Below are 57671 nucleotides of genomic sequence, written 5' to 3'. Positions count from 1 at the left end.
CGTGGGCAACGCGCCCCTCGCCACCTACCCGAAGGCGTCCGGGGGCGGCGCGTCGATCCCGCTGATCTACACCATGCGGGACTACGCCACCACCGCCGGATTCCACACGCTGCACGGGACCTACACCTTCACGCTGAGCTGCCTCAAGGGGGCGTTCTCGCGGACGAGCGCGGGGGACTTCAGCGGGTCGCTGCGGTTCTCCTCGAACAGCGCGTACGGGGACGGCACGAAGGCGAAGACCCCGGCGGGAGCGGGAGCGGGAGCGGGAGCGGGAGCGGGAGCGGGAGCGGGCACGGGCGCGGGCGCAGGGGCGGGCGCGTCGTCGCAGCCGGCCGCGTCGGCCTCGCCGGGCAGCGGTGCGGTGGTGCCGTCGGTGGCGCCGAACGGCTCCGGAGCCGAGGCACCGGCCGCCTCCGGCGCCCCCGACGGCACGACCGGTGCCGTGCGGACGGCCGCCGAGTCCCCGGTCCGGCACTCGAACACCACGCTCGTCGTGCTGTCGACGTCCGGATTCGCCGTCGCCCTGCTCGCCGTCGCCCTCTTCTGGGCGCGAGGACGCCGGGCCCGCGCCGCAGCCGCGTCCGGATCGAGCGACTGAGCACGCCCACACGAACGCACGAGCACACGAGCCCCGAGCCAGAGGAGACCACACCGTGTCGTCGAAACGCCTGTCCCGGCCGGCTGCCGCCGGCCTCGGAACGCTGCTGCTGGCCTGCGGCGCAGCGGGCCTGCTCGCCGCCCCCGGCGCGCACGCGGCCGCCGCCGGGAAGCTGGAGGTGGCCCCCGCCAAGGGCAAGGACACCGAGACCATGACCCTGACCTCGGCGGGTGCGTGCCCGTCGAACGCCACCAACCTGATCGTGTCCGTCACCGGCTCCGGCTTCCCGGCCGCCGGCAAGGTCGTGGTGGGCAACTCACCGCTCACCACCTACGGAACGACGCCCGCCGGCGGCTATGTCGTCCCCCTGACGGAGACGATGCGGGACTACGCCAACGAGGCCGGCTTCCAGACACTGCAGGGCCGGTACGACTTCACCCTGACCTGCCGTACCGCGTTCAACGGCACCAGCCTGGCCGACTTCACCGCGCCGATCTGGTTCACCTCCAACACCGACTACCAGGACACCGACCCGAGCGGCGGCGCCACGACCAGCCCGCCCGCCTCGTCGTCGCCGCCCGCGACCTCGACCCCGACGGACTCGGCCACGCCGACGGAGACCGGTACCCCCACGGACACGGCGACCCCGACGGACACCTCGTCGCCGACCGACACCGCCAGTCCCACGGACACGGCCACCGCGGGAAGTTCGGACGGCGGCAGCAGTACTTCCGGCGGCTCCGAGGGCATCGGCACCAGCGTCACCGGCGGTTCCAGCGGCGGCAAGGGGTCCCTCGCCGCCACCGGCACCGGCGCGGCCCTCCTGGCGGCCGTCTCCGCCGCCCTCGTACTGCTGGGCACGCTCTTCGTCCAGTCGGTCCGCAGGCGCCGCCTGCTGGACTTCCCCGAAACCGACCGCTCGCAGGACTGAGCCCAGGAGAAGACACACGCCATGACGTTCACCTCAGTACGCCGTTCCCTGCCGGCGGCCGGTATCGCCGCCGTGCTCGTCGCCGGTGCGATCGGTCTCGGCGCGAGCGGAGCCCAAGCGGCTTCCCTCGGCACCCTCGACGTCAGCCCGGCCACGGGCACCGACACCAGCGGGATGACCCTCACCACCTCCGGCGCGTGCCCCGGCCCGGCCACCAACCTCATCGTCTCCGTGACCGGTTCCGGCTTTCCGTCGGACGGCAAGGTCGTGGTGAGCAACTCGCCGATCAGCACGTACCAGACGTCGTCCGCCGGCGGCATCGTGGTGCCGTTGACGGAGACGATGCGGGACTACGCCAACGAGGCCGGTTTCCAGACGCTGCAGGGCCGGTACGACTTCACCCTGACCTGCCGGGGGGCCTTCGGCTCGGCGACGTACGGCGACTTCGGCTCCCCGATCTGGTTCACCTCCAACACCGCGTACCAGAACACCGACCCGGCCGGGTCCGTGGCCGCGACGACGACCACGCTCACGGCGGCCCCGGCGAGCCCGGTCGTCGAAGGCACCTCGGTCAAGCTCACGGCCGCGGTCGCGCCCGCCACGGCGGCCGGAACGGTGCAGTTCAAGGACGGCACGCAGGCCCTCGGCGGCCCGGTCGCGGTGTCCGCCGGAACGGCGTCGCTGACCACCGGCGCCCTGGCCGCGGGCGGTCACTCGCTCACCGCCGAGTTCACCCCGTCCGACGCCTCGGCGTACGCGCCCTCCGCCTCGGCCGCGCTGCCCTACACGGTCAAGGTCAAGCCCCCGACGGTCGTCTCGGCGCCGAAGGTGACCGGCACGGCCAAGGTCGGCTCCACCGTGACCTGCAGCGCCACCTTCAACGGCGCGACCTCCTACACGTACGCCTGGCTGCGTGACGGCACCGCGATCGGCGGCGCGACCGCACGCACCCGTGCCCTCGTCGCCGCCGACTACACGCACAAACTCGCCTGCCGGGTGACCGCCGGCAACAGCGGCGGCAACACGACCGCGACCAGCCCCGCCGTGACCGTGGCCCTCGGCCCGGCCCTGAAGAACACGGCACGTCCTTCGACCACCGGGACCGCGAAGGCCGGCAAGCGGCTCACCGCCAAGCCGGGCAGCTGGACGCCGGCGGCGGCGTCGTACACCTACGTCTGGAAGCGCGACGGGCACGCGATCCGCGGCGGGACGCACTCCACGTACCTGCTCACCCGCACGGACAAGGGGCACCTGATCACGGTGACCGTCACCGCGAAGCGGTCCGGCTACGCCAACGGCACGGCCACGTCCAGGTCAGTGAGGGTGGGATGACCTCGTCCACCGCCGTGGTGCGGGCTCCGTCCGGCGGCGGGTCGTCCGACCCGTCACCGGCGGAGCCCGCCCGGGCCCCGGGGACCCGCACCGCCGGGCCCGGGGTACGTGTCCTCGGGGTCGCGCTGAGCATCCTGGGCGCGCTGCTGCTCGGATTCGTCCTGGACGTCGGCCCGTTGGGCGACCTCCGCCATGTCCGTGACCGGCAGGTCGACTACGCCGCCCTGCGGAGCACCCTGGCCAACGGGGTCACCCCGGTCGGCGGGGCGATCGACCCCGGCACCCCGTTGGCGCTCCTGACCATCCCCGCCCTGCACCTGCACGAGGTCGTCCGTGAGGGCACCACGGCCCAGGACCTGTCACGAGGTCCGGGCCACCGCAGGGACACACCGCTTCCGGGGCAGGCGGGCGTCAGTGTCGTCATGGGCCGCCAGACGACGTTCGGGGGCCCGTTCCTGCACCTGCGCGAACTGCGGCCCGGGGACGAGTTCACCGTGACGACGGGCCAGGGCAGACAGACCTACCGGGTCCTCGACCTCCGCCGGGGCGGTGACCCGCAGCCGGTGGCACTTGCGGCGGGCCGCAGCCGCCTGACGCTTGTCACGGCCGACGGCACCCCGTTCATGCCCCGGGGCATCCTGCGCGTGGACGCGGACCTGGTCTCCCAGGTGCAGGCCGCGTCGGCCCCGGGCGTCGCGCCGGGCGCCCTGCCCGAGGCCGAGACACCGATGGCCGTCCAGTCCTCGGCCTGGCTGCCGCTGGTGCTGTGGGGCCAGGCCCTGGTGCTGGCCGCCGCGGCCGTCGCGTGGAGCCACGCCCGCTGGGGCCGCCGCCACACCTGGGTGTTCGGCGTCCCCCTGCTGGGTGTCCTCGGCCTCACCGTCGCCGACCAGGCGGCGCAGCTCCTCCCCAACCTGATGTGACCGCCGACCGAGGACGTGCAGTGACCGAACAGACCAGTGGCGAGGCCGGTACCACCCTCCCCCTGCCCCCCTATCCGGAGGTGGCCGGCGCCACCCTCGACACCCGCCGGATCTCGGCCTGGTTCGGCGACCGCAAAGTCCTCGACCGCGTGTCGCTGTTGATGCCGTCCGGCCTGGTGACGGCCCTCATCGGCCCCTCCGGCTGCGGCAAGTCCACCTTCCTGCGCATCCTCAACCGCATGCACGAGCTCATTCCGGCCGCCACCCTGGCCGGTGAGGTGCTCCTGGACGGCCAGGACATCTACGCCCCCCGGCGCCGTCTGACCGAGACCCGGCGGGAGATCGGCATGGTCTTCCAGAAGCCGAACCCCTTCCCCGCGATGTCCATCCACGACAACGTCACCTCGGGCCTCAAGCTCACCGGCATCCGTCTCAACGGCGCCGACCGGGACGACCTCGTCGAGGAGTGCCTGACCAAGGCGGGCCTGTGGCAGGAGGTACGGGACCGGCTCCGCCAGCCCGGCGGCGCACTGTCCGGAGGCCAGCAGCAACGCCTGTGCATCGCCCGCTCCCTCGCCGTACGCCCCAAGGTCCTCCTCATGGACGAGCCCTGCTCCGCGCTGGACCCCACCTCGACGCTCCGCATAGAGCAGACGATCCGCGACCTGGCCCACGAGGTGACGATCGTGATCGTCACCCACAACATGCAGCAGGCCGCCCGCATCTCCGACCGGTGCGCGTTCTTCCTCGCCGAACAGGGCGCCCCCGGCGCCGTCGTGGAACACGGCGCCACCCCCACGATGTTCGCCACCCCCACCGACCCGCGCACGGCGGACTACGTGGAGGGCCGCTTCGGCTGAGCCGCGCCGAGGCCTCCCCGCGACAGCGGGTTTCGGTCAGATACGGAGGCGTCGGTTCAGCGAAAAGCCCTCCGGAAGGAGGGCGGAGACTGGGCGCCCCCGGCAGGACTCGAACCTGCGGCCAAGCGCTTAGAAGGCGCCTGCTCTATCCACTGAGCTACGGGGGCCGGCTGTGCTGGCCTCGTACGCACTGCCCGGGTGCGGGCGGGTCCGTGACGTTGCCGGGGACAAGGATAGAACTCCCCGATCCGTGTCCCTGCTGCTTCGCCTCCGTGGCTCAATGTGGAGGTTCGGTGAAGCGGTCCTGATAATCGCAGGCAGGTACGAATCGTGCATCGCTTTTGGCGCCTGACGCACCGGGTGTTGTGCACTCGTTATGCCTGGACTGTGCTTCCGTCCCAGTCGTCCCTTCCATCCGTTGTGTTCTGTCGGCGCGCAGACATGTCTATATGCTTCAGAATTCCCCTAAAATTGGGCATTCTTCGCATGTGGTGACCTTGGACGTACGGCCTCAGCTGCTCGACACACTTTCCGCCCTGCGCGACCGTGTCGCCGCCGCACGCTTCCCGCTGCCCCTGGTGGGGGCTCCACGCGCGCGTGCCAACCGCGACGAACTGCTCGCACAGCTCGACGACTATCTGGTGCCCCGCCTCAGAGAGCCCGAAGCGCCTCTCCTGGCGGTCGTGGGCGGATCCACCGGCGCCGGCAAGTCGACCCTCGTCAACTCCCTGGTGGGCCGCCGCATCAGCGAAGCGGGCGTGCTGCGGCCGACCACCCGCACCCCGGTGCTGGTCTGCCACCCGGAGGACCATCACTGGTTCAGCGGGATGCGCGTGCTGCCCGACCTCACACGCGTGTGGGTACCGAAGCGGGAACCCGGCGACGACCTCCTGCTGCCCGGCGAGAACCACGCGCGCGTGCTGCGCGTCGAGACCGCCGACAGCATCCCCCGCGGCCTCGCCCTCCTCGACGCCCCCGACATCGACTCCCTCGTCGTCGACAACCGCGTCCTCGCCGCGGAACTGATGTGCGCCGCCGACGTCTGGGTGATGGTGACCACGGCGGCCCGCTACGCCGACGCCGTCCCCTGGCACCTGCTGCGCACCGCCAAGGAGTACGACGTCGCCCTGGTGACCGTCCTCGACCGGGTCCCCCACCAGGTCGTCTCCGAGGTCGCCCGGCAGTACGGCGCCCTCCTCACCAAGGCCGGGCTCGGCGACCTGCCCCGGTTCACCGTGCCCGAACTGCCCGAGTCGGCGTGGGGCGGCGGGCTGCTTCCGGCCACCGCCGTGGCCCCGCTGCGGGCCTGGCTCGTCCACCAGGCGCAGGACCCCGGCGCCCGCACGCACACCCTGGCCCGAACCGCCCACGGCGTCCTCGACTCCCTCAAGGCCCGCCTGCCCGAGCTGGCCGGCGCGGCCGCCGCCCAGTACGCCGCCGCACTGCGCCTGACCTCAGCCGTCGACTCGGCGTACGACAGCGAGCACACACGCGTGCGTGCCCGGCTGCAGAGCGGAGCCGTCCTCGCCGGCGACGCCCTCAAACGCTGGCGCGCCTTCCCCCTCGACTGCGCCGCGGGCGAACTCCTCGACGCTCTGGTGGAGAGCCTCGCCGCACTGCTGCTGTGCGCCGTCACCGCCGCCGACGAGCGCGTCGACGACGCCTGGCGCCGCGAGCCCGCCTCCGGGGCCCCCGGGCTCACCGACCGCGACCCCTCCCTGGAGAGCGCCGAGCACCGCATCGGCCTCGCCGTACGGCGCTGGCGGCGCGAGCTGGAGGAGTACGCCGAGGACGAGGTGCGCGAGCTCGACCGCAGTGTCGCGCCCGACTCCGAGTCCGTCGCCGTCCTCGTGGCCACCGTGCTGCTCGGCGGCCGCCGTACCCGGGCGGCGGGGGAGCGGCTCGCCGAGCGCATCGGCGCGCACGGCGCGCTGCGGCTGCGCGACCGCGCGGGACGGCTGCTCACCGAGCACGTGGACCGCGTCATCCACACCGAACGCGAACGCCGTCTCGCCCCGCTCGACGCCCTCGACGTCCACCCCGAACCCCAGGCCGAACTCATCGCCGCCCTGTCCGTCCTCCAGAAGGAGAGGTGACCGGTGACCGCCGTCACTGACCACGACCACACAGATCACATGGAACGCATGGATCACACCAGTGACTACACCAGTGACTTCGACAGCGGTCTGACCGCGGGGGGCTCCGCGCCGGACGCCGCACGGGAGCCCGTGCCCGGCCTCGCGGCGGACGGACCACAGGACCGGAACGGAACCGGGGAAGGCACCACGGACGCCACGGACGCCACGGACGCCACGGGCCGCACCGGCCCGGCGGACGCCGCGGACCCCGTCCGGACCGCCGCCGAGGCCGAGAACGTCCCGCACGCACGCGTGCGGGAGCAACGGGAGCCGTCCGACGACGACCAGGCCACCGCCGAGGGCGCCTGGGACGACGGACTCATCGCCCGCCGGGTCACCGAGACCGCCAAACCCGCCGTGCCCGTCCTGGAGACCCGCGGCCCCGGCGCCCCGGCCCCCGTCCCGCTGGCCTACGACGGCCCGCTGCGCTCCCGCCTCGACGCCCTGCGCGAACTCGTCGGCCTGTCCCGCACCCGCCTCGACAGCCACACCCTCGCCGAGGCCGGCCGGGTCCTGGACGAGGCGGCGGCCCGGCGCAGGCTCTCCGGCCAGCACACCGTCGTCGCCATCGCCGGCGCCACCGGCAGCGGCAAGTCCCAGCTGTTCAACGCGCTCGCCGGAGTCGCCATCTCGGAGACCGGCGTACGGCGCCCCACCACCGCCGCGCCCATCGCGTGCACCTGGAGCGACGGCGGCGCGGCCCTCGTCGACCGGCTCGGCATCCCGGGCCGGCTGCGCCGGCGCCCCGTGCACAACCCGGAGGCGGACGCACAACTGCGCGGACTGGTCCTCATCGACCTGCCCGACCACGACTCGGCGGCCGTCCAGCACCGCGAACACGTCGACCGGATCCTGAAACTGGTCGACGCGGTGATCTGGGTCGTCGACCCGGAGAAGTACGCCGACGCCGTCCTCCACGAGCGCTATCTGCGGCCCATGGCCGGCCACGCCGAGGTCATGTTCGTCATCCTCAACCAGACCGACCGGCTCCCCGGCGAGGCCGCCGACCTGGTCCTCGACGATCTGCGCCGGCTGCTCGACGAGGACGGCGTCGCGCTCGGCGAGTTCGGCGAACCGGGTGCCACCGTGCTCGCGCTGTCCGCGCTCACCGGCGAAGGCGTCGGCGATCTGCGCGAGATGCTCGGCCAGTTCGTGTCCGAACGGGGCGCGGCGGCCCGGCGTGTCGCCGCCGACGTGGACGCCGCCGCCGACCGGCTGCGCCCCGTCTACGCCACCGGGCGGCGCGCCGGACTCAGCGAGGAGGCGCGCGACGAGTTCGCCGCCCGGCTCGCGGACGCGGTGGGCGCCACCGCCGCCGGCGAGGCCGCCGAACGGGCCTGGCTGCGCAACGCCAACCGGGCCTGCGGCACGCCCTGGCTGCGGCTGTGGCGCTGGCGCCGGAAGCGCGGCGACGCGCCCACCAGCCGCCTGCAGAAGCCCGAGCCCGAGCAGGAGGCGACCGCCCGGCAGCGCGTCGAGCAGGCGGTGCGCACGGTCTCCGAACGGGCCTCGGCCGGACTGCCCGTGCCCTGGGCGCAGGCGGTGCGCGAGGCCGCCGTACGCGGCTCGCAGGGACTGCCGGAGGCGCTCGACGACCTCGCCGCACAGGCCGGACTGCCACCGGGGCGCCCGCCGCGCCCCGGCTGGTGGCCGGTGGCGGTGCTCGCCCAGGCCGCGATGACGCTCCTGCAGGTGGTGGGCGGGCTGTGGCTGGTGGGGCAGATCGCCGGGGTGCTGGCGCCCAACCTGGGCGTTCCGGTGCTGCTGATGGTCGCCGGGATCGTCGGCGGGCCGCTGGTCGAGTGGGGGTGCCGGATGACGGCACGGGGGCCGGCCCGGCGCTACGGCCTGGAGGCGGAGCGCCGACTGCGGGAGGCGGCGGCCGGGTGCGGCCGGGCCCGGGTGCTGGACCCGGTGGCGGCGGAACTGCTGCGGTACCGGGAGGTGCGCGAGCAGTACGGGCGGGTGACGCGGGCCGGGGCCGGGGTGGGGTGATCTTCTCGGGGCGGCCGGGGGACGTGCCCTGCGGGGACACGGGGTTCACCTCTGACCCACTCGGGCCTTCCCGGGCCTCTCCGGGTCCACTCGGGCCTTCCCGGGCCTTCCCGGGTCTACTCGGGCCTTCCCGGGCCTCTCCGGGTCTACTCGGGCCTCTCCGGGTCTACTCGGGCCTCTCCGGGTCTACTCGGGCCTCTCCGGGTCTACTCGGGCCTCTCCGGGCCCACTCGGACCTCCCCGGATCCACGCAGGCCTCCCCCCAGACCCACGCGGGCCTCCCCAGACCCACTCGGGCCTCCCCGGGCCCACGCAGGCCTCCCCGGGCCCACTCGGGCCTCCCCGGATCCACGCAGGCCTCCCCCCAGACCCACGCGGGCCTCCCCGGACCCACGCGGGCCTCCCCGGACCCACGCGGGCCTCCCGGGACCCACTCGGACCCACTCGGATTCACCCGTCCGGGCGGCGGAGTTTTCCACAGTCCCGATGACCGTCCACAGCCCGCGGCGGGCCCGGCCCGCCGACGGCAGTCTGGTCCCGCGGCGATCAGCCCGAGTGCGGCGGACGCACCCGGCACACCACGGGTGCCTGCGCACTCGGCACACACGGTCGCCGCGGTGGACACAGCCGTACGGGACGGGCCCGTACGCGGATCCGCCCGGCCCCGGCGGCCGGGCGAGGGAGGGGTTCGTGATGAACGAGACGATGGTCTGCGCGGTGGGCAACGTGGCGACGCAGCCGGTCTACCGGGAGCTGGCGGCAGGCCCGTCGGCACGGTTCCGGCTGGCGGTGACGTCGCGTTACTGGGACCGCGAGAAGAGCACCTGGACGGACGGGCACACCAACTTCTTCACGGTGTGGGCCAACCGGCAGCTCGCCACCAACGCGGTGACCTCGCTGTCGGTCGGCGACCCGGTCGTCGTACAGGGGCGGCTGAAGGTGCGCAGCGAGACCCGGGAGGGCCAGCAGTGGGCCTCCGCCGACATCGACGCGGTGGCGATCGGCCACGACCTCGCGCGCGGTACGGCGGCCTTCCGGCGGACCGGGAAACCGGAGACGGCGGCACCGGCGCCACCCCGCCCCGAGCCTGACTGGGAGACACCGGCCCAGTCCGTCGACACAGCCGTCCCACAGCAACCGGAACCGGAACCGGAACCGATGGCGGTGGCGGTGACGTGACGTGACGTCGGTGCGCCCCACGCACCGTTCGCCATGGACTGGCCGAACTGCGGTCGGTTGATCGCTCATTGACGGCTTATCGGCGAATGCGCTCCGAAGTGCCCACCATGACGACCGGGTGGATTTGTCGATAAGCCCCGCTCACCCGCGGCCCCGCGATAACGATTGCGGATCGGATCGCTCATCCGACCATCTCACCGCGAAGGGCCGGTCCGGCTGATCCATAGGATGCCGGGCATGGCCCCTGGGGCCGCTGATTCTGCTGGTGGGACCGCCCTCTGCGGCCAACAGGTCCTGCTCGAAGGGGAATTCTGTGCTCGCTGCGTTCTCTGGTTCCTCGGCGCCCCGTGCGTCCGTCAGGCACTCCGGTACGGCCGTGCCCGCGAGAGGCGTGGCCCGCCTCGCCGCCGCGGCACTGGCGGCCGGCCTGGTGGCCGCCGCCGTGCTGACCGGCGCCGGCCGGGCCGCGGCCGACGACGGGACCGCCCAGAGCCAGAGCGGGGCGACGGCGACCATCAGCGGCCTGAAGACCTACGGCGATGCCGTGGTCCACGGCGACGGCGGCGACGAGCAGGTCGCGGCGGGCCTGTTCGAGATGTCCGTGGACGGCGGCGGCACGCTCCAGACGTACTGCGTCGATCTGCACAACCCCACCCAGCGGGACGCCAAGTACCACGAGACGGCGTGGAGCGGCACCTCGCTGGGCGCCAACAAGAACGCCGGCCGGATCCGCTGGATCCTGCAGAACTCCTACCCGCAGGTCAACGACCTCGCCACGCTCGCCCGCAAGGCCGGGGCCGGCAGCCTCACCGAACAGGACGCGGCGGCCGGCACCCAGGTGGCGATCTGGCGCTACTCGGACGGCGCGGACGTCGACGCCGTGGACCCGCAGGCCGAGAAGCTGGCCGACTACCTGGAGAAGAGCGCCCGCGACCAGTCCGAGCCGCAGGCCTCGCTGACCCTCGACCCGCCGGCCGTGTCCGGCCGCCCGGGCGGGCTGCTCGGCCCGGTGACGGTCCACACCAACGCGCGTACGGTCACCGTGATCCCGCCGGCCGACGCGGCCCTCAGCGGCGTGAAGATCACCGACAAGGCGGGCAAGCCCGTCACGACGGCCGGGAACGGCGACCAGCTGTACTTCAAGGTCCCGGACGACGCCACGGAGGGCTCCGCCGAGCTGTCGGTCCAGGCGTCGACCACCGTCCCGGTCGGCCGCGCCTTCGCCTCCGAGAGCCGCAGCCAGACCCAGATCCTGGCCGGCTCCAGCGAGTCCACGGTCGCCGCGACCGCGAACGCGAACTGGGCGGACCAGGGCGCGATACCGGCGCTGTCGGCCGAGAAGAACTGCGCCAAGGGCGGCGTGGACATCACCGCGGCCAACACCGGCGACAAGCCGTTCACCTTCGAGCTGATGGGCACCGAGCACACCATCCCCGCGAAGACCTCGCGAACGGTGACCATCCCGCTCCAGGAGGACCAGGCCTACGACTTCACGATCACCGGCCCGAACAGCCTGGAACGCCGCTTCACGGGCGTCCTCGACTGCAAGACGCAGGGCACCGACGCCGGCCTCACCACCCAGACCCTCAGCGAGCCCAGCCCGGCCTCGGTGGGCGGCACCACCGGCGCCGTCAACCTCGCCGCGACCGGCGGCGACTCGGCGACCGGCGTGATCACGGGCGTGGCCATCGGCCTGGTGGTGATCGGCGGCGCGGTCCTGGTGATCCTCCGCCGGCGGGAGTACGAGCAGACGGACTGACTTACGAGCAGAAGGCGGACTGACTGCCGGACGAGGCGACCGTCCGCCGGGCACCATGACGGCATGACCAAGTCACCTGGCACACCGTCCTCGGGCTCCGTCCTGTCCCTGTGGTCGCACGACTCGGTGCTGTCGATCGGCTCGGTGGGCTCCGTGCTCTCCATCGGGTCGGTCGGCTCGGCCCTGTCCGTAGGATCGATCGGCAGCGCACTCTCGGCCGGCTCGATCGGCTCCGCCCTGTCCCTGCTCTCGGCAGGCTCATGGCTGAGCACGGGATCCCTCCTGTCGGCACAGTCCACCTGGTCGGTCCTGTCCTGGCGCTCCTCCCGAGCGCTGCTCCGCTCGGCCGGAACCCTGGGAGCGGTGACGGCGACGGCCCTGCTCCTGACCCGAGCCCTGCACGGACCGTCCGGCAGTCCCGGCCGGGCACGGACCTCGGGAACGTCACCGTCGACGTGATGGACGTGGCACCGAGCCCCCGCGAAAACCCGTTGGCGGGACCACGGCAGCCACTGCTACGTTTCCGGAGGCCGTGCAAGAGAACGAGGAGGTGGTACCCGTGAACACAGTATCGACATGGGTGCTCCCCTCCGGGGTCACGGTCGGGCGATAGGTCGTCCGGGAGCGCCGTTCAATGGCACTCCCGAAAGGCACGACCATGCAATTCACTTCTGAACGGCGTCTCGACGACACTGTCCTCGAACGCGAATTCACCCTCGGCGAGATCCCCGGCATCCTGTGGACGCCCGCGACCACGTCGGCCCCGGCACCGCTGATCCTGGTCGGCCCCCCTCCTCTCGGGCTGCGCAAGGCGTACCCCCGACTGGTGGCCCGAGCCCGGCACACCGTGGCGGACGGCTTCGCCACGGCCACCATCGAACTCCCCGGAAGCGGCGACCGGCCCCGGTTGCCCGGCGCCGAGCAGGCCCTCGCCGACATGCGCCGGGCGATGGCGGCCGGTGAGCGGGTCGGCGACGAGATCATCGACGCCCTCGTCCTCCCGCTGGTCGACAAGTCGGTCCCGGAATGGCAGGCGGCCCTGGACGCCCTCCTGGCGCTGCCCGGGATCGACGGCCCGGTCGGGTACTCGGGGGGAGTGATCTCCATCGGCACCCGGCTGGCGGTGGTCGAGCCGCGCATCTCGGCCGCCGTCCTGTTCGCGGGGAGTTTCATCCCCCGGGCCATCTTCGAGGAGGCCCGCCAGGTCACCATTCCGCTGCACGTCCTGCTGCAGTGGGACGACGAGGGCAACGACCGGCAGGCGGCCCTGGACCTGTTCGACGCCTTCGGCTCCAAGGAGAAGACCCTGCACGCCAACATGGGCGGGCACACCGGCGTCCCACAGTCCGCGGGCGACGAAGCGGGCCGATTCCTCGCCCGCCACCTGAAGTGACACCGCGCCGCCAAGCCGTGCCGGCCGCCAAGCCGCCCCTCTAGGGCCAGGGCCCGGCCTCCTCGGCTCCCCGCAACACGGCCCCCTGCCGGACTCCCGGCAGGGGCCCACGCTTGGCGCGAGGTCGACGTCGTCCATCCGGCAGTCGGACCAGATCATGCCGCGGTGGCTGCCGCTGATGATCAGTCACTCCTTCTGGCCGCAGCCCAGGTGGGAGATCACGATGGCGCCGGCGGTGCGCTCCGGGGCGAACATGTCGGAGGCGGTGGTCGCAGGTCACAGCGTGGATCCTGCTCGCCGGCAGAAGGCGTTCGAGTGATCCTTCCTGGGGCGCCCCAGGGCCGTCCGAGGCTCCCCGGGGCTGACCGACGACGACCGGCAGCGAAAGCAGCCCGGAGCCGACCACGGCAAAGCCCCAGGTCACAGCCCCCCGACCTAACGAGTTTCCGCACAGGGGTGGCCGTACGGCAAGATGGGGTGTATCTGCCCACTGCCAGATTTCAAGCTGCCGGACGGTTTCTCTTGGCTGAGTACATCTACACCATGCGCAAGACGCGTAAGGCGATCGGCGACAAGGTCATCCTTGACGACGTCTCGCTGAACTTCCTGCCCGGCGCGAAGATCGGTGTGGTCGGCCCGAACGGTGCCGGTAAGTCGACCATTCTGAAGATCATGGCGGGGCTGGACCAGCCGTCGAACGGCGACGCCTTCCTGTCGCCGGGGTACACCGTCGGCATCCTGATGCAGGAGCCGAAGCTCGACGAGGACAAGACCGTCCTGGAGAACGTCCAGGACGGCGTCGCCGAGGTCAAGGGCAAGCTCGACCGGTTCAACGAGATCGCCGAGCTGATGGCGACCGACTACTCCGACGCGCTGCTCGACGAGATGGGCAAGCTGCAGGAGGAGCTCGACCACGCCAACGCCTGGGACCTCGACGCCCAGCTGGAGCAGGCCATGGACGCGCTCGGGTGCCCCCCGGGCGACTGGGCCGTCACCAACCTCTCCGGTGGTGAGAAGCGGCGCGTGGCACTGTGCAAGCTGCTGCTCGAAGCCCCCGACCTGCTGCTCCTCGACGAGCCCACCAACCACCTCGACGCCGAGTCGGTGAACTGGCTGGAGCAGCACCTGGCCAAGTACGACGGCACCATCGTCGCCGTCACCCACGACCGGTACTTCCTGGACAACGTGGCCGGCTGGATCTGCGAGGTCGACCGCGGCCGCCTGCACGGCTACGAGGGCAACTACTCCAAGTACCTGGAGACCAAGACCACCCGTCTCAAGGTCGAGGGCCAGAAGGACGCCAAGCGGCAGAAGCGGCTCAAGGAAGAGCTGGAGTGGGTGCGGTCGAACGCCAAGGGGCGCCAGGCCAAGTCCAAGGCGCGTCTCGCCCGCTACGAGGAGATGGCCGCCGAGGCCGACAAGATGCGGAAGCTGGACTTCGAGGAGATCCAGATCCCGCCGGGCCCGCGGCTCGGCAGCATCGTCGTCGAGGTCACCAACCTCACCAAGGGCTTCGGCGACAAGGTCCTGATCGACGACCTGAGCTTCACGCTGCCGCGCAACGGCATCGTCGGCGTCATCGGCCCGAACGGCGCCGGCAAGACCACCCTCTTCAAGATGATCCAGGGTCTGGAGACCCCGGACTCCGGCAACATCAAGGTCGGCGAGACCGTCAAGATCTCGTACGTCGACCAGAGCCGCGCCAACATCGACCCGAAGAAGACCCTGTGGGCGGTCGTCTCCGACGAGCTCGACTACATCAACGTGGGCCAGGTCGAGATGCCGAGCCGCGCCTACGTGTCCGCCTTCGGGTTCAAGGGCCCGGACCAGCAGAAGCCGGCCGGCGTGCTCTCCGGCGGTGAGCGCAACCGGCTGAACCTGGCACTCACCCTCAAGCAGGGCGGCAACCTGCTGCTCCTCGACGAGCCGACGAACGACCTCGACGTCGAGACCCTCAGCAGCCTCGAGAACGCGCTGCTGGAGTTCCCCGGCGCGGCCGTGGTCGTCTCCCACGACCGGTGGTTCCTGGACCGGGTCGCCACCCACATCCTCGCCTACGAGGGCGAGTCCAAGTGGTTCTGGTTCGAGGGCAACTTCGAGTCGTACGAGAAGAACAAGATCGAGCGGCTCGGTGCGGACGCCGCGCGTCCGCACCGTGCCACCTACAAGAAGCTGACCCGGGGCTGATCGATCTTGCGCCACATCTACCGCTGCCCCCTGCGCTGGGCGGACATGGACGCGTACGGCCACATCAACAACGTGGTCTTCCTCCGCTATCTGGAGGAGGCCCGTATCGACTTCCTCTTCCGCCCGGACAAGGACTTCCAGCAGGGGTCGGTGGTGGCGCGCCACGAGATCGACTACAAGCGGCAGCTCGTCCACCGGCACCACCCGGTCGACATCGAGCTGTGGGTCACCGAGATCAGGGCCGCGTCCTTCACCGTCACCTACGAGGTGAAGGACGACGACCTGGTCTACGTACGGGCCTCGACGGTCATCGTCCCGTTCGACTTCGACGCCGGACGGCCGCGCCGGATCACCGCCGAGGAACGTGACTTCCTCGCGGAGTACCGGGACGACGACAAGGAGGAGGCCGTCGCCGCATGACGGTGCTCCACCTGGCCGACGACGGGGAGGCGGCGGACCTCGCCGCCTTCCTCTCCCGGCTGCTGCACTACGACCGCGGAGCGGCCGTACGGCTACAGGCCGCCGGTACCGCCCTCGCCGTCTTCGGGCGGCCGCCGTCCTTCGAGGTGCTGGCGATCCGCGCGGTACGGCTCGCGAAGCCGTACGAGGACGGACTCGACGTCACCCTCGACGTGACCGTCTCGGCGGGGGAGCTGCTGGAGGCGGTGGACGAGCGGGCTGCTACGGCCGCCGTGCCGAAGGCCGTCACCGGGCCGCCGTGGGCCGGTGTGCTGCCGCCGCGCGGTGGCTGGGGGCCGGAGCCGGGGCTGCCCGCGCCGGAGGCGCTGCGGGCGACGGTCGCGGCCGCGGTGAGTGAATTCCGCTCCAGGACCGAGGAGTTGGGGCCGGACGGCCGTACCCGTGCCGAACTCGACCGGATCGGGCGGGACATCTGGTCCCGGACGGTCGGCGGGACCGGGCTGCCGGTACGGGCCGTGCACGCCGCCCAGTCGCTGGGCTTCCTGCGACCGAGCGGCGCGGGCGAGGCCGAGGCCGTACTGCTGTCCGCGGGGGCGTGGCTGCGGCTGCGGACGCCGTTCGGGTCGATCGCCGTACGGCGGGCGGGACTCGGGGCGTTCGGCGTCAGCGTGCGCTGACCCGGGCGCGGGGGCGGCCGCCGGCCGTCACTCGGGGGTGTTGACCATCGACGCGGCCGCGTACGTGAGGTAGTTCCAGAGCTGTTCCCGGTGCTCCTCGGAGAGACCGAGCTCGTCCACGGCCACCCGCATGTGCCGCAGCCACGCGTCGTGCGCCGCCTGGTTCACGGTGAACGGGGCGTGCCGCATGCGCAACCGCGGATGGCCGCGGTTGTCGCTGTACGTCGTGGGGCCGCCCCAGTACTGGATGAGGAACAGGGTGAGCCGTTCCTCGGCAGGGCCCAGGTCCTCCTCCGGGTACATCGGCCGGAGGGACGGGTCCTCGGCGACGCCCTCGTAGAAACGGTGGACGAGCCGACGGAAGGTCTCCTCCCCGCCGACCTGCTCGTAGAAGGTCTTCTCCTGAAGCGTGCCGCGCCGAATCTCTCTCACCCGTACATGGTCTCAGACGCGGGGACCCAGGACTCAAGGCTTAGGACCCGCAGCGGGGTCGCGGATCTAGGGTGGACGCATGGGCGCCTACGACTCGGACATCGAGGGGCTTGCCGCGGCGGCGCGGGGTGAGCTGGTGCGGGAGATCGACGCGGAGGGGGTCTGGGCCGGGGAACCGGTGTGGCGGGAGGCGTTCGAGGCGGTGCCCCGGCATCTGTTCGTGCCGTACTACTACGTCGCCGGGGCGCGGGGGTACGAGCGCCGGTGGGGCGAGAGCCCCGATCGTGCGGCCAGGGAGCGGTGGGTGCGGGGGGCGTACGAGGACGTTCCGCTGGCCACCCGGCTGCGGGACGGCGAGCTGCTGTCCTCCAGCAGCCAGCCCTCGCTGATGGCGCGGATGCTGGTCGAGCTGCGGGTGCGCGACGGCGACCGGGTGCTGGAGGTCGGTGCGGGCACCGGGTACAACGCCGCGCTGCTGGCCCGTCGGCTGGGCGACGACGATCTTGTCACCACCGTCGATGTGGAGCCGGAGATCGTCGAGTCCGCGCGGCGGCACCTGGCCGCGGCGGGGTACCGGCCGGCGGTGGTCACGGGGGACGGGGCGCGGGGGGTGCCCGAGCGGGCGCCGTTCGACCGGATCATCGCGACGTGTGCGGTGTCCGCGGTGCCGCGTGCCTGGGCCGATCAGTGCGGTGCGGGTGCGCGGATCCTGACCCCGATGGCCACGGGGTTGCTTGCGCTGACCGTGGCGGGCGTCGGCCGGGCCGAGGGGAGGTTCCTGCCGTCGGCGGCGTACTTCGTGCCGTTGCGGGGGGTGGAGAGGGCGGTGGGGCCCGGGGATCTGGGCGGGGTGCCGTCTCAGGCTGTTGAGGATGAGCTGTTTCAGTTCCTGGTGGAACTGACCCAGGGGGTGCTCACTCCGCGGGAGGCGTATGCGGTGTGGGTGCGGGAGGGGATGCCCGGGCGGGAGCGGTACGGAGTCACGGTGGACAAGGAGGGGGAGTGGGTGTGGCTGGACGACCGGGAGGGGCCGTGTGTGTGGCCGCTCCCGGTCTGACTTCGGCTGCGGGTCGTATGTGGTTGCTCGCGCAGTTCCCCGCGCCCCTTGAAAGCAGGGCGTTGCCGCTCAGCCTCGTCGGACGGTGATCGTCGTCCAGGCGCCCACGTGTACCCGGTCCCCGTCCTGCAGCGGTACCGGTACGAACGGCTGGATCGGGTCCTCCGAGCCGTTCACCGTCGTGCCGTTCGTCGAGTTCTGGTCGACGACCGCCCAGCTGCCGTCGGGCTGCTGGACCAGGACCGCGTGCTGGTGCGAGACGCCCGGGTCCTCCGGCGGTACCGACAGGTCGATGTCGGGGGTGTCGCCGGTGGAGTGCCGGCGGCGGCCGATGGTGACCTGGTTGCCGGTGAGCGTGCGCTGCTGCTCGGGGGAGTAGGCGGGCAGGTTGAGGCCGGCCGCCTCCGGGCCCGAGCGCTGCATCATCGCCATGAAGTACTCGCGGTCCGGGCCGATCGTCGCTATCCAGGTCGCCGGGCCCTGCGGGGCCTGCGGGAAGCCGGGGCCGGGCGGGGCCTGTGTGGCGCCGGGCTGCGGGTAGCCGTAACCGCCCGGCCGGGCGGGCGCGGCGGGACCGGCCGGACCCGCGGCCGACGGCGGGGAGATCACCCAGTCGTCGTCACCGCCGCCGAAGGGCGGGCCGCCGGCCGGGGGCCTGGTGGTCTCCTGCGGGAAGCCGGGCGGCGCGGGCGGGGCCGACTGCTGGAAGGCGCCGGGAGGGCCACCGGCGGTCGTGCCGGGGCCGCCGGGGCGCGGCGGGAGCGGCGGCCGGGACGGGTCGCCGCCGCCGAAGGGGTCGCGGGTGAAGGGACCGGAGGCCTGACCGTTGTCGGGCCCCTGGCCGGGAGCACCGCCGAAGGCGGACGGGCCGCCGGCGGTCTGGCCCGGAGCGCCGCCGAACTGCGGGGGCGGCGCAGAGGGGCCGCGCTCGCCGCCGAAGGGCGACGGGCCGGACTGGCCTCGGTCACCGCCGAAGGCCGGAGGGCCGGACTGGCCGCGCTCGCCGCCGAAGGGGGGCGGGGAGGACTGACCGGGGTCGCCGCCGAAGGGCGACGGGCCGGATTGGCCGCGGTCACCGCCGAAGGGCGACGGGCCGGACTGGCCTCGGTCGTTGCCGAACGCCGGAGGACCGGACTGGCCCCGGTCGTCACCGAACGCCGACGGGCCCGACTGACCGCGCTCGCCACCGAAGGGCGGCGGCCCGGACTGGCCGCGATCGTTGCCGAAGGCCGGAGGGGAAGGTTGGCCGCGGTCGCCGCCGAACGGCGGGGGGCCCGACGGGCCGCCGCGCTCGCCCGCGAACGGCGTCGGGCCCGAGGGCTCGCTGCCGAACGACGGGATCGGCTCGGCCGGACGGTTCACCTGGGAGGGGCGTGAGCCCTGGTACTCGTACGAGTCGCCACCGCCGCCGAACGACGGCGCGCCGGGCGGCTGGAAGCGCGGCACACCGGGGCCCGCGCCCGCGCCCGCACCCGGCGCCGGCGGGCGCGGGGCGGCCGGGGTGTACGAGGTGGCCGTGTTGGTGAGGAAGTTCCAGCGGCACTCCTCGCAGAACGGCGCACCGCCCTCACGGGGCGTACGGCACTGCGGGCACAGCTCCGACTCGGGCGAGTTCGGCACCGAGGAGAGGTGACGGCCGCCGCCGGCGGGGCCGCCCGCCGGGGCGCCGGGCGCGGGCGGCGGGAAGCCGTAGCCGCCGGGGGCCGGCGGGGGCGGCGGAGGTACGGCACCGGCCATGCGGTGACCGCACACCTCGCACCAGTCGTCGGAACCCGACTGGTGTCCGTTCGGGCAGGTCGGCATGTCGGCGCTTCCCTCTCTGTCAGGTTCGTCCTGAGCCTGTCTGGGTGTCCTGCGTGTACTGCTAGGTCACTTCTTTACACGAACAGTCTTTGTGGACCTTGTCTCGAGAGTCATCTCGTCGGCCTCCGCAACCTTCGCTTTCAGTCGCACAGTACCCGTCGCGGCGTCGACCACGTCCACCACCTTCGCAAGCAGTTTCGCAGTATCCGCGTTCCCGGAGGCGCTGGCGAGCTGAACGGCTCTGCCCAGTTTGGCCGTTGCTCCGTCCATATCGCCCGCTTTGCGCAGATCCAGCCCTTGCTGGATGGCTTGTGCCAGTTCGGCCTGGCCGGTGTAGTGGGCGACTTGGGGGTTGATGGAGGTCGAGGCGACCATGTCGTCCGTCCACACGGCCCTGATCAGACCCTGTGCGCCCAGGTTCTGGACGCTGCCGTCGGGCTGCGGGACGACCAACGAGACGCGTGCGGCGAGCATTTCCTGGCCGAGCCCGGCCGAGGGGACCTCGACGCAGACGTGGTAGTCGCGGGACTCGTCGCCCCAGGAGCCGGTCGGGTAGTCCCCGGCACGCGGTCCCGCCTCGGTGCGGCGGTCGGTCAACTGTTCCACCGTGGGCGCCACTTGCTTGACGAACTTGATGGTCGTGCCGACCGGGGTCCACAGCCGCAGCGCGACGTCCGCGACCTCCTTGCCCATCGCCGTCTCCATCATCTGCGTGAAGTCGGCGGCGAGTCCCGTGGGGTCGGCGACGATGTCGGCGGTGCCGAGCAGCGCCGAGGCTATCCCTGTGACTTCTTTCACTTCCCAGTCGGTGCCCACGCCCCGCGCGTCACAGGTGAACCGTCCGGCGCAGGAGTCCAGGGCGGCCTTCAGGTCCTCCGGCGACTCGTGCTCGTTGCGGCCGTCGGTGAGCAGGATGCCGTGCCGGATCGAGACGTCGTCGGAGGAGAGCAGGCGGTCGGCGAGGCGCAGCCAGGTGCCGATCGCCGTGCCGCCGCCCGCGCTCAGCCTGCGCAGCGCCTGCTTGGCCTGCTCCCGGGTGCTGCGGTCGGCCACCGCGAGCCGGCCGCCGCCCGGGTAGACCTCCTTGGCGACGTGGGTGCCGCCGATCACCGCGAAGTGGGTGCCGTCGCGCAGGGTGTCGATCGCGGCCGCCGTGGCGTCCCGGGCGTTGCGCATCTTGGTCGGCGGGTAGTCCATCGAGCCCGAGCAGTCGACCATGATCGCCACCCCGGCCGAGGGGCCCTGGCCGGGGGCGTACGACGTCCCGACCGCGGTCCCGACGGTGCCGCCGCCGGTCGCCGTGACCGTGACGATCGCGTTGACCTCGCGGCCGCCGTCCGGCAGGTACTCGTTCTGGTACACGTCCACCGAGAACTGTGGCACGTTCGACTTCGACAAAATGGCCATGACTGCTCTGGTCCCCCTCCACCCCACCCGTGGTGGGTGCTGACGGTGTCCGGACCGGTCCCCTCCGGTCCGCGGGTGCTTCCCCGTATGTCCGTGCCCCGTATGTCGCTTTCCCGTTTGCGGCCGTTTTGCGGCGGCCTCAGGCGGATCCTGCCCCCTGCGGCGGTGCCGGGAACGGAAGGAGCGCCACTGTTACGTTGTCGTGGCCCCCGCCGTCCAGGGCGTGACCGACCAGGACCCGGGCCGCGTGCAGCGGCCGCAGGGCCGCGTCGGCGGGCACGACCTCGGACATCTCCTCGGCCGACTCCGCGTAGTTCCACAGGCCGTCGGTGCACACCACCACCACACCAGGCCGGTCCGGCTTGAAGGAAGCGGTGTGCGGCTCCAGTTCGTAGGCGTCCGCGCCGAGCCAGCCGGTGATCGCGTGGGCGCGCTCGTCGGCGTACGCCTCCGCCTCGCTCATCAGCCCCGCGGCCACCATCTGCGCGGCCCAGGAGTCGTCCTCGGTGAGCCGGACCGCCGGTGCGGCGCGGTCCACCGGCACCCAGTAGGCGCGGCTGTCGCCGACCCAGCCGACGACCAGCAGACCCGAGGTGACGATCGAGCCGACGATCGTGCACGCCGGGGCGTTCTGGTGCGGAGTGTGCTCACGGGCCGAAGGGGGCTCCTCGGCAAGGGCGTTGACCGCCTGGGAGGCGGCGACGATCGCCTCGTGCAGCGCCGCCTGCGGATGCGTGCCCTGCGGCAGCGCGGCCAGCAGCGCCTCGCCCGCGGCCCGGGAGGCGGCCATGGAGGCCTCGTCGGGGCGGGTCGCCGAGGAGACGCCGTCGCAGACGACCGCCAGCACGGCCGGAGTGCCGTCGGGCAGCGCGGTGTGGCCGACGGTGAACGCGTCCTCGTTGCGGTGGTGGCGCAGCCCGCGGTCGCTGACGGCGGCCACCGGGCCCGACTCCTGCTCCATGTGGTCGCGTTCGCGCGGCTGGGCGTGCCCGCAGTTCTCGCAGTAACCGTCGTCGTCGACCCGGCCCGCGCGGCAGGCCACGCACACCTTCGCCGGCTCGGCGGTCTCGGCGGCGGAGGCCGCCACCCGCGGGTCCGGCGCCTGGAGCGGGTAGTCGTCGGGCTCCGGCGGCCGGTCGAAACGCACCCCGGAGGCCGGGGACACCGGCGAACCGGGCAGCGGCCTGCCGCCCGAGTCCGTACCGGGCAGATCGGTCGGCAGATGCGGGGCAGCGGGCGTTCCGGAGCTCTCCGGCTCGGGCGGGGGCCAGTCCACACCGGAGGGTCCCACACCGGAGCCGCCCATGGTGAGGGTCGGGTGGTCCGGCGGCGCGGCGGGCACGGCCGACAGGTCGTACCCGCACGCACCGCAGAACAGGTCACCCGATTCGAGCGGCTCCGCGCAGCTCGGGCACTTCGCCGGTGCGGCCTGCTGGGGCATCTGCGACATCAACTACACCCACGTCCGGGGGCGGTAACGGTTGGCCCGTTCCACCAGGTCGATCCTCTCCTCACCGCCGGTCGCCAGTCTGGCCAGCGTGCGGTACGAGCGTTCCAGGCCGAAGCGGAGGCCCCGCTCGTCCAGACCGCTGCCGAGCAGCACCCGGCCGCCGGCGGCGGGCTGTACTCCCTGGCCCCCGGAGAGTATCCAGTCCAGCGCGCAGCCGAGGACTTCCGCCGACAACTGCTCACGCCTGGCCGGGTCCAGACCGTACGCGTCCAGCGCCTCGATCTGCCCGGAGGCGGCCGTCAGATCGTCCAGGAACGGCGTGTCGTCGGCCGCCGCGGTCCGGTGCCGCAGCCGCGCCCGTACGGCCGCCACCCGGGCCGCCGTGTAGTGGATGGAGGCCTCCGGCACCGACTCCAGCGTCCGTACGGCAGCGCGCCGGTCCCCGGCCGCCAGCTGCACCCGGGCCAGGCCGAACGCGGAGCTCACGAAGGACCGGTCGGTCGCCCACACCAGCCGGTAGTACTCGGCCGCGTTGTCCAGCTGGCCGAGCACCTCCGCGCACAGGCCGAGCGCCAGCTTGGGCGCGCTCTCGCCGGGGAAGGCGTCGTAGATCGCGTCGAAGGACAGCGCCGCGCCCTCGAAGTCGCCGGTGACCAGGGCCACCACGCCCCGGTACCACACCACCCGCCAGTCCTCCGGGTGCTCCCCCTCCAGCTCGCCCAGCGCGGTCAGGGCGGCCTCGTGGCCGCCGCTCTCCAGCCGGGCGCGGATCTCGCGCAGCCGGGTCTCCACGGTCCGCGCCGGCGCGGCGGCCAGCGCCCCGAGCAGCTCGCCCGGCGCCGAGGTCATCATCAGGCCCGCCAGGAAGCCCGCGTTGGGGTCGTTCGGGTCGACCAGCGGAACCGGCAGGGCGAGCGCGGCGGCGGAGGTGGCGAGCGGCCGGACGAGCACCGGAGAGGCGGGGGAGCCCTCGACGGCCCGTGCGGCCGGGGCAGCCGGGCCGGCCGAGGGGCCGCCGGCGGTCCGGGCCGCCGAGCCCCCGCCGAGCGCTTGGGCCGCCGGGTCGCCCCCGGGTGCGGGGGTCCCGTCCGGCGCGGTGCCGGGCCGGCCCAGCGGTCCCAGCGCGAGCTTTCTGGAGGCCACCGCCCGCGCCCCCAGCCGGGACACGTCCCCGTCCAGCTTCGGGAACAGCTCCGTGTCCGTGACCTTGACCTCGGGCCCGAACAGCGTCGACAGGGCGGGCCGGGCCGTCCCGGTCTGCACCGACACGACCTCGCGCAGCACCCCGGTCAGCTGCTCGGCCATCTCCTGCGCGGAGGCGAACCGGCGGGCCGGGTCGGGGTCGGTGGCGCGCACCAGCAGCCGGTAGAAGGACTCGTACTGCCGGAAGACCTCGATGTTGTCCGGGTCGGGCAGCGAGTCCACGAAGACGGTCGTGTAGCCCTGGAAGTCGAAGGTGAGGACCGCGAGGGTACGGCCGACCGTGTACAGGTCGGACGCGACCGACGGGCCGACCTCCGCCACCTCGGGCGCCTGGTAGCCGACCGTGCCGTAGATGGCCGACTCCTCGTCGTCCATCCGGCGCACCGCGCCCATGTCGATCAGCTTGAGCTGGTCCTCGGTCTGGATGGCGTTGTCGACCTTGAAGTCGCAGTACAGCAGGTTGCGGCTGTGCAGGTGGCCGAGGGCCTCCAGAGCCTCGATGCCGTACGCGCACGCCTGCTCCACCGGCAGCGGGTCGCGGCGGCCCTCCGGGGTGCGGCGGGCGTTGGCGATCTCCTTGAGGGACTTGCCGCCGACGTACTCCATGACGATGTAGCCGTCGAGGGAGCCGGTGCGCTGGTCGAGGTGCTCGACGAAGTTGTAGATCCGCACGATGTTGGCGTGCTCGATCTCCGCCAGGAACCGCCGCTCGGAGATCGCGGCCGCCATCGCGTCCTGGTCCCCCGTGTCGAGCAGGCCCTTGAGCACCACCCAGCGGTCGGCGACGGCCCGGTCCACGGCGAGGTAGATCCAGCCCAGGCCGCCGTGCGCCAGACAGCCCGCGACCTCGTACTGGCCGTGCACCACGTCGCCGGACTTCAGCTTGGGCACGAACGAGTACGGGTTCCCGCACTTGGTGCAGAACCCCTCGGTCCGCCCCGGATGCTCACCACGCGCCCGCCCGACCGGCGCCCCGCAGTCCGAACGCGAGCAGAACCGCTTGCGCTCGGGAACCTCGGGGTTCTCCAGGACCATCTCGCGCGGATCCGGCTTCGGCACCTGCGGCACCGTGACCAGGCCCGCGCCCAGCCGGCTGCGCCCGGACGCACCCGTCGACGAACCGGAGCTGCGCACCGACACCGAGCGCCCCGTGGACTTGCCCGACAGGGACCGCGAGAGCCGTCCCGACACCGAGCGCCGCGACTTCGACGACTGCGACGACGTACGCGAGGAGCCACGGCTGCCGCGGCCGCTGGAGCGCGAACTCCCGCTGCCCGCCGAGTCCCTGCCGCCCGCCGTGAGCCCGGTGGGCGGCGAGCCGACCATCCCGCTCTCCGAGACGACCGGAGCCAGACCGCAGGTGTCGCAGTACAGCTCACCGCCGCCCATGTCCTCGTACGACCCCTCGCAGTCCGGCCGCTGGCACGACTGTCCCGCCTGACTCACCGTCTACTCCCCCCTCCGGTCCTCGGGACCGCTCTGCTGCGGCACGCGCGGCGCACCCAGTGCCTCCGCCGCCGCGTGCTGGTAGCGCAGCACCGCCTGCTCCGCGACCCGCAGGTCGCAGGGCGCGCTCCACAGCATCCGCCGGGCCGCGTCGTACCGCTCGATCAGGAACGGGTCCTCCGCCAGCCCGTGCCGGGCCACCTTCGCCTTGTACGCGTCCAGCCGGCCGCGCAGCTCCGCGCGCACCGCGAGCGGTGCGGTGACCGCCGTCAACGACTCGCGGGCGCGCAGTAGTTCGTCCTCCGCCTTCTGCTCCAGCGACTCCAGCAGCGGCGAGAGGCGGTGCCACTGGGCCTGTCTGCGGTACTCGGCGGCCGCCGCCAGCTGCTCCTGGAGCGCGGTCGGCGGGCCGCTGACCACCGGCACCTCGGTGGCCGCGATCTTCGCGAGGACCTCACCGCGCGCGGTACGCGCCTCGGCGAGGGTGCGGTCCGCGCGGGACAGCACGTCCCGCAGCTTGATCAGCCGGGCCTCGGCGTCCTGCCGTACCGTCAGCACGGCGTCGATCTCCCGCCGGACCTCCTCCAGCGCCCGCGCCTCCCGGTCGTACACCGTGGTGTCCGGGCGGCCGCCGCCGGGCGCCGAACTGCCCTGCGCGGGCACCCAGAAGCCCAGCGGATCGGAGACCACGTCCTCGCGCAGCCTCGTCAGCGTGCGGGTGATCCGCTCCAGGTCGTCGCCCGCCGGGTGCTCGCCCGGGCGCACCCCGACCGAGTGCGCCAGCTTGCGGGTGCGCTGCAGCTCCGCGGCGAGTAAATCGATCCGCGCGGGCAGCGCCGACCACACCGCGTCGGCGGTGACGACCATGTCCAGCGAGGTCGCGTACAGCTCGTTCATCCGGTCGACCAGGGCCGCCAGGGAGAAGCGTTCGCTCAGCCGGCCCGCCGCCGACAGCAGGGTCGGCGCGTTCGCCGTCGCCGTGGCGCTGCCCGCCACCGTCACCGACTCGCCCCGCAGCAGCTCGGTCAGCTCCACCAGGTCCTCACGGCTGGACCAGCGGCGCCGGGACCGGATCTCCCGGGCCGAGCGCAACGCGTCCGTGTAGGCGTCGAAGTACGCCCACAGCAGGGTGATCGATGCCTCGGCGGCCGTCCACCGCTCCCGGGTCGTGCCCGTGAGCTCGGCGCCTTCGAGGAGCCTGCGGCCCGCGTGGTCCTGCAGGGCGAGGAGCGAGGTCTCGATCGCCTCGTGCTCCGCGCCGAGCCGCGCCAGCGCACGGTCCACCTCGTCCCGGTCCATCAGCGGCCCGGCGGGGTCCGTGACGCCCATCGATCACCTCTCGCTTGCTTGTCGGGGCTGGGCCTCGCGGATGCGGGTCAGCTCGTGCGCAGGTACTGCGGCGCGGGCGGTTTCGACGCCGACGAGTCCGTTCCCAGCGTCGCCGACAGCCACTTGTCGTACGAGGCCTGCCAGCCGTCGGCCCGGTAGTCCACCAGGATCTGGTTGACCCGGCGTACCAGATCGGTCGCATCCTGCTTCATCGCCACGCCGTAGTACTCGGTCGTGAAGGCGGCGCCCTTCAGCTCGACCGTCGGGTCCTGCGCGGCCTGGCTGGCGGCCAGCGCGCCGTCGGTGACCACCGCGTCGACCTCGCCGAGCTGCAACCGCACCAGGCAGTCGAGTTGGCTGGGCACGGTCGTGGATATGTCTGCGGAAGCCACCAGCTTGCCCGACTTCTTGTCCGCGTCCAGCTTGGCGTACGCCGTCGAACCGGCCGCGGTGCAGATCTTCTTGTGCGCCAGCGTGCTGTTGTAGCCCGTGATCGACGACGACTTGGGCGCCAGCACCTGCTGGCCGGTCTTGAAGTACGGCGCGGAGAACGCGACGTCCTTCAGCCGGTCGCAGTTGATGGTCATCGTGCGCACCACCATGTCGACGCGGCCGTCCTGGATCGCCGGTATCCGCTGGCTGGTCGGGATCGCCTTGAACTGCACGGCGTTCGGGTCGCCGAGGATGTCCTGGGCGATCCGGTGCACCAGGTCGATGTCGAAACCCTCCAGCTCCGCACCCGAGTTGTTCGGGTTGCGGTAGCCCCAGCGGTAACTGTTCTGGTCGACACCGACGATCAGCTTCCGCTTGGCGCCCGTACGCGCCTTGATGGCGTCGATCGTCGTGCCGTCCGCGCTCGACGGCGACCAGGTGTCGTTCTGCGCCTGCGAGTCGACGCAGCTGTCCGCCTTCGCCTGGCGGCCGGTGGCGAAGCCCTGCCCGCCGGGCCCCTGGTCGCCGTCGCCGTCCTCACCGTGCGACTGGGTGAGCGGCAGCAGCAGGACGAGGGCCAGCGCCAGGACGCAGCCGACCGCCATCGCGCCCACTCCGCCCCAGCCGCGCAGGGAGGCCCGCATCCTCCGCACGAACATCGCCACGCCCCCTCTCACCGGTACTCCGAAAGCCTGCGTCCGATGCCGAACAGCGCGCCCGACGCCGCCGCGACGCCCAGCATGGCGGCACCGATCGGCAGTCCCGTCATCGCGTCCCGCCCGTCGGTGGCCCGCGCCCGGAACTCGGTCTCCTCGTGCGCCAGGGCGGTCTTCAGGTTCGCGTCGACACTGTCGAAGCACTCACCGGTCGCACCCTTCGCACCGATCACCTTGTCCAGCGCCGCCTGGTAGTCGCCGTTCTCGTCGTCGCTGCGGGCGTCGGCGTGCCGCTCCTTCCACACCTTCATGTTCCCCTCGGCCGCCTGTACAGGCTTGCTGCCGGCCGAGTCGTCCGCGAGCGCCGAGGCCTGGGCGAGACCCTTGCCGAGGGCGGCCATGTCCTTGTCGAAGTCGTAGTAGTACGCGTCGTACGTCTTGTCGCCGACCGTGATCGTCTCGGCGCCGCGCGCCACCAGGCTCAGGTTCTCGTTCCCCCGCGCCTTCAGGGAGGCGATCCGGGCGTCGTGCAGGACGTTCAGCGAGCGGACGCCGTGGTCGTAGGAGCCGTCCAGACCGGCGCGGGCGAGGGAGTGGCCGACGACCAGCCACAGCAGCGTGATGACGGTGGCCGCGGAGGCCGCGACCAGGCCGTGGTTCAGCAGCCGGTTCGTACGGCGGTAGTGGCGCAGTTGGGCCCAGGCGAGCGCGGCGAGCGCGAGGACGCCGAGGGCGATGGCCGCCCAGGGGTACGGCGTCGCGTCCGAATAGTCCGACGACAGCCGCGCGTTCTCCTTCTTGTAGAGATCCTCCGCCGCCGGGAGCATCTCCTGCTGCATCTTCTCGTTCGCGTACCGCAGGTAGGCGCCGCCGACCGGGTAGCCCTGCCGGTTGTACACCCTGGCCCGCTCCACGAGCCCCTTGTACTCCGGCAGCAGCTTGTTCAGCTTCGCCACGGCCGCCTCCGAGGGCGAGCCGGGCTCGGAGGCGGCGGCGGCGGTGACCAGCTTGGCGGCGGCGGTCTGGATGTCCGACTCGTACCGCGTGCGGGAGGCCGCCGTCTCCTGACCGCCCGCCAGGAAGCCGCTGGAGGCGGCCGTGTTGGCGTCCGCCAGCGAACGGTAGATGTCGGCCGCGCCCGAGCTGAGCGGCTGGCTGCGGTGCAGCACGTCGTCGGCGGCGGCCGCGCGGTCGGTCATCTGCCAGGCGGTGACGGCGCCGAAGGCGACGATCAGGAGGGCGAGGACGGCGCCGATGAGGCGGAGCCGGCCGGGCTCCGTCGTCGCGGCCGTGCGCACCTGGTCGAGGCCCTCCGCGAACGCGGAGCGCCGAGGGGGAGTCGCCGCGGGCAGGGCGGGGCCCGCCCCCGGTGGTGCCGCGCTGTTCTTCGGCGGGTGTGTCACTTGACCTCCCCCATGGTCATTGCGTCGCCGCCCAGTATCGCCGCCCGGACTGACATTCGGCACCGGCCGTCACTGGATCTTGATCGGATCGCAGCGGAACCCCTGCCCATGAATACGCCGGGGGAATCGGTTCGGTTCCGGAGGGGTGGTGCGGGAGCGTGCGTTCCGGGCCGGGGAGGGGCGGGACCGCATCGTCGCGGGCTGCGGGCGGGTGGGGGCTGGTCGCGCAGTTCCCCGCGCCCCTGACGGGGCGCTCCCCACCCCCGCCCAGTCCCACCCCGGGTCACCCCTCGAAATACCGGCGCACCCTCTCCTGCACCACCGCCCCCGCCCCCACCGCATCCAGCCCCAGCAGCGCCGCGCCCAGTACCGGACGCGCCGTCACCACCCTCGGTACCGCCTTCGGCGCACGGGACGCCAGCAACTCCCGTACCCCGTCGTCCAACTGTGGATGGCCGCCCGCCAGCACCCCGCCCCCCAGCAGCACCGGCGTCTCCTCGTCCAAGAGCTCCAGGCGGGTCAGCGCCACCATCGCCATCGTCACCACCTCCTCCGCCAGCCGGTCCACGATCGTCCGCGCGACCGGGTCGCCGTCCGCCGCCGTGGCGAACAGCACCGGCGTCAACTCGTGGCGGCGGGCGGGCTCGACCTCCTCCAGGTGCAGTGCCTCGATCAGCGTGAGCATCGTCCCGTACCCGAAGTGCGCCGGAAGGGTGCGGGCGAGGGCCGTGCCCTGCCCGCGGCCGTCCTCCGCGCGGGCCGCGTGCCACAGCGCCTCCTCGGCCAGCCCCCAACCGCCGCCCCAGTCACCGGAGATACGGCCGAGCGCCGGGAAGCGGGCGGTGCGGCCGTCGGGGCGCATGCCGACGCAGTTGATGCCGGCGCCGCAGACGACGGCGACACCGCGCGGCTCGGTCACACCGGCCCGCAGGATCGCGAACGTGTCGTTGCGCACCGCCACCGACGGACCCCACGCGCGCGTGTCCAGCGCGGCGGCCAACTGCTCCTCCTCGAAGGGGAAGTCGGCGTTGGCCAGGCACGCCGAGACATGGGCGACCGAGGTGACCCCGGCGGCGCCGTACGCCTCCGCGACCGCCGCCGCCACCTCGTCCACGGCCTGCTCCACGCCCACCACCGGCGGCCGGAACCCCCCGCCGCGGGCGGTGGCGAGGACGGTGCCGTCGGCCGCCACCACCGCGACGTCGGTCTTGCTGTTGCCCGCGTCGATGGCGAGGACACTTGCGGTCAGGCCCACGCGAGGTGCTCCCGGTTGTGCGCGATCAGTCGGTCGGTCAGGGCGTCGGCGTACTCGTACTGGCCGATCAGGGGATGGGACAGCAGCGCCCGGAAGACGCGGTCCCGGCCGCCGCGCAGGGCCGCCTCCAGGGCCAGTTCCTCGTACGCCGTCACGTTCGCCACCAGCCCGGCGAACAGCGGGTCGACGTCCGGGACGGACAGCGGCACGGGGCCGGCCGAACCGACCGCCGCCTGGACCTCGATCACCGCGTCGTCGGGGAGGAAGGGGAGCGTGCCGCCGTTGTAGGTGTTCACCACCTGGTAGGGGTTGCCGCCGCCGCCCAGCAGCGCGGCCGCGAGGTCCACCGCCGCCTCCGAGTAGTAGGCGCCGCCCCGTTTGGCGAGCAGCTCCGGCTTCTCGTCCAGGGCCGGGTCGCCGTACATCTCCAGCAACTGCTTCTCCATCGCGGCCACTTCGGCGGCCCGGGACGGCTTGGTGCGCAGCTCGCGCACCACTTCGTCGTGGGCGTAGTAGTAGCGCAGGTAGTAGGAGGGGATCACACCGCCCAGGCGGTCGAGGAGCGCCGGGGGCAGCTTCAGGTCCGCGGCGACGGTGTCGCCGTGCTCCGCGAGCAGCTTGGGCAGGACGTTGTCGCCCTCGGGGCCGCCGAGGCGGACCGCGGTCTCCCAGGTGAGGTGGTTGAGGCCCAGGTGGTCCAGGTGGATCTCGGACGGGGTGACCCCGAGCAGGTTCGCGAACTTGCGCTGGAAGCCGATCGCCACGTTGCACAGCCCGACCGCCTTGTGGCCGGCCTGGAGCAGGGCACGGGTCACGATCCCCACCGGGTTGGTGAAGTCGATGATCCAGGCGTTCGGGTTGGCGCGGCGGACCCGTTCGGCGATGTCCAGGACGACCGGGACCGTACGCAGGGCCTTCGCGAGACCGCCGGCGCCGGTGGTCTCCTGGCCGATGCAGCCGCACTCCAGCGGCCAGGTCTCGTCCTGCTGCCTGGCCGCCTGGCCGCCGACGCGCAGCTGGAGCAGCACCGCGTCGGCGCCCTCGACGCCCGCGTCCAGGTCGGAGGTGGTGACGATCCGGCCGCTGTGACCCTGCTTGGCGAAGATGCGGCGGGCCAGTCCGCCGACCAGTTCCAGGCGTTCGGCGGCCGGGTCGACCAGCACCAGTTCCTCGACGGGCAGGGTGTCCCTGAGCCGCGCGAAGCCGTCGATGAGTTCGGGGGTGTAGGTCGAGCCTCCGCCGACCACAGTGAGTTTCATGCTTGGTTAACCCTTCACTCCGGTGAGCGTGACGCCCTCGACGAACGCCTTCTGGGCGAAGAAGAAGACGAGGATCACGGGGGCCATGACCAGCACGGTCGCGGCCATGGTCAGGTTCCAGTCGGTGTGGTGCATGCCCTTGAAGGACTCCAGGCCGTAGGAGAGGGTCCAGGCGCCGGGATTCTCGGACGCGTAGATCTGCGGGCCGAAGTAGTCGTTCCAGGCATAGAAGAACTGGAAGAGCGCGACGGCCGCGATGCCCGGCTTCGCCATCGGGATCACCACCCGCAGCAGCGTCCTGAAGTCCCCGCAGCCGTCCACCTTCGCCGCGTCCAGGTACTCGTTCGGGATCGTCATCAGGAACTGGCGCAGCAGGAAGATGGAGAACGCGTCGCCGAACGCCATCGGCACGATCAGCGGCCACAGGGTGCCGGAGAGATCCAGCTGCTTCGCCCAGAACAGGTACATCGGGATGATGACCACCTGCGGCGGCAGCATCATCATCGAGATCACCAGCATCAGGGACAGATTGCGGCCCCGGAAACGGAACTTGGCGAGTGCGTACGCCACCGGGAGCGAGGACACGACGGTCAGCACGGTGCCGAAGCCGGCGTAGAACAGCGTGTTCTTCCACCAGGTCAGAAAGCCCGGTGTGTCGAAGACCTTCCGGTAGTTCCCCCATTCCCAGGTGTGCGGGATCAGATCCCGGCTCAGCGCCTGGCTGTCGCTCATGAGGGAGGTCAGGAGGACGAACACGAAGGGGAGCGTGAAGAACAGGGCGGCGGCGACACCGAGCGAGTGGACCGCCACCCAGTTCAGCAACGCCTTGCGGCGGGCGGTGCGTTCGGCCGCCGAGACCGGCTGGGGCGTCAGCTTCGCCGGTCGGTCCAGCACTTGGGTCATCGTCAGTCACCTGCCTGGATGAGACCGCCCCGGCGCCGCATCAGGATCGCGGTGAACGCCATGGACAGGGCGAAGAGGACAAGAGCGACGACACACGCGGAGCCGTAGTCGAAGCGCTGGAAACCGAGGTTGTAGACGAGCTGGGGGAGGGTGAGCGTCGATTTCTCCGGATAACCGGGCTCGAACTGCGTGCCCGCGCCCTGGATGACACCCGAGGCGATTTTTCCGGCGATGAGCGGCTGCGTGTAGTACTGCATCGTCTGGATGACGCCCGTGACGACCGCGAACATCACGATCGGCGAGATGTTCGGCAGCGTGACGAACCGGAAGCGCTGCCAGGCCGAGGCGCCGTCCAGCTCCGCCGCCTCGTACTGCTCCGTCGGCACGTCGAGCAGCGCCGCCATGAAGATGACCATCAGGTCGCCGACGCCCCACAGGGCCAGCAGGGTCAGCGCCGGCTTCGACCAGGTCGGGTCGTTGAACCAGCCGGGGGCCGGGATGCCGACCTTTTCGAGGATCGAGTTGACCGGTCCCGTACCGGGGTTGAGGAGGAACGCGAAGGCCATGGTCGCCGCGACCGGCGGGGCCAGATAGGGCAGGTAGAAGAGGGTGCGGAAGACCCCCGTACCCGTCTTTATCTTCGTGATCAGCATGCCGACGCCGAGTCCGAAGACGACCCGGAGGGACACCATCACGATCACCAGCCACAGCGTGTTGCGCAGGGCGGGCCAGAAGTAGGGGTAGTGCTCGAAGACGTACGTCCAGTTCTTCGTGCCGCTCCACGTCGGCGCCTTGAAGCCGTCGTAGTGCATGAAGGAGAAGTAGACCGTGGAGAGCAACGGGTAGGCGAAGAACACCGCGAACCCGATCAGCCAGGGCGACATGAAGGCGATGGTCCGGAGCGCCGACCGGCGGCGCCTCGACGCGAGGGTGATGGTGCTCATCGCTACTTGGCCTGCGCGATGTCCGTGTCGATCTGCTTGGCCGTGGCGGCCAGACCGGCCTTCAGGTCGGTGACCTTGCCGCTCTCGTAGTCGTATCCGAAGTTCTGGATCGTCGTCAGGTACACACCGCCGTTGATGGAGGCGGGAGACGTCGTCGAGTTCGGGTTCGCGGCGATGTCGAGGAACGTCTTGAAGCGCGGGTCGTACGTCAGCTTCGGCGACTTGAGGGCGGCGAGCGTGGACGGGACGTTGTGGATGGCGTTGGAGAAGTTCACCACCGCGTCGGTGTCCGTGGTGATGTACTTGACGAACTCCCAGGCCGCGTTCTGCTTCTTGCTGGTCGCGGCGATGCCGGCGATGGTGCCGGTGATGTAGCCCTTGCCGTACTGGGCGGCCTGGTCGTCGGGAACGGGCAGCGGCGCGACGCCGATGTCGAACTTCGTCTTGGCGTCCACGGCCATGCCGAGCCGCCACTCGCCGTCGAGCTGCATGGCGACCTGGCCGGTCTGGAAGGGGTGCTTGTCGCCCCACTCGTCGCCGAGGGTCGCCCGGTACTTCTCCAGCTTCTGGAAGCCGCCGAGGTCGTCGACGAGCTTCTTCTGCAGCGTGAACGCCTCGGTGAAGGCCGGGTCCTTGGCGATGTCCGACTTGCCGTCGGAGGTGAAGTACGTCGGCGAGAACTGCGCCGCGTAGTGCTCGGTCGTCGTCTCCCAGCCGTGGTAGTCCGGCATGAAACCGAGCTGCTGGTAGCTGTCGCCCTTGGCGATCGTCAGTTTCTTGGCGTCCGTCTCGAACTCGGTCCAGGTCTTCGGCGGGGAGGTGATGCCGGCCTTCTTGAACGCCGTCTTGTTGTAGTAGAGGCCGTACGCGTCACCGAGCAGCGGCGCCGTGCAGCGGTTGCCGTCGAACTGGGTGTACTCGTTCATCGCCTTCGGGAACGTCGTCGTCGGGTCGATGCCCGCCTTCTTGAAGAAGGGGTTGAGGTCGACCAGCGCGCCCGAGGAGCAGAACTTGCCCACGTTGTTGGTGGTGAAGGAGGAGATGACGTCGGGGGCCTTGTCGCCGCCGGTGCGCAGCGCCTGGTTGATCTTGTCGTCGGTCATGTTGGAGACGACGTTGACGTGGATGTTGGGGTGCGCCTTCTCGAAGCCGGCGATCAGCGCGTTGACCGCCTTCACCTCGTTCGGGGCGCTCCAGGCGTGCCAGAAGTTGATGGTGGTGTTCGCGGAGGCGTCGTCGGAGGCGCCGGAGGAGGACTGGCCGGTACAGGCGGTGAGCAGGGCGAGCGAACTGGCGGCCGCAGTAAGGACAAAAGCCGTCTTTCGGGCAGCGGAGGGTATGGGCATGGCGAGATCTCCCAGGGCGGGCGGTGAGCGAGGGAAGGACTGGCTGTGCGGGGGTCTGAGGGGGTTCAGCGCGAGGTGTCGAAGACCTCGTCGCGGGTGGTCGCGAGCGCGCTCTCCAGCGCGCCGCGCAGCACGGGGTGTTCTTGTACGTCGCCGACGACGAGCCGTGGCCGGGCGGCCGCCAGCTCCTCCAGTTCGGCCTGTACGAGGGCGCGCAGCACCTCGCCGCCGGAGGTCAGGACGGTGCCGCTGAGGACGACGAGTTCGGGGTCGAGGACGGAGACGAGGGAGGCCAGACCGGTGGCGAGCCGGGTGGCGTAGGTCTGCAGGAGTTCGCGGTGCGGCCCGGTGCCGTGATCCGCGGCGCGGCCGACGAGTTCGGCGGCGACCTCGGAGTGCGACCCGGTCGGCAGGTCCTCGATGCCCAGCTCGCGGGCGAGCCGGGGCACCGCCTGGGAACCGGCGAGTTCCTGGTAACCGCCGCTGTTGGCCTTGGTCACCTGGCGCACCAGCGGAGTGCCCGGCACCGGCAGGAAGCCGACCTCGCCGGCGCCGCCGGTCCAGCCGCGGTGCAGCCGGCCGCCGAGGACCAGGGCGGCGCCGAGGCCCTCCTCGTTCCACAGCAGCACGAAGTCGCCGTGGCCGCGGGCCGCGCCGAGCCGCTGCTCGGCGATGGCGACGAGGTTGACGTCGTTCTCGTACTCGACGGGCATCGGCAGCGCGGCGGCGAGCTCGTCGAGCAGTGCGGGGGAGTGCCAGCCGGGCAGGTGCGAGGCGTAGCGCAGCCGGCCGGTGTTGGGGTCGAAGGCGCCGGGGGTGCCGACGACGACCCGGTGGATGTCGTCGCGGGCCAGCCCGGCCGCCTTCACGGCGCCGTCGAGGGCGTCGGTGACCTGCCGTACGACGGACTGCGCGGAGCGCCTGCCCGGGGTCGGCAGCTCGTACTCGCCGACGGTACGGCCGGTGACATCGGCGACGGCGGCCCGGATCCGGGCGGGGTTGACGTCGAGCCCGGCGGCGTGGGCGGCGGCCGGATTGACCGAGTAGAGCTGGGCGTTGGGCCCCGGCCGTCCCTCGCTGGTCCCGGTCGCCAGGACCAGTCCGGCCGCCTCCAGGCGGGCCAGCAGCTGGGAGGCGGTCGGCTTGGAGAGGCCGGTGAGCTTGCCGATCCGGGTGCGCGACAGCGGGCCGTGCTCCAGCAGCAGGTCCAGTGCGGCGCGGTCGTTCATGGCGCGCAGGACGCGCGGAGTGCCCGGCGTACCGGCGGTTCCTGCCATGTGGTTCGACACCTGCCTTTCCAGCCGCTCAGTTTCCCAGTGACCAGGGCGTTCGGTCCACCCGGGTGACCCACCGGAGTCGCTCACCCTTGATCACTGTTAGGAAAGTTTCCTGTTGGCTGGAAAACGTAGGCCGCCGGAAGGGGGGCGTCAATAGCCCGCCTGCGCGGCAATGCAGTCGTTACCTGGACATGGACATGCGACGGACATGCGAAAGGCCCGCCCGGGAGACCGGACGGGCCCTGTGGCGAGGGGGCCACGGTGGCGAAGGGGCCAAGGCGGCGAAGGTGTTACTTCACCTTGATGTAGTCACCCGTGGCCTTCGCCGCGGCGGTGGTCGTCGTACCGGCGAAGACATAGCGGTAGTAGCCGCTCTTCGACGCCTTCACCGTCGTGGACAGCGCGCCGCCCGTGCCGGAGGTGATGCCCTTGACGTTCGTGTACGTCTTGCTGTCCGCGGCGCGGAACTGCAGGACGACCTTCTGCCCCGAGTAGCCCTTGTACGCCATGGCGTCCCAGTCCGCCCGGGTCAGCTTGCCCTTGACGGTGATCGTCTTGCCCTTGGCCACCGGCTCCGGCGAGGCGTCGGCGGTCAGCTTGGCGGCGCGCTGCAGCTGCGCCGTGCCGAGGTTGCCCCAGATCGCGGTGCCGGCGTTGATGCTGAGGAAGTCGTCCGAGCTGGTGCCGTCGCTGTAGGTGTACATGCCGCCGGCCTTCCAGGCGGCGGCGTCGGCGTTCTCGAGCAGGCCGTACTCCTGATCGATGACGACCTTCTCGGAGCAGCTCTCGGTGACGGTCGTCGCCGTCGTCGCCGTCGTCGTGCAGGTGGGATCGTCGTCGGGCCCGACCAGGTTCTGCAGCGACTTCAGTGTGCCGCGGTAGAGGATCACGCCGGCGAACGACTTGGTGCCCTCGATGTCCACGTCGACGGGCCGGGTCAGGGTGTACGTCACCGGCACGTTCACCGTCTTCGTGCCGACGACGACGGCCTTGCCGTTGTTCACCGTCACGTCGGTGAACTTCAGGTCGGGCGTGCTGGTGGCGGCGGAGGCGGCGGGCGCCGCGATACCGGCCAGGGCCAGGGCGCCGGACAGGGCGGCGCCTATGGCGAGCTTTCTCATGTGTATCCCCACATTCGGAACGGACCCCTGGGCGACGTCGCGCTCCAGAACAAGGACCCGTAGCGGGGCGACCCTAGATCATCACCCGGGCGCGGAGAATGCGGGGGGCCTGTGAAGACCATCTGAATCCGGGCGGCCCGGGCTCCATGATCACAGCTGCGTCACGATCCACGTCGGCGCTGGTCAGAAGGGTCCCCCTCATAGCTTCCTGATCTTTGATCCCGACACCGACCAGAAGAACGGCGACCGGCCATGCCCCCTCGAAGACGCCTGTCCGTACGACTGCTGCGCAGCGCCCCGGCCGAGGAGGCGAAGTGAGGCGGCGGCACCTCGCGGCGGTGTTCGGCGTACTCGTCCTGGCGACGGCGGGCTGCACCACGACGGCGGAGAAGAGGGCCGGGACCGAACCCTCGGCCAGGGTGTCGGCCGCAGCCGAGGCCACCGCCACGGCCCCCGCCTGCCCGGGCGGGACCTTCCGTTGGGCCGACGTGACGCGGGAGGTCCGGCTCACCGAGGTCTCCCCGGTCGTGAAGGTGGGCAGGAGCGACGGGCGGATCACCTTTCACCCCCGGCTCGTACGCACCATCGTGGCCCGGGTCGACATGAGCGACACAAGCGTCTCCGCGCACCGCGTGCTCGTCGCGCTCGCCAAGCGGCTGAAGTGGGCCGACGCCGAGGGGCTGGCGACTCCGGGGGAGGCGTCCGCCGACCGCGTGCACCACGACCCGCAGGTCGACTTCCTCGGCCACCCGGGACGCTATGTCGAGGCCGAGGGCGTCAACGTCGTCGAGGCGAGCTTCACCGTGACCTGCTCCGGCGGCCGGGACGTCTACGGCAGCGTGATCACCTGGCTCAAGGGCAACTCCGGCGCCTCCCTGGCCTGCGGCGTCGACCCCGGGAACCACCCCTGGATCAGGGAGGCCTACCGGCTCACCTGCGGCGGCGGGACTACTTAGCCGCGGGCCGCTGCGGAGCGATCGGGGTCGTCGCCGCCACCTGAGGGGAGTCCGAGTCGGAGAACACCGCCGGTGCGGACACCGCGGCCGTCGGGTCCGGGGTCTCGGCATCGCTCAGTACGGTCGGTACGCCGCCCACGATCCGGATGTTCGCCGCGTCGAACGCCCGCTTGATCCGCCAGCGCAGCTCGCGCTCCACGGTCATCGCCTTCCCGGGCATGGTCTTCGCGGACAGCCGTACGACCATCGAGTCGATGAGGACGGAGTCCAGGCCGAGCACCTGGATCGGGCCCCACAGGAGCTCGTTCCAGGGCTCCTCCTTGGCCATCTTCTCGGCGACCTCGTCGAGCGTGGCCCGGACCCGGTCCAGGTCCTCGGTGGGCCGGATGGTGACGTCCACCCCGGCCGTGGCCCAGCCCTGCGAGAGGTTGCCGATGCGCTTGACCTCGCCGTTGCGGACGTACCAGATCTCGCCGTTGTCGCCGCGCAGCTTGGTCACCCGCAGGCCGACCTCGATCACCTCGCCGGAGGCCACCCCCGCGTCGATCGAGTCACCGACGCCGTACTGGTCCTCCAGGATCATGAACACGCCGGACAGGAAGTCCGTGACCAGGTTGCGGGCGCCGAAACCGATCGCCACACCGGCGACACCGGCCGAGGCCAGCAGTGGCGCGAGGTTGATCTGGAAGGCGGACAGCACGGTCAGCGCGGCCGTGCCCAGGATCACGAAGCTCGCCACCGACCGCAGCACGGACCCGATCGCGTGGGAGCGCTGCCGCCGCCGCTCGGCGTTGACCAGCAGCCCGCCCAGAGTCGTGCCCTCCGCGGACTCCGCCGTGCGGTTCATCCGGTCGATGAGCTTGGTGATCGACCGCAGCACGACGTTTCTCAGCACCACCGCGATCACCAGGATGAGCAGCACCTTCAGACCGATCGCGAGCCAGGTCGACCAGTTCTGCTCGACCCAGCTCGCGGCGTTCGTGGCGCTCTCCTGGGCGTCCTGGAGCGTGGGCACCGCCGGGGTCGACGACTCCGAGGGAGTCGGCGACGGCGACGAACCGGCGGCCAGTAGGACGGCGGGCAAGGACACGGCGGGTACCTCCAGGCGGTGCGTACTGCCCTCCGGTACGGCGTTCAGGGTCACGTACGGCGGTTCAAGGTCACGAAAAGGTCACCGGACGGGCAGGACAACCACACTAACGGGGCACTGGGTGTGCGCCCCACCGATACAACGAGGAGAGACTGTGCTCACCCCGCCTGAACAGGCCCGCTTGAAGAAGGGGGCAACCGGGGGATGAATGCGGTGTGGTCGAAAACACTCCCAGCCCGTTACCGGGACATGGTGGCGCGTCCACCAGGCAAGAGGGGAGACTGGCCACAGATCGTCCCGGCGCGAGCCACGCGCCGCCGACGCCCAAGGAGGCCCCCGTGCCGCATGTCCTGGTCCTCAACGCGTCGTACGAGCCGCTCGGCGTCGTACCGCTCCGCCGCGCGCTCATCCTCGTCCTGGAGAACAAGGCAGTCGCCTTGGAGGAGTCCGGCGCCTATATGCACAGCGCAACCGTCACAGTCCCCGCACCCAGCGTGGTCCGGCTCAAGCGATTCGTACGGGTTCCCTACCGGGGGCCCGTTCCTCTCACCCGCAGGGCGCTGTTCGCGCGCGACGGGGGCCGGTGCATGTACTGCGGTGGCGTCGCAACCAGCGTCGACCACGTCATCCCGCGCAGTCGCGGGGGTCAGCACGTCTGGGACAACGTGGTGGCGTCCTGCCGTCGCTGCAACCACGTCAAGGCCGACCGCCATCTCTTCGAGATCGGCTGGCGGCTGCGGCACAAACCAGCCCCACCCACCGGCCTGGCCTGGCGCATCATCGGCACCGGCCATAGGGACCCGCGCTGGCTGCCGTACTTGCAGCCGTACGGCGCGGACGACGCCCTGGCCCGGATCGACGGCATCTCCGCCTGACGATCCGGGCCTTCGCATACCCCGTGGCTGCCGGTTCAGCCACGGGGCCCTTCGGCACGCGCACCGCGTACGACGTACAGTGCGCCGCCCACCGCGAACGCGCCCAGCGCCGCCGTCCAGGCGCCCGGTTGCGCACCCGGTTGCACGGGCCACGCCCACACCGTCGCCGCGCTTCCGTGCGCCCCCGACGAGCCCAGACAGACGGCGCTGACGTAACCGAAGACCGGCAGCCAGCTCAGCCGGGCGCCGAGCAGCACGGCGGCCGCCGCCGTGACCCCCGTACAGCCCAGCGTGTTGCGGATCACGGCCGGCGGCCCGAAGACCTCCGGATGCCCCAGCACCGCAAGCGGCAGCAGCGCCGCCGCGAGCGCGGTGAGCGCGGCCAGGTGCGCCAGCCGACGCGGCCACCACGGCCGTAACGCCGTCCGGTCCAGTTCCTCGGAGGGCGAGGACAGGCTCGCCCCGATCACCGCCGCCGCCAGCAGCGGGGCCAGCGCGACCACCGGCACCCGGCGGTAGGGGTCCAGACAGCTGTCCAGACGGTCCGCCGCCCAGACGGCGAGGACGGCCGTACCGGCGAGTGCGGCCAGGGTGGCGGGGAAGGCACGGGAGCGGGCGTAGAGCAGGTGACCGGCGGATGTCATGGCGGATGTCACGGCGGATGTCACAGGGCCGGCACCCCGCTCGGGTCGCAGGCGGACCGGGCCGCGAAGTACGCCGACAGCCAGGTACGGCGCTCCCGCTCGCCCATCGCCGCCAGGCGGGCCCGCGCGGCCCGGCGCTCGGCCAGCGCGGCCCGGCGCTTCGCGTCGCCCTCGGCGTCCTGGTCGTCCAAGGACTGCTGCAGGGGGTGGGGCGCGAGGTAGTCCCCGACCGCGTCGTCGGTCACGCCGACCGGATCGTCCGGGCAGCCGCCGCGCAGCTCCAGCGCGCCCACCGCCTCCCACGCGAACTCCTCCGGATCGGTCAGCCGCCCCCGCACGAACGACCAGCCGAGCGGGGTCAGCGACGGCAGCGACGCCTCGTCCGCGCGCGGCTCGCCGTCCCGGTCCTCCCAGCGCACCGGCAGGTTCCGTACGCCCTTCAGCTTCCCCGTGACACCCGACAGCGTCTCCACGAGGTGCGGGAGGGCCCCCGCGTACCGGACGTTCACGCACACCGCCGGAGCGACGGACGTGTCGCACACCTGGCGGCGGCCCAGCGGGTCGGTGTGCCACAGCCCGTCCCCGGTCTGCACGAGCAGTGTGCCCGCGGCGGCAGCGGCGGCCAGCGGCAGCAGGGCCGTCCACCGGCGCCGGGCCGCGTACGCCAGTACGGCCACCCCCGCCAGGCCTCCGGCCCACACCGCCATCGCCACCGGCTGCCACCACACCGGCACCCAGGTGTCCAGGACCGAGAACGCCGGGTTCAGATACCGCCCCGACCCCTCGTGCGCCGCCACCGTCACCCCCAGCCCCACATACCCGGCCATCGCCAGCAGCGGAGCCGCGAGCCGCGAGGGCACCACCCGTCCGACGACGTGCCCGGCCGGCACCGCGGCCCCCGACACGAACGCGTCGGTGGGGACGAGCGCCGGCCGCGGGCCGTCCCCCGACGCGTACGGCCAGGTCGCGAGCAGCGCCAGCCCCGTCGCGGCCACGTATCCGGCGGCCGCCCAGAGCGCCACCGGCAGCGCGGACACCAGGAAACGGGACAGCGGCGGCCGTACGGCCGTCCCCCACAGCTCCTGCGTGCCCCGCCGCCGCTCCCGGCCGCCCTGCCAGCAGCCCGCCGCCGCGGTCGCAGGCAGCGTGATCAGCACGGCGTTGTGCAGCTGGGCGGCGGTCTCCGCCCAGCCGCCCTGCCACCGGTCGGCGGACGCGGCGAGCACCACTCCGAGCGTCAGCAGCACGGTGAGCCCGGCCCAGGGGGCGAAACCCCGGCGGGCCTCGGTGACCAGCGGGGTCCGTGTCATGACGGTCATCGCACCGCCTCCGCTGTGCGGTGGGCGCGCAGGGCGGTCGTGTAGCCGCGCTCGATCGGGTGGTCGCCGGGGCCGTCGGACGCCTCACCGATGGCGGCCAGCGTGTGCGGCGTGCCCCGGTAGGCGACCCGGCCCGCGTCGAGAAGGGTGACCTCCGTGCAGGCCGCCGCCACGTCCTCCACCAGGTGGGTGGAGACGACCACGGTCGCCGAGGCGCCCAGCTCGCGCAGCAACTCCCGGAACTCCACGCGCTGTTCGGGATCCAGTCCGGCGGTCGGCTCATCGAGCAGCAGGACGTCCGGTTCGTTCACGATCGCCTGGGCGATGCCGACCCGGCGGACCATGCCCCCGGACAGCGTCCGGATCCTCGCGCCGGCGCGGTCGGCGAGCCCGACCCGGGCCACCGCCCGCTCGACGGCGGCGGGGGTCCCGGCCGCGGGCATCTCCTTCAGCCAGGCCACGTACGCCACGAACTCCCGCACGGTGAACCCCGGGTAGTAGCCGAACTCCTGCGGCAGGTATCCCAGCCGGGCACGGACCTCGCCGAGGGCGCGGTGCTCGGCGGTGTCCCGGCCGAGCAGCTCCACCCGGCCGGCGGACGGGCGGGCGACCGTGGCCAGCACCCTGATCAGCGAGGTCTTCCCGGCCCCGTTCGGGCCCAGCAGCCCGTGCACACCGGTGCCGAGCGCGAGGTCGACCGAGTCCAGGGCGACGGTCCTGCGGTGCCGGACGGACAGGCCGGTCACTCGTATGCTCAACGGTTCTCCATGTGGTCGTAGGCGTTGCGGCGGGCGGCCAGCAGCGCGGCGCAGAGCGCGACGGCCGCGGCCCAGCCGGGCTGCGCGCCGTCGAAGCAGGCCGCCAGCTGTCCGGCGAGCCGGGTGGTGAGCGGCCCGCCGCGGGCGGCGAGGGCCGGGACGAGGACGGCGGCCCCCCAGCCGACACCGGTCACCGCGGTCGCGGCACGGCAGCCGACGTAGGACGCGAGCGTCAGTGAGCCGAGGGTGAGCGCGAGGCCCGGCAGCAGCCAGGCGGCGGCGCCGGGGGCGCCCGAGGCGGGCAGCGCGGCGCCGGTGAGCGTCACGGCGGGGAGACTGACGCCGAGGACCGCGGCGGTGCGGGTGAGGACGAGGCGCAGGCCGCCGGAGGGGGTGGCCGACGTGATCTCGTGCAGGGGGTCGGCGTGGCGGCCGTAGGAGAGGGCCACGCCTGCCACGGGGATGACGGGGGCGATGGTGAGGAGGAGGGTGCGGGCTCCTTCGTAGCCGGCGGCGCGGTTCAGGAGGAGGGCGCCGAGGGTTACGGAGAGGAGGGCGAGGAGCCAGGTGCCGCGGAGGGCGGGGCCGAGGGACCAGAGGGTGGGCTTCAGGTGCGTGCGCAGGTGCTTGTGCAGGTGCGGGCCGGTGGGGGCTGGTGGCGCCCACGCGGCGGAGCCGCACATGTCAGAGCCCCGCGCCCCTTCGGGGCGCGTCACTTCCGCCAGTATCAAGTTCCGTACATCGGTCAGCACCACTCCCGCCGTTGTCTCGCGTACCGCCGCCGACACCTGGGCCGCGCAGTCGGTGCATCCCTCCAGGTGCTTCTCCAGGGACCATGCGTCCGCTTCCGGCAAGGAGCCGTCGGCGTAACGACTGACCAGGTCCGTGGAGGCGTGCCAGGTCGTCGTCATGCGGTGCCTCCCGTCGGTGAGGGGTTCAGCTGGGCCAGGGCTTCCCGGAGCTCGGCGCGGGCGCGCATCGCCCGGGACTTGACCGTGCCCTCCGGTATGCCGAGCAGGCGGGCCGTCTCGCGGGTGCTCAGGCCGTCCACGACGGTCGCCCGCAGGACCTCGCGCAGTTCCGGGGAGATCCGGTCGAGGGCGGTGCCGACATCGCCGTACTCCAGGCCCGCCAGCACCCGGTCCTCCGCCGAGGGCGCGGGGGCGGGGTCCGGCAGGGGCTCCGCCGTCGCCACCGTCGCCACCCGGGCCGTCCGCTCCTGGGCCCGCCGGGCGTCCACCAGCCGGCGGGCCGCGATCGTCCACAGCCAGCCGCCGGCCTCGTGCCCGCGGTGCCCGGCCGCCGACCGCCACACCGTCACACCGTCTCTATCGATCACCCGGACGCGATCGGTTCGCGGCGCGGGGGACGGTCGCGGGGGAGTGCCCTCGCACCGACGGGGTAGGCCTGCTCTGACCCGGCAAACGCCCCCGCACCCGACGGCATGACGAGGAGGCCACCGTGGCCGCAACGGTTCATCATCCGATCCCGGCCCAGTTCAAACCCCTGGTGGAGAGCGAGGAGGAGTCCCATCTGTGCGTGTTCAGCGCCGAGGGCGCCTGCGCCCAGGCGCCGCTGACCAGTGAGCCGCCGCTGCCCGACGCCGAGCCCCTCACCAGCGAACCGCCGCTCGCCGACGCGGCCCCCCTGACCAGTGAGCCGGGGTTGTAGATGAGCGAAGCCGCTCCTCTCGACGGGGAGCTGTCCCGGCTGGCGGAGCTGCACGGCGTCGCCACCTCCTACAGCCCGTCCCCGGACCGTACGGTCGCCGCCTCGGCCGGTGCCGTGATCGCCGCCCTTGCCGCCCTGGGCGTCGACGCGAGCGGCCCCGAAGCGGTCCGCACCGCCCTCGCCGACCGCGAGCGGGACCTCGCCGAACGCCTGCTGCCGCCGACGGTCGTCCACTGGGCGGACGGCGCCGGGATCGCCCTCGACCTGCCCGCGGGCACCCGTCTGGAGGTCCTGACGGAGAACGGGGAGACACGCGACGACGTGCGGGACCTGCCGCTCGGGGTCCATCTGCTGACCGCCGCCGCGCCCGACGGCCGTACCGCCCGCTGCCATCTCGTCGTCGCCCCCGCCCGGCTGCCCGCCCCCGGCGCCCGCTCGTACGGACTCCTCGTCCAGCTCTACTCGCTCCTGTCCCGCCGCTCCTGGGGCATGGGCGACCTCGGTGACCTCGCCGCCCTGGCCGACTGGGCCGGACGCACCGCGGGAGCGGGATTCGTGCAGGTCAACCCGCTGCACGCGGCCGTCCCCGGCGCCCCGACCGACCCGTCCCCGTACCGCCCCTCCTCCCGCCGCTTCCCCGACCCGGTGCACCTGCGGCTGGAGTCCGTCCCCGAGTACACCGCCGACGACTCCCTCGTGGAACGCGCCGGACGGCTGCGCTCCGCCGTCCTCGACAAGGGCGCCCTCATCGACCGGGACGCGGTGTGGGAGCTGAAGCGGGAGGCGCTGGAGGCAGTGGCCGCCGTACCGCTCGCCCCCGCACGGCAGGCCGAGTACGACGCCTTCCTCGCGGCCGAGGGACAGGACCTGACGGACCACGCCACCTGGTACGCGCTCGCCGAGAAGTACGGGTCCGAGTGGCAGCGGTGGCCGGAGGAACTGCACGACCCCCGCTCGCCGGAGACCGCCCGCGCCCGCGCCGAGCTGGGCGACCGCGTCGGCTGCCACTCCCGGCTCGCCTGGCTCACCGTCACCCAGCTCACCGACGCCCAGCGCACCGCCCGCGAGGCCGGGATGCCGGTCGGGATCGTGCACGACCTCGCCGTCGGCGTGCATCCCGGGGGCGCGGACGCCTGGGCGCAGCGTGACGTCTTCGCCGCCGGGATGTCCGTCGGCGCCCCGCCCGACGCGTTCAACGCCCGCGGCCAGGACTGGGGCCTGCCGCCCTGGCGCCCCGACCGCCTCGCCGCCTCCGGCCACGCCCCCTTCCGCCGCCTCCTGCGAGGCCTCTTCCGTTACGCCGGCGCCCTGCGCATCGACCATGTGATGGGCCTGTTCCGGCTGTGGTGGGTGCCGCAGGGCCGGCCGCCGACGGAGGGCACCTACGTCCGCTACGACGCCGAGGCCATGCTCGCCCTGCTCGCGCTGGAGGCCGGACGGGCGGGAGCCGTGGTGATCGGGGAGGACCTGGGGACCGTGGAGCCGGGGGTGCGCGAGACACTCCAGCGACGCGGGGTGCTCGGCACGTCCGTGCTCTGGTTCGAACGGGACTGGGACGGCGACGGCCGCCCCCTGCCCCCGGACCGCTGGCGCGCCGACTGCCTCGCCACCGCCACCACCCACGACCTGCCGCCCACCGCCGCCCGCCTCACCGGCGAACACGTCGGACTCCGCGACCGGCTGGGCCTGCTGACCCGCCCGGTGGAGGTCGAACGGGCCGAGGCGGCGGCCGACACGACCGAGTGGCTGGCCCTGCTGACCCGCCTCGGCCTGCTCGCCGCCGCGGACGCCGGCGACGAGGAGGCCGAGATCCGGGCCGTCCACCGCTTCCTGCTGCGCACCCCGGCCCGCATGATCGGCGTCTGGCTCCCGGACACGATCGGCGACCGCCGCCCGCAGAACCTCCCCGGCACCTGGGACCAGTACCCGAACTGGCGCCTGCCGATCGCGGACGCGCGGGGCCGCCCGGTGACACTGGAGGAACTGATGGGGTCGGGGCGGGTGCATGACTTGCTGGAGGTGCTCCGAAAGGGGTGACGGGCTCCGGGCCGGGTAACGGGTACCCCGGACGCGCGCCCCTCAAGTCGGCCCGCTAACTTTGGGATCGTGGACAAGAAGAACGCCCTGCGCGCCGGCGCCCTGGCTGCCGGTACGACGCTGATGATGCTGCTCATGTCGTCCCCCGCGCTCGCGCTCACGCGCGACGACGGTGACGACCCCGGCAAGGGCCTGAGTGTCATCCAGACGCTGGGCCTCTACGTCCTGACGCCGCTCGTGCTGTTCGCGGTCATCGCGGGCCTCGTGATGGTGCTGGACAAGTCCAAGGTCCGGGTCACCAAGCCCAAGGCCTGACCTCAGTTTCTCCACCGAGGGCGCCGGTCGCCTTCCGTACGTACCGCGACGGGACGTAGGGAAGCCGACCGGCGCCCTCGGCGCGTCGCTCAGGGACTCGGGGCGGTCAGATACCGCTGCAGGGTCGGCCCGAGCCACGCCAGGATCTCCTCCCGCGCCAGTTCCACGGCCGGCGGCAGCCGCAGCACGTACCGGGTGAGCGCGAGCCCCATCAGCTGCGAGGCGCACAGCGCCGCCCGCGCCGGTACCTGCTCGGGGTCGGGGCACACCTGCTCCGCCACCGGCACCACCTGCTCCCGGAAGATGCCCTGCAGGCGCTCGGTCCCCGCCTTGTTGGTGACGGCGACCCGCAGCATCGCGGTGAGCTCCTCGTTCTCCTCCCAGATGTCCAGGAAGTGGGCCACCAGCGCCCACCCGACCTCGGTGCGCGGCGTCCGGGACAGGTCGGGCATCCGCAGATCGAGCGCGACGGCGGCCGCGAACAGGCCGTCCTTGCTGCCGAAGTAGCGCATGACCATGGACGGGTCGATATGCGCGTCCTTGGCGATGGCGCGGATGGTGGCGCGCTCGTAGCCGTCGGCCGCGAAGCGCTCGCGGGCGGCGGCCAGGATGGCGGAGCGGCTGGCGTCGGAGCGGCGCGCCGCAGGGCCGTTCGTGGAACCTGTGGTTCTACTGGGAGTGCCGGTCATGCCAACGAGCGTAGGCCAACGAGCGTGGGCCAACAAGTGTTGACTGGCCCCGCCGTCCCGCCCTACGCTTGCCAACAAGCGTTGACCAACGCATGTTGGCCAACGGGTGTTGCATCCCAGGAGGCCCCCATGAACGGCACGGCTGGCTCCATCCCTCGCGTGATCGTCGTCGGCTCCGGCCCCACCGGCCTCCTCCTGGCCGGTGACCTCGCCGCCGCCGGCGTCCCGGTCACCCTCCTCGAAAAGCGCCCCCACAAGATCAGCAACCTCTCCCGCGCCTTCGTCCTGCACGCCCGTGCCCTGGAGCAGCTCGACGCCCGGGGCGTCGCCGACGACCTGGAGGCCGTCGGACGGCCCGTCACCCGGATGAACCTCTTCGACGGGCTCACCCTCGACCTCGGCACCCTCCCCTCCCGCTTCCACCACGTCCTCGTCCTCCCGCAGTACGAGGTCGAGAAGGTGCTGGAGCGCCGCGCGGTGGAGGCCGGTGTCGACTTCCGCTACGAGTCCGAGGTGACCGGGGTGACCCAGGACGCGGACGGGGTCACGGTCCACGTCAAGGGCGCCGAGAGCCTGCGCGCCGCGTACGTCGTCGGCGCCGACGGGATGCGCAGTGCCGTACGGGAGGCGGCCGGGCTGCCGTTCCCGGGGCGGTCGGTGATCCGCTCCGTCGTCCTCGCCGACGTGCTGCTCGCCGAGAAGCCCGAGACGCTGATCACGGCCGCCGCGGTCGGCGACGCGTTCGCCTTCCTGGTGCCCTTCGGCGACGGCTACTACCGGGTCATCGGCTGGCACCGCGGCCGCGACGTCCCCGACCACGAGCCGCTCGACCTCGACGAGGTCAAGGAGATCACCCGCCTCGCCCTGGGCCGGGACTACGGGATGCACGACGCCCGCTGGATGTCCCGCTTCCACAGCGACGAGCGCCAGGTGCCCAGCTACCGGGCCGGCCGGCTCTTCCTGGCCGGGGACGCGGCGCATGTGCACACCCCGGCCGGCGGCCAGGGCATGAACACCGGTCTGCAGGACGCGGCCAACCTGGGCTGGAAGCTCGCCGCCGTGCTGCACGGCCACGCGTCCCCCGACCTGCTCGACACCTACCAGAGCGAACGCCACCCCGTCGGCAGGTCGGTCGTGCGCAGCAGCGGTGCCATCGTCCGCCTCGCCATGGCCAAGGGGCCCATGCTGGCCGTGCGCGCCGGGATCACCCGCGTCCTCGGCCGCCTCGCCCCCGCCCGTCGCAGGATCCTGGGCCAGGTCACCGGCATCGGCTACCGGTACCCCGCCCCGCGGGGCGCCCACCGCCTCACCGGCGCCCGCGTCCCCGACCTCGCCCTGGCCGGCGGCGGCCGCCTCTACGAGGCCCTGCGCGGCGGCCGGTTCGTCCTGGTCACCCCGGGGGCCGGGGAGACCGGCGAGGGGCGCGCGGACCGGCTGGCCGTGGCCCACTGGGCGGGCGACCGCCGTACGACCCTGCTGGTGCGCCCCGACGGATACGTGGCCTGGGCGGCCGAGAACGCCCAGGAGGCGGATGTCGAGAGGGCGCTGGCCGCGCACGTCGGCTGAGCGGGGCCCGGCCGGCGGCGCCGTCCCCGGAGCCACCCTTGACAGTCGCTGCCCCGGGAGTTCCCATGGGGAGGCTCAGGCTCAACGTCCTTATGGAAAAGGGGAGTTGAAATGGCAACCAAGATCGAGATTCGCCCGTTGGACAAGAAGGAGACCACCGGGGACAGCAACTCTCAAGGCGCCTGACCGGAGTCCCGGCGTGCGGACATCGTCGTCCCGGCGCGCGCTCTACCCGGGCGTCGGCGAACTGGAGCGGCAGGCCCGCACGCTGGCCGCCTTCGCGCCGCGGGTCCTGCGGCTGCGGGAGGCCGGACGGAGCCGGGCCGGACGGCCCCTTCACCTGCTCTCCGCCGGGCACGGGCAGCGGCAGCTCCTGACCGTCGCGGGAGCGCACGCCAACGAACCCGTGGGCGGCGCCTCCGCGCTCCGCCTCGCCCGGCTCCTGGCCCACCGGCCCGAACTGCTCCGCCGGCTCGACTGCACCTGGCACTTCCTGCTCTGCCTCGACCCGGACGGCGCCCACCTCGCGCACGGCTGGCAGCCCGAGGAACCCGCCCCGTCCCTGGAGGACTGCCACCGGCACTTCTACCGGCCCGAGTTCGCCTGCCAGCCCGAGTCACCCCCCGCCCCCGGCACCGGCCAGGAGCCGCTGCCCGAGTCGGCGGCGCTCGTACGGCTCCTCGACGAACTGCGCCCGACGGCCCAGTTCACCCTGCACGGCATCGAGATCGGCGGCGCCTTCACCATGCAGACCCGGGACGTCCCCGGAGCCGCGCGGGCCTTCCGGGAGACCGCAGCCCGGCTGCGCATCCCGCTCGACGACCACCCCTGCGACGGCCCCGACTGGCAGCCGGACCCGCCCGGCGTGCTGCGGCTCCCGCCCGCCAGCGGCGGCAGCGAACGCGACCCCAGCGGCTTCGTCGCCGAGAGCACCTGGCTGCACCCCCGCCGGTACGGCACGCTCACCGCCCTCGTCGAGGCACCGGCCTGGGCCGTCCCGGCCGTGAGCGACTCCCGGCCCGAACCCGACCCGCGGCGCGCCGTCGGTGCCGCCTGCGACCTGCTGGTGGCCAGGACCCGGGAACTCGGCACCCTGCTGGAGCCGGTCCGGTCCGACGCCGTACCGCACGACCTGCTGCCCCTGCACACCGCCGCCGCGGAACTGCTGCGCGTCGCCCCGTCGCTCGCGGTCGGCTGGGCGGAACAGGAACACGCCGGCTCCCGCGGCCACTTCGCGACCCTCGGCGTCTCCGCCCGCCGTATCCCGCTGCGCGTGGCGGCCATGGCGCGCCGGACCCTCGCCCGCACCACGCCCGCGACCGCCGACGCCCTCGCCGACCTGGTACGCGAGTGGTGCCGGGAACTCGACAAGACGTACGAGCCGCGCTGGATCCCGGTGTCCGCACAGACCGCGCTGCACACACGGACGATGCTGGACCTCGCCGCCCGGCTGTGCACCCAGGGTCCGCTCAGCCGACGGTGAAGTCCGCCGCCTTCCTGTCGAAGGTGGTGCTGCCGTCCACGGCGGTGGCGAGTACGGCGACATGCCAGGTGCCGTGCTGCGACGACGTGGCGTCGGCGGCGGTCACCGGCACCTTGTACACGCACCGCGCGGTGTGCTCACCGGTCGGCTTGCAGGTCGCCGACTCCACCTCGGCCATCTCCTTCGCGGTCAGCTGCTTCTTCGCGAACTCGGACTTCTCCGGCCAGCCCAGCACCTTCAGGCTCTTCACACCGGAGGACGCCGTGACCTCGGTGGTGAAGGTGAACGAGCCGCTCCGGCCCTTCTCGGGGGCGGTGTAGTGGGCGGTGCTGTGCGCCAGGACGGGCGGCTGGTCCCCGGCGTAGGCGAGGGCGAAGGCACCGGCACCCCCGAGGACGACGACACCCGCGACGACGGACAGAGCGATACGACGGGACATGACGGTTTCTCCGTGACTGGCTGAGCGCCTGAGGTGGACGAGCCGGCGCTCTGCCGTTCGCGCCGTTGCATCGATGCTCGCAACGGACGGCCACCCCCGGCGTGAGCACGGGTACTCAACTCCGCCTGGGTGGTGGGGAGTAGATGGCACTCACGCCGAGGCGGAACCGCAGGGGCGCCCGGTGTCACGGACACCGGGCGCCCCTGCGTCGTACCGCTGTTGCCGGTTACTGCGCCGCCGCGTCCGCCGCCTGCGCCTTCAGCGCGCGTTCGACGCCCGCGCGGGACTCCGAGACGAGGCGGGCCAGGGCCGCGTTCGGCTGGGCCGAGGCCAGCCAGGTGTCCGTCTTCGTCAGGGTCTCCTGGGAGACCTGGAGCGCCGGGTAGAGGCCGATAGCGATCTGCTGGGCGATCTCGTGGGAGCGGGAGTCCCAGACCGACTTCAGGACCTCGAAGTACGTGTCCGCGTACGGCGCGAGCAGCTCACGCTGGTCGGTCTGCACGAAGCCGCCGATCACGGCCTCCTGCACGGCGTTCGGCAGCTTGTCGGAGTCGATGACCGACGCCCAGGCCTCCGCCTTCGCCTCCTCGGTCGGACGGGCGGCGCGGGCGGTGGCCGCGTGGCGCTCGCCGGCGGCCGTCCGGTCCCGCTCGTACTCGCCCGCGATCTCCGCCTCGTCGAAGCGGCCGACCGCCGCCAGCCGCTCCACGAACGCCCAGCGCAGCTCGGTGTCGACGGCGAGGCCCTCGATGGTGTGGGTGCCGTCCAGCAGGCCCTCCAGGAGGTCCAGCTGCTCCGGGGTACGGGCGGTCGCCGCGAAGGCGCGCGCCCAGGCCAGCTGGTGGTCGCTCGCCGGCGCGGCGGAGCGCAGATGGGCCAGCGTGGCGTCGGTCCAGCGGGTGAGCAGGGCCTCGCGGGCGGTCGGGTCGGCGTACAGCTCGACGGCGAGCTTCACCTGGCGGTGCAGCGACTGCACGACACCGATGTCGGACTCCTTGCCGATGCCGGACAGCACGAGGGACAGGTACGCGCGGGTGGGGAGTTCGGCGTCGCGCGTCATGTCCCAGGCCGAGGCCCAGCACAGGGCGCGGGGCAGGGAGGACTCGAAGTCGCCGAGGTGCTCGGTGACGAGGCGCAGGGACTGCTCGTCGAGGCGGACCTTGGCGTACGACAGGTCGTCGTCGTTGAGCAGGAACACCGCCGGGCGGCGGCGGCCGGTCAGCTGCGGTACGGGCGTCAGCTCGCCGTCCACGTCCAGCTCGATGCGGTCCTCGCGGACCAGCTTCCCGGTCTCGTCGTCGAGCTCGTACAGGCCGATCGCGATCCGGTGCGGCCGCAGGATCGGCTCGCCCTTGGCGCCGGCGGGCAGCGCCGGGGCCTCCTGGCGGATGGCGAAGGAGGTGACGACACCGTCGGCGTCCGTCTCCACCTCCGGGCGCAGGATGTTGATCCCGGCCGTCTGCAGCCACTTCTGCGACCAGGTGCTCAGGTCACGCCCGGAGGTCTCCTCCAGGGCGCCCAGCAGGTCGGACAGGCGCGTGTTGCCGTACGCGTGCCGCTTGAAATAGGCCTGCACGCCCGTGAAGAACTCGTCCATGCCGACGTACGCGACGAGCTGCTTGAGAACAGAGGCCCCCTTGGCGTACGTGATGCCGTCGAAGTTGACGAGCACGTCGTCCAGGTCGCGGATCTCCGCCATGATCGGGTGCGTGGAGGGCAGCTGGTCCTGCCGGTACGCCCAGGTCTTCATGGAGTTGGCGAAGGTCGTCCACGAGTGCGGCCACCGCGACTCGGGGGCGTACGCCTGGCAGGCGATGGAGGTGTAGGTGGCGAACGACTCGTTCAGCCACAGGTCGTTCCACCACTCCATGGTGACCAGGTCGCCGAACCACATGTGGGCCAGCTCGTGCAGGATGGTCTCGGCGCGCGTCTCGTACGCCGCGTCGGTCACCTTGGACCGGAAGACGTACTGGTCGCGGATGGTCACCGCGCCCGCGTTCTCCATCGCGCCCGCGTTGAACTCCGGTACGAACAGCTGGTCGTACTTCTTGAACGGGTACGCGTAGTCGAACTTCTCCTGGAACCAGTCGAAGCCCTGCCGGGTGACCTCGAAGATCGCGTCCGAGTCGAGGAACTCGGCGAGCGAGGGACGGCAGTAGATGCCCAGCGGGACCGACTGCCCGTCCTTCTCGTACACGCTGTGCACGGAGTGGTACGGGCCCACGATCAGCGCGGTGATGTACGACGAGATGCGCGGCGTCGGCTCGAAGACCCAGGTGTCGTCCTTGGGTTCGGGCGACGGCGAGTTGGAGATCACGGTCCAGCCGGTGGGCGCCTTGACCGTGAACTGGAAGGTCGCCTTCAGGTCCGGCTGCTCGAAGGAGGCGAAGACCCGGCGGGCGTCCGGCACCTCGAACTGGGTGTAGAGGTAGGCCTGCTCGTCGACCGGGTCGACGAACCGGTGCAGACCCTCACCCGTGTTGGTGTACGCGCAGTCCGCGACCACCCGGAGGACGTTGCGGCCCTCCAGCAGGCCCGGCAGCGCGATCCGGGAGTCCGCGAAGACCTCGGCGGGGTCCAGCGGATCACCGTTCAGGGTGACCTCGTGGACCGCCGGGGCCACCAGGTCGATGAAGGATTCGGCGCCGGTTCCGGCGACGTCGAAGCGCACCGTGGTCACGGACCGGTAGGTACCGCCCTCCTGCGCGCCGGAGAGGTCGAGATCGATCTCGTACGAGTCAACGGTGAGCAGCTTCGCCCGCTGCTGTGCCTCTTCGCGAGTCAGGTTTGTGCCAGGCACGCGGTCATCTCCTCGTTATGTGTGGGTTGCGCCATCCTTCCACGTGACGGGGCCGGGGGCGTCGAGGGAAATCCCCAGAGATCGCTTGGTCAGCGGCGTCAGGCCGCCGTCGTACCGCCGTCGACCGGCATGGCCGCGCCGGTGACGAACGAGGCGCGGTCGCTGCACAGCCACACCGCGGCCTCGGCGACCTCGGCGGGCCCGGCCATGCGTTTCTGCAGCGTCTCGCCCTCGAACCGCTCCCACAGTCCGGGCAGCTGCTCCAGGGCGCGGTCCATCATCTCCGTACGGGTGCTGCCGACCACCAGCGCGTTGACGCGGACGCCGCGCTCGGCGTACTCGGCCGCGGCGGCCCGGGTGAGCCCGAGGACCGCGTGCTTGGCGGCCACGTACGCCGCGGACGCGCCGGTGGCCCGCTGCCCCGCGACGCTGGAGGTGTTGACGATCGAGCCGCCGCCGCTTTCGAGCATCTCGGGGATCTGGCAGCGCAGGCAGTTCCAGACGCCGCGCACATTGACGTCCATGGTCCGCTCGTAGACGTCCTCGCCGGTCTCGTGCAGGTCGGTGCCGGCGGTGCCGTATCCGGCGTTGTTGAAGGCGCAGTCGAGACGGCCGAAGGTGTCGACGGCGGCGCGGACCACCCGCTCGGCGTGTCCGGCGGACACGATGTCCCCCGGCACGGCCAGGGCCCGGCCGCCGGCGGCGCCGATCTCCTCGACCAGCGCCGCCAGCCGCTCCGCACGCCGGGCCGTCACCACGACGGCCGCCCCCTCCCGGGCGAACAGCCGCGCGGCGGCCGCCCCGATCCCGCTGGACGCGCCGGTGATCATGGCGACCTTGCCGTCGAGGACACGTGAAGTACCGGAGACCGGCTGGGGGTTGGTCATGGTGGAGTGCCTCCCCCGTTCGGCGATCCCCATGCTGGAGAGACGCTCGAAAGCGGAAGGACTGCTTCAGTGGAAGGACTACTTCCCGGACAGCTCCGCCGCCACCAGCTCCGCGATCTGCACCGCGTTCAGCGCGGCGCCCTTGCGGAGGTTGTCGCTGGAGACGAACAGGGACAGCCCGTGCTCGACCGTCTCGTCACGGCGGATCCGGCCGACGTACGACGGGTCCTGGCCCGCCGCCTGCAGCGGGGTCGGGATGTCGGAGAGCTCCACGCCCGGCGCGTCGCCGAGGAGCTCGGTCGCGCGCTCCGGGCTGATCGGGCGGGCGAAACGGGCGTTGACCTGGAGGGAGTGACCGGAGAACACCGGGACCCGGACACAGGTGCCGGAGACCTTCAGCTCCGGGATCTCCAGGATCTTGCGGGACTCGTTGCGCAGCTTCTGCTCCTCGTCGGTCTCGTTCAGACCGTCGTCGACGAGGTTGCCGGCGAAGGGGAGGACGTTGAAGGCGATGGGGCGCTTGTAGACGCCGGGCTCCGGGAAGTCGACGGCCCCGCCGTCGTGGGTCAGCTTGTCCGCGTCGGCGACGACCTTCTGCGCCTGCCCGTGCAGCTCCGCGACGCCCGCGAGGCCCGAGCCGGACACCGCCTGGTAGGTGGCGACGACCAGCGCCGTGAGGCCGGCCTCCGCGTGCAGCGGCTTGAGGACCGGCATCGCGGCCATCGTGGTGCAGTTCGGGTTGGCGATGATGCCCTTGGGGCGGTCCGCGATCGCGTGCGGGTTCACCTCGGAGACGACGAGGGGGACCTCGGGGTCCTTGCGCCAGGCGGAGGAGTTGTCGATGACCACGGCACCCTGGGCGGCGACCTTCTCGGCCAGCGCCTTCGAGGTGGCCCCGCCCGCCGAGAACAGCACGATGTCCAGGCCGGTGTAGTCGGCGGTCGCCGCGTCCTCCACCGTCACACCGTCCAGCTCGGTCCCGGCCGAGCGCGCCGAGGCGAACAGCCGCAGCTCGGTGACCGGGAAGTCGCGCTCCGCGAGGATCCTGCGCATGACCGTGCCGACCTGACCGGTGGCTCCGACGATTCCGACCCTCACGGCTACTCCCTCTGCATACGTTGACGTGTGTCTGCGGCCTTTCCATCATGCGGCCGACCCGGGTCCGCCTGTCCAATTCTTTGCGCCCCATGCCCACCGACTGGACCAGCCGCCCCGTGGAACTCCCGCCCACACCCCCGCTGAGCTGCAGAAATTACCTCCACGTGGGCGTCGCACCGCAAGCTGTGCTGCGGCGCGCGCCGGTGTGACGTACGCCTCGGAAAAGTTTTCCGGGCGCCGGCCGAACGTTTCCGGGGGCCGCGGCGTCGTAGGGGAAACGCGGTGAGGGGGTGGGTTGTGCTGCGCAGAAAGGCCCGCCGCGCCCAGGGGGACCCGCACGGGGATCCCCTGGACGCGGACCAGGAGCGCCGGGTCCGGGCGGTGCTCGCGCTGGGCGGCGTACCGCAGGCGGACCTGCTGGACGGGGTACAGCAGGTACGCCTGCGGTTGCTGGAGCGGGCCGCGAACGGCCAGGAGGCGCCGCGGGACGTCTCGGCGTGGGCGGCGGTCGTCGCCTCCCACCTCGCCATGGACTGGCACCGCGCCAAACGCCGCCAGGAACGCATCGGCGAGCGGCTCGCCTCCCTCCGCCAGCCCGACCACGCCTCCGGCTCCGGCGAGGACAGCAGGCTGCTCTCCGTCGCCGTCGCCCGCGGCCTGGACGAACTGCCGGACGCCCAGCGCCAGATCCTCGTCCTGCGCTTCTACGCCGACCTGCCGGTGCGCGGGATAGCCGAGGAACTCGGCATCCCCGAGGGCACGGTCAAGAGCCGGCTGCACACGGCGGTACGGGCCCTGCGCGCCCGCCTGCACGAGGACGAGGTGGTGTGAGCATGACCGCCGAACACGACGGATACGACGACCGGGACGGGCGCGACGACCGGGATGACCGGGACGACCGGGACGGTCAGGGTGAGGACGTCGATGCTCTGTTCGCCGTTCTCATGGGCGGGCCGCTGTCCGACGGGCAGCGGGGCGACCCCGGTTTCATGGCCGAGTACCGGGCCGCCACCGCCGACGTGGCACTGCTGCGCGAGCAGCTCGGGATCATCGGGGACGCGCTTGCCGAGCCACCGGCTCCGGCGCCCGGCCCCCGCCCGGCCGCGCGCCGCAGGCGGTGGCAGCACCCCGGTGTCCGTTCCCTCGGCCTGGCCGGCGCCCTCGCCGCCGCGTTCGCCTCGGCCGTGTTCGGCATCGGCTGGCTCGTGGCGAACGGCGGGGAGGCCATGAAGGGGGACAGCAGCTCCGACAGCGCGGCCGGCAGCGCGGTGGCGAGCGCGCCGGCCAAGGAGTCGCTCAGCGGCCCCCGCTACCTGGCCTGCGCCCGGCTCGTCGTCGAGGGCACCGTGACCGGCGTGCACCGGATCCCGCACACCGGCACGGAACGCGTCACCCTGAAGGTGACCCGCGCCTACAAACCGGCGAAGACCGCCGCGGAGGTCGACGTCGTCTTCGGGGCCGGCACCGACGACCGGATCCGCGCGGGCGCCCGCCTCCTGGTCGGCGTCCCGGCCGGGCAGCAGGTTCCCGACCGGTACGCGGTCGGGGAGTCGGAGATCGCGCCGGAGCGGGCCCGGATCGTCCACGACCTGCCCGAGTCGCGCACCCTGACCTGCCGGAAGTGACGGCGAAGGGGCGGGCGCCCCGACAGGACGCCCGCCCCCCAGTACCGCCGTACGAGGGCCTGCCGACCTACGGCGTGACCTTCTCGATCTTCACGCTGCCGACGCCCGCGACCGTGCCGCGTGCGTCGACCAGCTGGACCTGTCCGAAGAACTCACGTCCCTCGGGGGCCGCCGCGGCCGCCGTGATCTGCCCGGTCACCGTGGCCGACGCACCCGTGCCGAGCCGGACCGGCGTCGAGCCGTCGACCGTGACACCGCCGAGCGCGGCGGAGAAGAACACGTCGCGGTAGTCGTAGTCGGTGCT

The 57671-nt window shown here is 72.5% G+C and carries 50 protein-coding genes, 1 tRNA gene and 2 pseudogenes (2 of these 53 only partly in view); 24 read left to right on the top strand and 29 right to left on the bottom strand.

Annotated features, from left to right (window positions below):
- The 5 genes from AB0D85_RS34845 to AB0D85_RS34825 form a co-directional block, all read left to right on the top strand.
- Window positions 1-598, top strand: partial view of a hypothetical protein gene (locus AB0D85_RS34845; protein ID WP_362329038.1) — the 3' end only. 1271 nt of this gene lie to the left of the window's left edge; the window shows 598 of its 1869 coding nt (coding positions 1272-1869); its start codon lies beyond the left edge, outside the window; the stop codon is at window positions 596-598.
- A 55-nt stretch (window positions 599-653) separates the two neighbouring features.
- Entirely contained in the window at window positions 654-1529 is an 876-nt protein-coding gene (locus AB0D85_RS34840; RefSeq protein ID WP_362329036.1) for a hypothetical protein, read from the top strand.
- Between the two features lie 21 nt (window positions 1530-1550).
- Window positions 1551-2861 (top strand): Ig-like domain repeat protein, encoded by a 1311-nt coding sequence (locus tag AB0D85_RS34835; RefSeq protein ID WP_362329034.1) that lies wholly within the window; start codon window positions 1551-1553, stop codon window positions 2859-2861.
- On the top strand, window positions 2858-3784 hold the full coding sequence (locus tag AB0D85_RS34830; RefSeq protein ID WP_362329032.1) for a sortase: 927 nt from the start codon (window positions 2858-2860) through the stop codon (window positions 3782-3784). Before AB0D85_RS34835 ends, AB0D85_RS34830 begins: the two co-directional genes overlap by 4 nt.
- An 80-nt stretch (window positions 3785-3864) precedes the next feature.
- Window positions 3865-4644: a phosphate ABC transporter ATP-binding protein gene (locus AB0D85_RS34825; RefSeq protein ID WP_362329152.1), complete on the top strand. Its 780-nt coding sequence runs from the start codon at window positions 3865-3867 to the stop codon at window positions 4642-4644.
- Window positions 4645-4738: 94 nt separating this feature from the next.
- Here AB0D85_RS34825 and AB0D85_RS34820 read toward each other — a convergent pair.
- Window positions 4739-4811 (bottom strand) — tRNA-Arg (locus AB0D85_RS34820).
- Window positions 4812-5132: 321 nt separating this feature from the next.
- Here AB0D85_RS34820 and AB0D85_RS34815 point away from each other — a divergent pair.
- The 6 genes from AB0D85_RS34815 (at window position 5133) to AB0D85_RS34790 (ending at window position 13108) form a co-directional block, all read left to right on the top strand.
- Window positions 5133-6740: a dynamin family protein gene (locus tag AB0D85_RS34815; RefSeq protein WP_362329030.1), complete on the top strand. Its 1608-nt coding sequence runs from the start codon at window positions 5133-5135 to the stop codon at window positions 6738-6740.
- 3 nt (window positions 6741-6743) lie between these two features.
- Window positions 6744-8777, top strand: coding sequence for a YfjP family GTPase (locus tag AB0D85_RS34810; RefSeq protein ID WP_362329028.1), 2034 nt, complete (start codon window positions 6744-6746; stop codon window positions 8775-8777).
- A 693-nt stretch (window positions 8778-9470) separates the two neighbouring features.
- Entirely contained in the window at window positions 9471-9956 is a 486-nt protein-coding gene (locus AB0D85_RS34805) for a single-stranded DNA-binding protein (RefSeq protein WP_362329026.1), read from the top strand.
- 376 nt (window positions 9957-10332) lie between these two features.
- Window positions 10333-11715, top strand: coding sequence for a Cys-Gln thioester bond-forming surface protein (locus AB0D85_RS34800; RefSeq protein WP_362329024.1), 1383 nt, complete (start codon window positions 10333-10335; stop codon window positions 11713-11715).
- Window positions 11716-11778: 63 nt separating this feature from the next.
- Window positions 11779-12174 carry a hypothetical protein gene (locus tag AB0D85_RS34795; protein WP_362329022.1) on the top strand — a complete coding sequence of 132 codons (396 nt, stop codon included), beginning with the start codon at window positions 11779-11781 and terminating at the stop codon, window positions 12172-12174.
- Window positions 12175-12373: 199 nt separating this feature from the next.
- Complete coding sequence (locus AB0D85_RS34790; protein WP_362329020.1) at window positions 12374-13108, top strand: alpha/beta hydrolase; 735 nt, start codon at window positions 12374-12376, stop codon at window positions 13106-13108.
- A gap of 114 nt (window positions 13109-13222) precedes the next feature.
- On the opposite strand, the pseudogene AB0D85_RS34785 reads toward AB0D85_RS34790, so the two are convergent.
- Window positions 13223-13363 (bottom strand): annotated as a pseudogene (locus AB0D85_RS34785) (SMI1/KNR4 family protein); the annotation flags it as partial.
- Window positions 13364-13630: 267 nt separating this feature from the next.
- On the opposite strand from AB0D85_RS34785, the gene ettA reads away from it, so the two are divergent.
- Genes ettA through AB0D85_RS34770 form a run of 3 tightly spaced genes read left to right on the top strand, consistent with a single transcriptional unit; the run spans window position 13631 to window position 16392 of the window.
- The gene (gene ettA / locus AB0D85_RS34780; RefSeq protein WP_362329018.1) at window positions 13631-15295 is read left to right on the top strand and encodes an energy-dependent translational throttle protein EttA; all 1665 of its coding nucleotides are present in this window, start codon (window positions 13631-13633) and stop codon (window positions 15293-15295) included.
- Window positions 15296-15301: 6 nt separating this feature from the next.
- Window positions 15302-15715: a thioesterase family protein gene (locus tag AB0D85_RS34775; protein WP_362329016.1), complete on the top strand. Its 414-nt coding sequence runs from the start codon at window positions 15302-15304 to the stop codon at window positions 15713-15715.
- Window positions 15712-16392 carry a hypothetical protein gene (locus tag AB0D85_RS34770; RefSeq protein WP_362329014.1) on the top strand — a complete coding sequence of 227 codons (681 nt, stop codon included), beginning with the start codon at window positions 15712-15714 and terminating at the stop codon, window positions 16390-16392. The genes AB0D85_RS34775 and AB0D85_RS34770 overlap by 4 nt, the downstream gene beginning before the upstream one ends.
- 27 nt (window positions 16393-16419) lie before the next feature.
- On the opposite strand, the gene AB0D85_RS34765 is transcribed toward AB0D85_RS34770, so the two are convergent.
- On the bottom strand, window positions 16420-16824 hold the full coding sequence (locus AB0D85_RS34765; RefSeq protein ID WP_362329012.1) for a globin: 405 nt from the start codon (window positions 16822-16824) through the stop codon (window positions 16420-16422).
- Window positions 16825-16903: 79 nt separating this feature from the next.
- Here AB0D85_RS34765 and AB0D85_RS34760 point away from each other — a divergent pair, with 79 nt between their 5' ends.
- Window positions 16904-17881 (top strand): methyltransferase domain-containing protein, encoded by a 978-nt coding sequence (locus tag AB0D85_RS34760; protein ID WP_362329010.1) that lies wholly within the window; start codon window positions 16904-16906, stop codon window positions 17879-17881.
- 69 nt (window positions 17882-17950) lie between these two features.
- Here the strand turns inward: AB0D85_RS34760 and AB0D85_RS34755 are convergent, their stop codons facing one another.
- From AB0D85_RS34755 to AB0D85_RS34690, 14 genes are all read right to left on the bottom strand, one after another.
- Window positions 17951-19684, bottom strand: coding sequence for an FHA domain-containing protein (locus AB0D85_RS34755; RefSeq protein WP_362329008.1), 1734 nt, complete (start codon window positions 19682-19684; stop codon window positions 17951-17953).
- A 66-nt stretch (window positions 19685-19750) separates the two neighbouring features.
- A complete protein-coding gene (locus tag AB0D85_RS34750) occupies window positions 19751-21091 on the bottom strand; it encodes a VWA domain-containing protein (protein WP_362329006.1) in 1341 nt (446 codons plus the stop codon).
- Window positions 21092-21230: 139 nt separating this feature from the next.
- On the bottom strand, window positions 21231-22541 hold the full coding sequence (locus AB0D85_RS34745) for a PP2C family serine/threonine-protein phosphatase (RefSeq protein ID WP_362329004.1): 1311 nt from the start codon (window positions 22539-22541) through the stop codon (window positions 21231-21233).
- A gap of 3 nt (window positions 22542-22544) precedes the next feature.
- A complete protein-coding gene (locus tag AB0D85_RS34740) occupies window positions 22545-25190 on the bottom strand; it encodes a tetratricopeptide repeat protein (RefSeq protein WP_362329002.1) in 2646 nt (881 codons plus the stop codon).
- A gap of 3 nt (window positions 25191-25193) precedes the next feature.
- Window positions 25194-26519, bottom strand: coding sequence for a hypothetical protein (locus tag AB0D85_RS34735; protein WP_362329000.1), 1326 nt, complete (start codon window positions 26517-26519; stop codon window positions 25194-25196).
- Between the two features lie 47 nt (window positions 26520-26566).
- The gene (locus AB0D85_RS34730; RefSeq protein ID WP_362328998.1) at window positions 26567-27610 is read right to left on the bottom strand and encodes a glutamate ABC transporter substrate-binding protein; all 1044 of its coding nucleotides are present in this window, start codon (window positions 27608-27610) and stop codon (window positions 26567-26569) included.
- A 14-nt stretch (window positions 27611-27624) separates the two neighbouring features.
- The gene (locus AB0D85_RS34725) at window positions 27625-28959 is read right to left on the bottom strand and encodes a hypothetical protein (RefSeq protein ID WP_362329150.1); all 1335 of its coding nucleotides are present in this window, start codon (window positions 28957-28959) and stop codon (window positions 27625-27627) included.
- A gap of 334 nt (window positions 28960-29293) precedes the next feature.
- A complete protein-coding gene (locus tag AB0D85_RS34720) occupies window positions 29294-30265 on the bottom strand; it encodes a BadF/BadG/BcrA/BcrD ATPase family protein (protein ID WP_362328996.1) in 972 nt (323 codons plus the stop codon).
- The gene (locus AB0D85_RS34715) at window positions 30256-31524 is read right to left on the bottom strand and encodes a 6-phospho-beta-glucosidase (RefSeq protein WP_362328994.1); all 1269 of its coding nucleotides are present in this window, start codon (window positions 31522-31524) and stop codon (window positions 30256-30258) included. Before AB0D85_RS34715 ends, AB0D85_RS34720 begins: the two co-directional genes overlap by 10 nt.
- A 6-nt stretch (window positions 31525-31530) precedes the next feature.
- Window positions 31531-32427: a carbohydrate ABC transporter permease gene (locus AB0D85_RS34710; protein ID WP_362328992.1), complete on the bottom strand. Its 897-nt coding sequence runs from the start codon at window positions 32425-32427 to the stop codon at window positions 31531-31533.
- A gap of 2 nt (window positions 32428-32429) precedes the next feature.
- Window positions 32430-33371: a sugar ABC transporter permease gene (locus AB0D85_RS34705; RefSeq protein WP_362328990.1), complete on the bottom strand. Its 942-nt coding sequence runs from the start codon at window positions 33369-33371 to the stop codon at window positions 32430-32432.
- Window positions 33372-33373: 2 nt separating this feature from the next.
- On the bottom strand, window positions 33374-34717 hold the full coding sequence (locus AB0D85_RS34700; protein ID WP_362328988.1) for an ABC transporter substrate-binding protein: 1344 nt from the start codon (window positions 34715-34717) through the stop codon (window positions 33374-33376).
- Between the two features lie 65 nt (window positions 34718-34782).
- Window positions 34783-35994: an ROK family transcriptional regulator gene (locus AB0D85_RS34695; protein WP_362328986.1), complete on the bottom strand. Its 1212-nt coding sequence runs from the start codon at window positions 35992-35994 to the stop codon at window positions 34783-34785.
- Between the two features lie 290 nt (window positions 35995-36284).
- Window positions 36285-37115 carry a hypothetical protein gene (locus AB0D85_RS34690; RefSeq protein WP_362328984.1) on the bottom strand — a complete coding sequence of 277 codons (831 nt, stop codon included), beginning with the start codon at window positions 37113-37115 and terminating at the stop codon, window positions 36285-36287.
- Between the two features lie 314 nt (window positions 37116-37429).
- On the opposite strand from AB0D85_RS34690, the gene AB0D85_RS34685 reads away from it, so the two are divergent.
- Entirely contained in the window at window positions 37430-38071 is a 642-nt protein-coding gene (locus AB0D85_RS34685; protein WP_362328982.1) for a hypothetical protein, read from the top strand.
- Here the strand turns inward: AB0D85_RS34685 and AB0D85_RS34680 are convergent.
- Window positions 38064-39161, bottom strand: coding sequence for a mechanosensitive ion channel family protein (locus AB0D85_RS34680; protein ID WP_362329148.1), 1098 nt, complete (start codon window positions 39159-39161; stop codon window positions 38064-38066). The genes AB0D85_RS34685 and AB0D85_RS34680 overlap by 8 nt on opposite strands.
- Window positions 39162-39499: 338 nt before the next feature.
- On the opposite strand from AB0D85_RS34680, the gene AB0D85_RS34675 reads away from it, so the two are divergent.
- Window positions 39500-40036: an HNH endonuclease gene (locus AB0D85_RS34675; RefSeq protein ID WP_093502957.1), complete on the top strand. Its 537-nt coding sequence runs from the start codon at window positions 39500-39502 to the stop codon at window positions 40034-40036.
- Between the two features lie 35 nt (window positions 40037-40071).
- On the opposite strand, the gene AB0D85_RS34670 is transcribed toward AB0D85_RS34675, so the two are convergent.
- The 5 genes and pseudogenes from AB0D85_RS34670 to AB0D85_RS34650 form a co-directional block, all read right to left on the bottom strand.
- Window positions 40072-40680 carry a hypothetical protein gene (locus tag AB0D85_RS34670; RefSeq protein WP_362328979.1) on the bottom strand — a complete coding sequence of 203 codons (609 nt, stop codon included), beginning with the start codon at window positions 40678-40680 and terminating at the stop codon, window positions 40072-40074.
- A gap of 20 nt (window positions 40681-40700) precedes the next feature.
- Window positions 40701-41999 (bottom strand): hypothetical protein, encoded by a 1299-nt coding sequence (locus AB0D85_RS34665; RefSeq protein ID WP_362328977.1) that lies wholly within the window; start codon window positions 41997-41999, stop codon window positions 40701-40703.
- Window positions 41996-42757, bottom strand: coding sequence for an ABC transporter ATP-binding protein (locus tag AB0D85_RS34660; protein ID WP_362328975.1), 762 nt, complete (start codon window positions 42755-42757; stop codon window positions 41996-41998). The genes AB0D85_RS34665 and AB0D85_RS34660 overlap by 4 nt, the downstream gene beginning before the upstream one ends.
- Window positions 42754-43668, bottom strand: a complete 915-nt coding sequence (locus tag AB0D85_RS34655; protein ID WP_362328973.1) for a zf-HC2 domain-containing protein — start codon at window positions 43666-43668, stop codon at window positions 42754-42756. Before AB0D85_RS34655 ends, AB0D85_RS34660 begins: the two co-directional genes overlap by 4 nt.
- Window positions 43665-44078: pseudogene (locus AB0D85_RS34650) on the bottom strand (RNA polymerase sigma factor); the annotation flags it as partial. The pseudogene AB0D85_RS34650 and the gene AB0D85_RS34655, both read right to left, overlap by 4 nt.
- Before the next feature lie 164 nt (window positions 44079-44242).
- On the opposite strand from AB0D85_RS34650, the gene AB0D85_RS34645 reads away from it, so the two are divergent.
- From AB0D85_RS34645 to AB0D85_RS34635, 3 genes are all read left to right on the top strand, one after another.
- Window positions 44243-44428, top strand: coding sequence for a hypothetical protein (locus tag AB0D85_RS34645; protein WP_362329146.1), 186 nt, complete (start codon window positions 44243-44245; stop codon window positions 44426-44428).
- Window positions 44429-46465: a 4-alpha-glucanotransferase gene (gene malQ / locus AB0D85_RS34640; protein WP_362328971.1), complete on the top strand. Its 2037-nt coding sequence runs from the start codon at window positions 44429-44431 to the stop codon at window positions 46463-46465.
- A gap of 69 nt (window positions 46466-46534) precedes the next feature.
- Window positions 46535-46780: a hypothetical protein gene (locus AB0D85_RS34635; RefSeq protein WP_362328969.1), complete on the top strand. Its 246-nt coding sequence runs from the start codon at window positions 46535-46537 to the stop codon at window positions 46778-46780.
- 89 nt (window positions 46781-46869) lie between these two features.
- Here AB0D85_RS34635 and AB0D85_RS34630 read toward each other — a convergent pair whose 3' ends face one another.
- On the bottom strand, window positions 46870-47469 hold the full coding sequence (locus AB0D85_RS34630) for a TetR family transcriptional regulator (RefSeq protein ID WP_362328967.1): 600 nt from the start codon (window positions 47467-47469) through the stop codon (window positions 46870-46872).
- Between the two features lie 129 nt (window positions 47470-47598).
- Between AB0D85_RS34630 and AB0D85_RS34625 the strand changes: the two genes are divergently transcribed.
- Complete coding sequence (locus AB0D85_RS34625) at window positions 47599-49035, top strand: FAD-dependent monooxygenase (RefSeq protein WP_362328964.1); 1437 nt, start codon at window positions 47599-47601, stop codon at window positions 49033-49035.
- Window positions 49036-49234: 199 nt separating this feature from the next.
- Window positions 49235-50518, top strand: a complete 1284-nt coding sequence (locus tag AB0D85_RS34620) for a M14 family zinc carboxypeptidase (RefSeq protein WP_362328962.1) — start codon at window positions 49235-49237, stop codon at window positions 50516-50518.
- On the opposite strand, the gene AB0D85_RS34615 is transcribed toward AB0D85_RS34620, so the two are convergent.
- The 4 genes from AB0D85_RS34615 to AB0D85_RS34600 form a co-directional block, all read right to left on the bottom strand.
- Complete coding sequence (locus tag AB0D85_RS34615) at window positions 50505-50957, bottom strand: DUF5707 domain-containing protein (RefSeq protein WP_362328960.1); 453 nt, start codon at window positions 50955-50957, stop codon at window positions 50505-50507. The genes AB0D85_RS34620 and AB0D85_RS34615 overlap by 14 nt on opposite strands.
- 226 nt (window positions 50958-51183) lie before the next feature.
- Window positions 51184-53757 carry an aminopeptidase N gene (gene pepN, locus AB0D85_RS34610; protein WP_362328958.1) on the bottom strand — a complete coding sequence of 858 codons (2574 nt, stop codon included), beginning with the start codon at window positions 53755-53757 and terminating at the stop codon, window positions 51184-51186.
- A gap of 98 nt (window positions 53758-53855) precedes the next feature.
- Entirely contained in the window at window positions 53856-54644 is a 789-nt protein-coding gene (locus AB0D85_RS34605; RefSeq protein WP_362328956.1) for a glucose 1-dehydrogenase, read from the bottom strand.
- Window positions 54645-54722: 78 nt separating this feature from the next.
- Entirely contained in the window at window positions 54723-55742 is a 1020-nt protein-coding gene (locus AB0D85_RS34600) for an aspartate-semialdehyde dehydrogenase (RefSeq protein ID WP_362328954.1), read from the bottom strand.
- Window positions 55743-56039: 297 nt separating this feature from the next.
- Here AB0D85_RS34600 and AB0D85_RS34595 point away from each other — a divergent pair, with 297 nt between their 5' ends.
- Both AB0D85_RS34595 and AB0D85_RS34590 read left to right on the top strand, forming a co-directional pair.
- Window positions 56040-56573, top strand: a complete 534-nt coding sequence (locus tag AB0D85_RS34595; protein WP_362328952.1) for a sigma-70 family RNA polymerase sigma factor — start codon at window positions 56040-56042, stop codon at window positions 56571-56573.
- Between the two features lie 2 nt (window positions 56574-56575).
- A complete protein-coding gene (locus tag AB0D85_RS34590) occupies window positions 56576-57367 on the top strand; it encodes a hypothetical protein (protein ID WP_362328950.1) in 792 nt (263 codons plus the stop codon).
- Between the two features lie 67 nt (window positions 57368-57434).
- Here the strand turns inward: AB0D85_RS34590 and AB0D85_RS34585 are convergent, their stop codons facing one another.
- Window positions 57435-57671: the end of a S8 family serine peptidase gene (locus AB0D85_RS34585; RefSeq protein WP_362328948.1), read on the bottom strand. It continues 3078 nt past the right edge of the window; the window shows 237 of its 3315 coding nt (coding positions 3079-3315); the start codon falls outside the window, past its right edge — the gene reads right to left on this strand; it ends in the stop codon at window positions 57435-57437.

It is taken from the genome of Streptomyces sp. NPDC048277, assembly GCF_040652235.1.
In the GTDB taxonomy this organism is placed as follows: domain Bacteria; phylum Actinomycetota; class Actinomycetes; order Streptomycetales; family Streptomycetaceae; genus Streptomyces.
Note: the sequence above shows the minus strand (reverse complement) of the source record. Positions and strands in the feature narration are given on the sequence as shown.

Bases quoted from the DNA above. Each gene is read 5' to 3' on its own strand.
- AB0D85_RS34630 (WP_362328967.1), bottom strand. From the start codon at position 47,469: ATGACCGGCACTCCCAGTAGAACCACAGGTTCCACGAACGGCCCTGCG.
- AB0D85_RS34590 (WP_362328950.1), top strand. From the start codon at position 56,576: ATGACCGCCGAACACGACGGATACGACGACCGGGACGGGCGCGACGAC.
- AB0D85_RS34730 (WP_362328998.1), bottom strand. From the start codon at position 27,610: ATGTTCGTGCGGAGGATGCGGGCCTCCCTGCGCGGCTGGGGCGGAGTG.
- AB0D85_RS34705 (WP_362328990.1), bottom strand. From the start codon at position 33,371: ATGAGCACCATCACCCTCGCGTCGAGGCGCCGCCGGTCGGCGCTCCGG.
- AB0D85_RS34690 (WP_362328984.1), bottom strand. From the start codon at position 37,115: ATGAGAAAGCTCGCCATAGGCGCCGCCCTGTCCGGCGCCCTGGCCCTG.
- AB0D85_RS34695 (WP_362328986.1), bottom strand. From the start codon at position 35,994: ATGGCAGGAACCGCCGGTACGCCGGGCACTCCGCGCGTCCTGCGCGCC.
- AB0D85_RS34750 (WP_362329006.1), bottom strand. From the start codon at position 21,091: ATGGCCATTTTGTCGAAGTCGAACGTGCCACAGTTCTCGGTGGACGTG.
- AB0D85_RS34830 (WP_362329032.1), top strand. From the start codon at position 2,858: ATGACCTCGTCCACCGCCGTGGTGCGGGCTCCGTCCGGCGGCGGGTCG.
- AB0D85_RS34670 (WP_362328979.1), bottom strand. From the start codon at position 40,680: ATGACATCCGCCGGTCACCTGCTCTACGCCCGCTCCCGTGCCTTCCCC.
- AB0D85_RS34700 (WP_362328988.1), bottom strand. From the start codon at position 34,717: ATGCCCATACCCTCCGCTGCCCGAAAGACGGCTTTTGTCCTTACTGCG.
- AB0D85_RS34655 (WP_362328973.1), bottom strand. From the start codon at position 43,668: ATGACGACGACCTGGCACGCCTCCACGGACCTGGTCAGTCGTTACGCC.
- AB0D85_RS34735 (WP_362329000.1), bottom strand. From the start codon at position 26,519: ATGGGCGTCACGGACCCCGCCGGGCCGCTGATGGACCGGGACGAGGTG.
- AB0D85_RS34795 (WP_362329022.1), top strand. From the start codon at position 11,779: ATGACCAAGTCACCTGGCACACCGTCCTCGGGCTCCGTCCTGTCCCTG.
- AB0D85_RS34835 (WP_362329034.1), top strand. From the start codon at position 1,551: ATGACGTTCACCTCAGTACGCCGTTCCCTGCCGGCGGCCGGTATCGCC.
- AB0D85_RS34805 (WP_362329026.1), top strand. From the start codon at position 9,471: ATGAACGAGACGATGGTCTGCGCGGTGGGCAACGTGGCGACGCAGCCG.
- AB0D85_RS34790 (WP_362329020.1), top strand. From the start codon at position 12,374: ATGCAATTCACTTCTGAACGGCGTCTCGACGACACTGTCCTCGAACGC.
- AB0D85_RS34710 (WP_362328992.1), bottom strand. From the start codon at position 32,427: ATGACCCAAGTGCTGGACCGACCGGCGAAGCTGACGCCCCAGCCGGTC.
- AB0D85_RS34665 (WP_362328977.1), bottom strand. From the start codon at position 41,999: ATGACCGTCATGACACGGACCCCGCTGGTCACCGAGGCCCGCCGGGGT.
- AB0D85_RS34745 (WP_362329004.1), bottom strand. From the start codon at position 22,541: ATGTCGCAGATGCCCCAGCAGGCCGCACCGGCGAAGTGCCCGAGCTGC.
- AB0D85_RS34715 (WP_362328994.1), bottom strand. From the start codon at position 31,524: ATGAAACTCACTGTGGTCGGCGGAGGCTCGACCTACACCCCCGAACTC.
- AB0D85_RS34770 (WP_362329014.1), top strand. From the start codon at position 15,712: ATGACGGTGCTCCACCTGGCCGACGACGGGGAGGCGGCGGACCTCGCC.
- AB0D85_RS34625 (WP_362328964.1), top strand. From the start codon at position 47,599: ATGAACGGCACGGCTGGCTCCATCCCTCGCGTGATCGTCGTCGGCTCC.
- AB0D85_RS34615 (WP_362328960.1), bottom strand. From the start codon at position 50,957: ATGTCCCGTCGTATCGCTCTGTCCGTCGTCGCGGGTGTCGTCGTCCTC.
- AB0D85_RS34760 (WP_362329010.1), top strand. From the start codon at position 16,904: ATGGGCGCCTACGACTCGGACATCGAGGGGCTTGCCGCGGCGGCGCGG.
- AB0D85_RS34755 (WP_362329008.1), bottom strand. From the start codon at position 19,684: ATGCCGACCTGCCCGAACGGACACCAGTCGGGTTCCGACGACTGGTGC.
- AB0D85_RS34605 (WP_362328956.1), bottom strand. From the start codon at position 54,644: ATGACCAACCCCCAGCCGGTCTCCGGTACTTCACGTGTCCTCGACGGC.
- malQ (WP_362328971.1), top strand. From the start codon at position 44,429: ATGAGCGAAGCCGCTCCTCTCGACGGGGAGCTGTCCCGGCTGGCGGAG.